General features: G+C 60.8%; 50 protein-coding genes and 3 tRNA genes (1 of these 53 running past the window's edge). 17 read left to right on the top strand and 36 right to left on the bottom strand.

Going from position 1 to position 57,671, the window contains the following annotated elements; genetic code table 11:
* From serS to QQL64_RS03530, 3 genes are all read right to left on the bottom strand, one after another.
* Positions 1-176: the beginning of a serine--tRNA ligase gene (gene serS / locus QQL64_RS03540; protein WP_284395946.1), read on the bottom strand. It extends 1,105 nt beyond the left edge of the window; 176 of the gene's 1,281 nt are visible here — the first part of the coding sequence; it begins with the start codon at positions 174-176; its stop codon lies off the left edge, out of view.
* An 86-nt stretch (positions 177-262) separates the two neighbouring features.
* A complete protein-coding gene (locus QQL64_RS03535) occupies positions 263-838 on the bottom strand; it encodes a hypothetical protein (protein WP_284395945.1) in 576 nt (191 codons plus the stop codon).
* A gap of 94 nt (positions 839-932) precedes the next feature.
* Entirely contained in the window at positions 933-2,291 is a 1,359-nt protein-coding gene (locus tag QQL64_RS03530) for a replication-associated recombination protein A (RefSeq protein WP_284395943.1), read from the bottom strand.
* Positions 2,292-2,601: 310 nt separating this feature from the next.
* Here QQL64_RS03530 and QQL64_RS03525 point away from each other — a divergent pair, with 310 nt between their 5' ends.
* Together QQL64_RS03525 and QQL64_RS03520 are read left to right on the top strand one after the other, a co-directional pair.
* Positions 2,602-4,857, top strand: coding sequence for a TonB-dependent receptor (locus QQL64_RS03525; RefSeq protein WP_284395941.1), 2,256 nt, complete (start codon positions 2,602-2,604; stop codon positions 4,855-4,857).
* The gene (locus QQL64_RS03520; protein ID WP_284395940.1) at positions 4,857-5,558 is read left to right on the top strand and encodes an acid phosphatase; all 702 of its coding nucleotides are present in this window, start codon (positions 4,857-4,859) and stop codon (positions 5,556-5,558) included. Before QQL64_RS03525 ends, QQL64_RS03520 begins: the two co-directional genes overlap by 1 nt.
* A 22-nt stretch (positions 5,559-5,580) precedes the next feature.
* On the opposite strand, the gene QQL64_RS03515 is transcribed toward QQL64_RS03520, so the two are convergent.
* From QQL64_RS03515 to ald, 4 genes are all read right to left on the bottom strand, one after another.
* Complete coding sequence (locus tag QQL64_RS03515) at positions 5,581-6,252, bottom strand: YoaK family protein (RefSeq protein ID WP_284395938.1); 672 nt, start codon at positions 6,250-6,252, stop codon at positions 5,581-5,583.
* A 10-nt stretch (positions 6,253-6,262) separates the two neighbouring features.
* Positions 6,263-6,928: an outer membrane lipoprotein periplasmic chaperone LolA gene (gene lolA / locus QQL64_RS03510; protein ID WP_284395936.1), complete on the bottom strand. Its 666-nt coding sequence runs from the start codon at positions 6,926-6,928 to the stop codon at positions 6,263-6,265.
* Positions 6,929-7,153: 225 nt separating this feature from the next.
* Positions 7,154-9,481, bottom strand: coding sequence for a DNA translocase FtsK (locus QQL64_RS03505; RefSeq protein ID WP_284399634.1), 2,328 nt, complete (start codon positions 9,479-9,481; stop codon positions 7,154-7,156).
* 34 nt (positions 9,482-9,515) lie between these two features.
* On the bottom strand, positions 9,516-10,580 hold the full coding sequence (ald, locus tag QQL64_RS03500; RefSeq protein WP_284395934.1) for an alanine dehydrogenase: 1,065 nt from the start codon (positions 10,578-10,580) through the stop codon (positions 9,516-9,518).
* A gap of 197 nt (positions 10,581-10,777) precedes the next feature.
* Here ald and trxB point away from each other — a divergent pair, with 197 nt between their 5' ends.
* The 3 genes from trxB (at position 10,778) to aat (ending at position 13,692) form a co-directional block, all read left to right on the top strand.
* Positions 10,778-11,740 carry a thioredoxin-disulfide reductase gene (gene trxB, locus QQL64_RS03495; RefSeq protein ID WP_284395932.1) on the top strand — a complete coding sequence of 321 codons (963 nt, stop codon included), beginning with the start codon at positions 10,778-10,780 and terminating at the stop codon, positions 11,738-11,740.
* A gap of 69 nt (positions 11,741-11,809) precedes the next feature.
* Complete coding sequence (locus QQL64_RS03490; RefSeq protein ID WP_284399632.1) at positions 11,810-12,946, top strand: GNAT family N-acetyltransferase; 1,137 nt, start codon at positions 11,810-11,812, stop codon at positions 12,944-12,946.
* Positions 12,943-13,692 (top strand): leucyl/phenylalanyl-tRNA--protein transferase, encoded by a 750-nt coding sequence (gene aat, locus QQL64_RS03485; RefSeq protein WP_284395930.1) that lies wholly within the window; start codon positions 12,943-12,945, stop codon positions 13,690-13,692. Before QQL64_RS03490 ends, aat begins: the two co-directional genes overlap by 4 nt.
* Here aat and QQL64_RS03480 read toward each other — a convergent pair.
* Together QQL64_RS03480 and QQL64_RS03475 are read right to left on the bottom strand one after the other, a co-directional pair.
* Complete coding sequence (locus tag QQL64_RS03480; RefSeq protein WP_284395928.1) at positions 13,676-14,488, bottom strand: HD-GYP domain-containing protein; 813 nt, start codon at positions 14,486-14,488, stop codon at positions 13,676-13,678. The genes aat and QQL64_RS03480 overlap by 17 nt on opposite strands.
* A 223-nt stretch (positions 14,489-14,711) precedes the next feature.
* Positions 14,712-16,670, bottom strand: coding sequence for an acetyl-CoA hydrolase/transferase C-terminal domain-containing protein (locus QQL64_RS03475; protein WP_284395927.1), 1,959 nt, complete (start codon positions 16,668-16,670; stop codon positions 14,712-14,714).
* A 133-nt stretch (positions 16,671-16,803) separates the two neighbouring features.
* Between QQL64_RS03475 and xseA the strand changes: the two genes are divergently transcribed.
* Together xseA and QQL64_RS03465 are read left to right on the top strand one after the other, a co-directional pair.
* Complete coding sequence (xseA, locus tag QQL64_RS03470; RefSeq protein WP_284395925.1) at positions 16,804-18,171, top strand: exodeoxyribonuclease VII large subunit; 1,368 nt, start codon at positions 16,804-16,806, stop codon at positions 18,169-18,171.
* Between the two features lie 251 nt (positions 18,172-18,422).
* A complete protein-coding gene (locus tag QQL64_RS03465) occupies positions 18,423-19,853 on the top strand; it encodes an aldehyde dehydrogenase family protein (RefSeq protein ID WP_284395923.1) in 1,431 nt (476 codons plus the stop codon).
* Between the two features lie 29 nt (positions 19,854-19,882).
* Here the strand turns inward: QQL64_RS03465 and QQL64_RS03460 are convergent, their stop codons facing one another.
* Positions 19,883-20,749 (bottom strand): AraC family transcriptional regulator, encoded by an 867-nt coding sequence (locus QQL64_RS03460; RefSeq protein ID WP_284395921.1) that lies wholly within the window; start codon positions 20,747-20,749, stop codon positions 19,883-19,885.
* 237 nt (positions 20,750-20,986) lie between these two features.
* Between QQL64_RS03460 and QQL64_RS03455 the strand changes: the two genes are divergently transcribed.
* Positions 20,987-22,042 carry an NAD(P)-dependent alcohol dehydrogenase gene (locus QQL64_RS03455; protein ID WP_284395920.1) on the top strand — a complete coding sequence of 352 codons (1,056 nt, stop codon included), beginning with the start codon at positions 20,987-20,989 and terminating at the stop codon, positions 22,040-22,042.
* 71 nt (positions 22,043-22,113) lie between these two features.
* On the opposite strand, the gene QQL64_RS03450 is transcribed toward QQL64_RS03455, so the two are convergent.
* Positions 22,114-22,869 carry a YdcF family protein gene (locus QQL64_RS03450; protein ID WP_284399631.1) on the bottom strand — a complete coding sequence of 252 codons (756 nt, stop codon included), beginning with the start codon at positions 22,867-22,869 and terminating at the stop codon, positions 22,114-22,116.
* An 87-nt stretch (positions 22,870-22,956) separates the two neighbouring features.
* Here QQL64_RS03450 and QQL64_RS03445 point away from each other — a divergent pair, with 87 nt between their 5' ends.
* Positions 22,957-23,577, top strand: coding sequence for an IMPACT family protein (locus tag QQL64_RS03445; RefSeq protein ID WP_284395919.1), 621 nt, complete (start codon positions 22,957-22,959; stop codon positions 23,575-23,577).
* Between the two features lie 52 nt (positions 23,578-23,629).
* Positions 23,630-25,402 (top strand): ABC transporter transmembrane domain-containing protein, encoded by a 1,773-nt coding sequence (locus QQL64_RS03440; protein WP_284395918.1) that lies wholly within the window; start codon positions 23,630-23,632, stop codon positions 25,400-25,402.
* Between the two features lie 68 nt (positions 25,403-25,470).
* Here the strand turns inward: QQL64_RS03440 and QQL64_RS03435 are convergent, their stop codons facing one another.
* The 7 genes from QQL64_RS03435 to QQL64_RS03405 all read right to left on the bottom strand — a co-directional run bounded on the left by QQL64_RS03435 (position 25,471) and on the right by QQL64_RS03405 (position 32,230).
* Positions 25,471-25,677: a cold-shock protein gene (locus QQL64_RS03435; RefSeq protein WP_126672720.1), complete on the bottom strand. Its 207-nt coding sequence runs from the start codon at positions 25,675-25,677 to the stop codon at positions 25,471-25,473.
* Between the two features lie 162 nt (positions 25,678-25,839).
* On the bottom strand, positions 25,840-26,589 hold the full coding sequence (locus QQL64_RS03430; protein WP_284395916.1) for an S-methyl-5'-thioinosine phosphorylase: 750 nt from the start codon (positions 26,587-26,589) through the stop codon (positions 25,840-25,842).
* Positions 26,590-26,640: 51 nt separating this feature from the next.
* Positions 26,641-27,192: a hypoxanthine-guanine phosphoribosyltransferase gene (locus QQL64_RS03425; protein WP_284395915.1), complete on the bottom strand. Its 552-nt coding sequence runs from the start codon at positions 27,190-27,192 to the stop codon at positions 26,641-26,643.
* Positions 27,193-27,201: 9 nt separating this feature from the next.
* Positions 27,202-28,203: a beta-N-acetylhexosaminidase gene (gene nagZ, locus QQL64_RS03420; RefSeq protein ID WP_284395913.1), complete on the bottom strand. Its 1,002-nt coding sequence runs from the start codon at positions 28,201-28,203 to the stop codon at positions 27,202-27,204.
* Positions 28,203-28,742, bottom strand: a complete 540-nt coding sequence (locus QQL64_RS03415; RefSeq protein ID WP_284395909.1) for a CYTH domain-containing protein — start codon at positions 28,740-28,742, stop codon at positions 28,203-28,205. Before QQL64_RS03415 ends, nagZ begins: the two co-directional genes overlap by 1 nt.
* Positions 28,743-28,761: 19 nt before the next feature.
* Positions 28,762-30,075 (bottom strand): 23S rRNA (uracil(1939)-C(5))-methyltransferase RlmD, encoded by a 1,314-nt coding sequence (gene rlmD / locus QQL64_RS03410; RefSeq protein ID WP_284395907.1) that lies wholly within the window; start codon positions 30,073-30,075, stop codon positions 28,762-28,764.
* Positions 30,076-30,208: 133 nt separating this feature from the next.
* Complete coding sequence (locus QQL64_RS03405; protein ID WP_284395906.1) at positions 30,209-32,230, bottom strand: DUF748 domain-containing protein; 2,022 nt, start codon at positions 32,228-32,230, stop codon at positions 30,209-30,211.
* 46 nt (positions 32,231-32,276) lie between these two features.
* Here QQL64_RS03405 and QQL64_RS03400 point away from each other — a divergent pair, with 46 nt between their 5' ends.
* Positions 32,277-33,011: a response regulator gene (locus QQL64_RS03400; protein ID WP_284395904.1), complete on the top strand. Its 735-nt coding sequence runs from the start codon at positions 32,277-32,279 to the stop codon at positions 33,009-33,011.
* Here QQL64_RS03400 and recO read toward each other — a convergent pair.
* The 11 genes from recO to QQL64_RS03345 form a co-directional block, all read right to left on the bottom strand.
* On the bottom strand, positions 33,008-33,718 hold the full coding sequence (recO, locus tag QQL64_RS03395) for a DNA repair protein RecO (protein WP_284395902.1): 711 nt from the start codon (positions 33,716-33,718) through the stop codon (positions 33,008-33,010). The two genes, QQL64_RS03400 and recO, sit on opposite strands and share 4 nt — an antisense overlap.
* A 27-nt stretch (positions 33,719-33,745) precedes the next feature.
* Positions 33,746-34,687: a GTPase Era gene (gene era, locus QQL64_RS03390; protein WP_284395900.1), complete on the bottom strand. Its 942-nt coding sequence runs from the start codon at positions 34,685-34,687 to the stop codon at positions 33,746-33,748.
* Between the two features lie 135 nt (positions 34,688-34,822).
* Positions 34,823-35,482 carry a ribonuclease III gene (rnc, locus tag QQL64_RS03385; RefSeq protein WP_284395899.1) on the bottom strand — a complete coding sequence of 220 codons (660 nt, stop codon included), beginning with the start codon at positions 35,480-35,482 and terminating at the stop codon, positions 34,823-34,825.
* A 2-nt stretch (positions 35,483-35,484) separates the two neighbouring features.
* A complete protein-coding gene (locus QQL64_RS03380; protein WP_284399628.1) occupies positions 35,485-35,967 on the bottom strand; it encodes a DUF4845 domain-containing protein in 483 nt (160 codons plus the stop codon).
* Between the two features lie 32 nt (positions 35,968-35,999).
* Positions 36,000-36,899 (bottom strand): signal peptidase I, encoded by a 900-nt coding sequence (gene lepB / locus QQL64_RS03375; RefSeq protein WP_284395898.1) that lies wholly within the window; start codon positions 36,897-36,899, stop codon positions 36,000-36,002.
* Positions 36,900-36,921: 22 nt separating this feature from the next.
* Positions 36,922-38,712: a translation elongation factor 4 gene (gene lepA / locus QQL64_RS03370; protein ID WP_284399625.1), complete on the bottom strand. Its 1,791-nt coding sequence runs from the start codon at positions 38,710-38,712 to the stop codon at positions 36,922-36,924.
* A gap of 160 nt (positions 38,713-38,872) precedes the next feature.
* Entirely contained in the window at positions 38,873-40,375 is a 1,503-nt protein-coding gene (locus QQL64_RS03365) for a DegQ family serine endoprotease (RefSeq protein ID WP_284395896.1), read from the bottom strand.
* Positions 40,376-40,494: 119 nt separating this feature from the next.
* Positions 40,495-41,178 carry a sigma-E factor negative regulatory protein gene (locus tag QQL64_RS03360; protein WP_284395894.1) on the bottom strand — a complete coding sequence of 228 codons (684 nt, stop codon included), beginning with the start codon at positions 41,176-41,178 and terminating at the stop codon, positions 40,495-40,497.
* The gene (rpoE, locus tag QQL64_RS03355) at positions 41,175-41,771 is read right to left on the bottom strand and encodes an RNA polymerase sigma factor RpoE (protein ID WP_284395892.1); all 597 of its coding nucleotides are present in this window, start codon (positions 41,769-41,771) and stop codon (positions 41,175-41,177) included. The genes QQL64_RS03360 and rpoE overlap by 4 nt, the downstream gene beginning before the upstream one ends.
* A gap of 144 nt (positions 41,772-41,915) precedes the next feature.
* Complete coding sequence (locus QQL64_RS03350) at positions 41,916-44,504, bottom strand: putative bifunctional diguanylate cyclase/phosphodiesterase (RefSeq protein WP_284395891.1); 2,589 nt, start codon at positions 44,502-44,504, stop codon at positions 41,916-41,918.
* Complete coding sequence (locus tag QQL64_RS03345; RefSeq protein ID WP_284395890.1) at positions 44,504-44,983, bottom strand: hypothetical protein; 480 nt, start codon at positions 44,981-44,983, stop codon at positions 44,504-44,506. Before QQL64_RS03345 ends, QQL64_RS03350 begins: the two co-directional genes overlap by 1 nt.
* Positions 44,984-45,205: 222 nt before the next feature.
* Between QQL64_RS03345 and QQL64_RS03340 the strand changes: the two genes are divergently transcribed.
* Positions 45,206-47,281: a 3-hydroxyacyl-CoA dehydrogenase NAD-binding domain-containing protein gene (locus QQL64_RS03340; RefSeq protein ID WP_284395888.1), complete on the top strand. Its 2,076-nt coding sequence runs from the start codon at positions 45,206-45,208 to the stop codon at positions 47,279-47,281.
* A 54-nt stretch (positions 47,282-47,335) separates the two neighbouring features.
* Here QQL64_RS03340 and QQL64_RS03335 read toward each other — a convergent pair whose 3' ends face one another.
* The 5 genes from QQL64_RS03335 to QQL64_RS03315 all read right to left on the bottom strand — a co-directional run bounded on the left by QQL64_RS03335 (position 47,336) and on the right by QQL64_RS03315 (position 52,355).
* Positions 47,336-47,893: a DUF2058 domain-containing protein gene (locus QQL64_RS03335; RefSeq protein ID WP_284395886.1), complete on the bottom strand. Its 558-nt coding sequence runs from the start codon at positions 47,891-47,893 to the stop codon at positions 47,336-47,338.
* Between the two features lie 29 nt (positions 47,894-47,922).
* A complete protein-coding gene (locus tag QQL64_RS03330; RefSeq protein ID WP_284395885.1) occupies positions 47,923-48,135 on the bottom strand; it encodes a SlyX family protein in 213 nt (70 codons plus the stop codon).
* Positions 48,136-48,137: 2 nt separating this feature from the next.
* Entirely contained in the window at positions 48,138-49,481 is a 1,344-nt protein-coding gene (locus QQL64_RS03325) for a UDP-glucose dehydrogenase family protein (RefSeq protein WP_284395884.1), read from the bottom strand.
* Between the two features lie 155 nt (positions 49,482-49,636).
* Entirely contained in the window at positions 49,637-50,422 is a 786-nt protein-coding gene (locus QQL64_RS03320) for an FKBP-type peptidyl-prolyl cis-trans isomerase (protein WP_284395882.1), read from the bottom strand.
* 172 nt (positions 50,423-50,594) lie between these two features.
* A complete protein-coding gene (locus tag QQL64_RS03315) occupies positions 50,595-52,355 on the bottom strand; it encodes a cation:proton antiporter (protein ID WP_284395881.1) in 1,761 nt (586 codons plus the stop codon).
* A gap of 161 nt (positions 52,356-52,516) precedes the next feature.
* On the opposite strand from QQL64_RS03315, the gene QQL64_RS03310 reads away from it, so the two are divergent.
* The 3 genes from QQL64_RS03310 to QQL64_RS03300 all read left to right on the top strand — a co-directional run bounded on the left by QQL64_RS03310 (position 52,517) and on the right by QQL64_RS03300 (position 52,811).
* A tRNA-Ala gene (locus tag QQL64_RS03310) sits at positions 52,517-52,592 on the top strand.
* A gap of 8 nt (positions 52,593-52,600) precedes the next feature.
* Positions 52,601-52,676 (top strand) — tRNA-Glu (locus QQL64_RS03305).
* 58 nt (positions 52,677-52,734) lie between these two features.
* Positions 52,735-52,811 (top strand) — tRNA-Asp (locus tag QQL64_RS03300).
* Between the two features lie 69 nt (positions 52,812-52,880).
* Here the strand turns inward: QQL64_RS03300 and QQL64_RS03295 are convergent.
* Together QQL64_RS03295 and ppsR are read right to left on the bottom strand one after the other, a co-directional pair.
* The gene (locus QQL64_RS03295; RefSeq protein ID WP_284395880.1) at positions 52,881-53,345 is read right to left on the bottom strand and encodes a DUF1249 domain-containing protein; all 465 of its coding nucleotides are present in this window, start codon (positions 53,343-53,345) and stop codon (positions 52,881-52,883) included.
* A 23-nt stretch (positions 53,346-53,368) separates the two neighbouring features.
* Complete coding sequence (gene ppsR, locus QQL64_RS03290) at positions 53,369-54,184, bottom strand: posphoenolpyruvate synthetase regulatory kinase/phosphorylase PpsR (RefSeq protein ID WP_284395879.1); 816 nt, start codon at positions 54,182-54,184, stop codon at positions 53,369-53,371.
* A 224-nt stretch (positions 54,185-54,408) separates the two neighbouring features.
* On the opposite strand from ppsR, the gene ppsA reads away from it, so the two are divergent.
* Positions 54,409-56,781 (top strand): phosphoenolpyruvate synthase, encoded by a 2,373-nt coding sequence (gene ppsA, locus QQL64_RS03285; RefSeq protein ID WP_284395878.1) that lies wholly within the window; start codon positions 54,409-54,411, stop codon positions 56,779-56,781.
* 136 nt (positions 56,782-56,917) lie between these two features.
* Entirely contained in the window at positions 56,918-57,619 is a 702-nt protein-coding gene (gene lepB / locus QQL64_RS03280; RefSeq protein ID WP_284395876.1) for a signal peptidase I, read from the top strand.
* The last annotated feature ends 52 nt before the right edge of the window (positions 57,620-57,671 follow it).

Genomic DNA, 57,671 nt, shown 5'->3' with positions numbered 1-57,671 from the left:
ATGGCTTTGGAGCGGGTGTTGCGCAGGTTCTGCAGTTCCTGCGTCTCGGTAGACAGCTGCTTGCGTTGGCTTTCCAGCGCTTCCATGGCCGCCACGTCGAGCGTGAAGCCACGGGTTTCCTTGAGGCGCGCGGCGGTTTCAGCCAGGCGCGAACGCAGCAATGCGGGGTCCAGCATGATTGGATCCGAGTGAATGGCAAGAACAAAGGATTATCGCTGCGTGGCCATCACCGCCGCAACGCGACACTGCCTGCTTTCTCAGCCTAGGCGGTCTTTCGTTCCCGGCGCCCCAGCCACCAGGCCATGACAGCGCCCGCCAGTAGCCAGCCGATCAGCTGCTCGGCCAAGGCGGCCCAGGTGAGCGCCCCGGGGAAGCGATACCAGTTCCAGTAAGGCACCAGCACGCTCAACCAGGCGAACAGCGCCGCTACCACGGCGATGCCCATGCGCTTCGCAAAACCAAAGGCAGCCAACCCCATCAGGAAGGCCAGGGCCAACGCCGCCAAGGTATCCGATGCCCACTGGCGTGGCAGCTGCCGGCTCATATTGGTCATGTCTTCACCTTGAGGGAGGTAGACCACCCAGGCGTAAGGCGACGCCATGGATTTCTGCGCGTACGCGGCCCTGGCTGCCTGGTCGTTCCATTTATTGGGGTCGAACGAAGGCAGGATGTACACGCCTGGCTGGGAACCCAGTCCTTCGTGCAGGGTGCTGATGACCGCATCTTCATGCACCGGCTGATGTATGCCTGGGTTGCCAAGCCCCAGCACCATGTGCGCCACGCCGCCCCACAGAAACATCACGATGCCACCGAATATCGCTGCGACCAGTATGCGCATGACTCTGCCCTCCCCGGGTGGATAGTGGTGAGCAATCTAGGCGGCATGGAGGGAGGCCGCAAGGACATTTGCGTCATTTCTGCATGAAGGGCAACTACTTCTTGCGCGCTTGCTTGCGTACCTCGCGCAGCGACTGCAGTTTTTCGCGCAGCTTCACTTCAAGCCCTCGCTCTACCGGTTGGTAGAACTCCGTGCCCTCCAGGGCATCCGGCAGACACTGCTGGCCGAGCGCCACACCGCCTTCCACATCGTGGTCGTATTGATAGCCTTTGCCGTAGCCAAGGCCCTTCATCAACTTGGTCGGTGCATTGCGCAAATGCATAGGCACGTCGAGCGTGCCGGTTTCGCCTACCACCGCGCGAGCCTGGTTATAAGCCATGTAAGCGGCGTTGCTCTTGGGCGCAATCGCCAGCCAAATAGCCAACTGCGCAAGCCCCAGCTCGCCCTCCGGGCTGCCAAGGCGCTCATAGGTATCCCAGGCATCCAGCGCCATGCGCCATGCGCGCGGTTCCGCTAGTCCGACATCCTCGACTGCCATGCGCGTCATGCGGCGCGCGAGGTAGAGCGGATCGCAGCCACCGTCGAGCATGCGCACCAGCCAGTACACCGCGGCATCGGGATCGGAAGAACGCACCGATTTATGCAGGGCCGAGATCTGGTCGTAAAATTGCTCGCCGCCTTTGTCGAAGCGGCGGGTGCGATCGGCAAGTACCTGCTCCAGCGTCGCGTTGTCGATAACGTGACCGTCGGCCAATTCGGCGGCGATTTCCAGCAACGTCAATGCGCGGCGCACGTCGCCGTCGGCGGCCTTGGCGATCAGCTGCAACGCATGGTCGGCGACTTCCAGCTTCAGTGCGCCCAAGCCACGCTCATCATCGGCCAGCGCGCGATGTAGTGCGGCGACGATATCGTCCACCGACACTGCATCGAGCACGTGCACGCGGCAGCGCGAGAGCAGCGCCGAATTCAGTTCGAAAGAAGGATTTTCGGTGGTGGCGCCGATAAAGATGATCACCCCGCGCTCGATGTGCGGCAGGAAGGCATCTTGTTGCGCTTTATTGAAGCGATGTACTTCGTCGACGAACAGCACCGTTCGCCTGCCCTGCGCAAAATTGGCTTCGGCTTCGGCAAGTGCCTTGCGCACCTCGGGCAAACCGGAGAGCACCGCCGAGATGGCGCGGAAATCCGCATCGGCGTAGCGCGCCACCAGCAGGGCAAGTGTGGTCTTGCCGCAACCGGGTGGTCCCCACAGCACCATCGAATGCACACGACCCGCTTCCAGGGCGCGCCGCAGCGCCTTGCCCGGAGCAAGCAGGCGATGCTGGCCGACGATCTCGTCGAGGCTGCGCGGACGCATGCGCTCGGCGAGGGGCTTGAGTTCTTCCGAGTCGGTCGCGAACAGTTCTGGGGTGCGGTGTGTGTCGCGTCGTTCCATCGCTGAATGATAGGACATCTGATGTGCTGCTCATCCCGTGCGCACCGAAGCCTTACCGCAAGCACTACGTATGGCGCCGATCAAACGCTAGCTATTATCAATCACCATCATTATTTGGATAATTGCGCATTTCTTAGTTTTAGCTTATTACTGAGCGCGAATGGATCGATTCTTTTATTGCATTGATAATTCAATTCTTAGGTCCCGCTTAGCGCATTTTCTTTCGTGTCAAAAAGAATATCCATTTAATTTAATTGTTATGTAAGTGTCATACAGCGTCTCTACGGTGTCGGACTTTCTACCACCCCGCCAACACCGGAAAAAAACAATGACGCGATCGACTCTTGCGCTACACCGTTGCCCGCCGGCCTATCTCGCCCTTTGCCTTGCGGTAGCCCTTGCCGCTCCGGCTTCGGCGCAGGACACCGCCAGTAATGGAAATGCCCAGGCGAATGGCCCAAGCACGGCCAATGACACGAATAGCAAAGCTTCGTCGGCCAATGCAAAAACCCTTGCGGGCATGCAGGTAACGGCTAATTCCACGGCAGTGAGCGCGATTGCGCCGACACAGGGCTCAACCGTCGCCACGCAGCCGCAATCGATTATCGGCAGCACCTACATTCAAGAAAACATTCCGCCCACCGGCGACTACAGCGACGCAGCGTCGATCGCGCCGAGCGTGTACACCGTCGCGCCGAACGGCGCCGGCTTGATGGAAGCGGCGGTCGTTTCCATTCGCGGCTTCCAGGATGGCCAGTACAACGTGACCTTCGATGGCATTCCGTGGATGGACTCCAACGACTTCACGCACCATTCCACCTCGTACTTCACCAATCAGGAAACCAGCTCCGTTGTGGTCGATCGCGGCCCGGGTACGGCCGCCACGCTTGGTAATGCCACATTCGGCGGCACCATTTCGGTGGATTCACTCAATCCGCAGAGTCAGTTCAACGTCAACCCGTACATCAGCTTTGGCAGCTGGGATACCGCCGTGGAAGGCGCTCGTATCGATACGGGCAGCTTCACCAGCAGCGGCACCAACGCTGTGATCAACCTGCAGAACGGCGAGTCGGACGGTTACCTCACCTACGCCGGTCAGCGCCGCCAAAGCGTGTTTGCCAAGGTCGTGCAGCCTCTTGGCGAAAACACCACGCTGACTTTCGCGGGCTTGTGGAACAACCTCAACCAGTACGTGCCGTTCGGCGCCACCAAGGCGCAGATCGCGCAGTATGGCGTGAACTATGCGCTGAACAACGATCCCACCAGCCAAGCCTACTACCGCTACAACAACGACAAGATCGACACGAACATGGCCTATATCGGCCTGCATTCGGAGTTCTCGGGCTGGACGATCGACAACAAGACTTACACCTACGGCTACAACCACTTCGGCTACAACGGCGAAGATCCGAATGGCGAAACCCCCAACGGCACCGCGTATAGCCCCACCGACGTACCTGGCCAGCACATGCGCAACACGAATCGTTCGTGGGGCGACATCTTCCGTCTGAGCAAGGAAATCGGTCCGGGTGAAGCACGCACCGGCGTGTGGTACGACCATCAGGACGACATCCGCTGGCTCTATGAATTCGACGACACGACCAACCAGTTGAATCCAGTGATCAATCCTGGTGCATCGACGTTGCAGCTGGCTTCGGCCGATCGTCGCATGAATGACTCGCTGGTCACGATCCAGCCGTTTATCGAATACCAGTGGAACATCACCGACAACGCCTACTTCGTCGGTGGCGTGAAGTACAACTACTTCAAGCGCGATCTTGATGCACCGGTGAACCAGAAGACGGAAACCCCGCTGACCTATTCCAAGGACTGGAATGCCACCCTGCCCTCCGCCGCGTTCCACTATGCGTTCACTTCGAACTGGACGGCATACGCACAATGGGCCAAAGGCTACCTGGCGCCTAACCTCAACCTGCTCTACGTGCCGAATCCCTCCGTCTCCGACAGTGCCATACAGCCGGAGAAAACCACCAACATCCAGCTCGGAACCACGTGGAGCAGCGACCGCCTGACGCTGTCGGCGGACGTCTACAAGATCAACTTCAACAACTTCGTCCAGAGCCGCAAGATCGGCGGCGTTACGGAGTTCTATAACGGCGGCGGCGTGCACTACAAAGGCGTCGAGCTCGAAGGCACCTACATGCTGGGCGCCGGTTTCAGCGTTTATGCCAACGGCTCGCTCAACCGCGCGATGCAAACGACCGATGGCGCGTGGAACGCGAATACGCCGCACAAGACCGCCGCGCTGGGCTTCATTTACAGCAACGGTCCCGTCTACGCGTCGCTGGTCGACAAGTTCGTCGGCAAGACCTACTACACGGCCAACGCGGAAGATGACACGCCGATCGGCGGCTATGCAGTGACCAACTTCGCCGCCAGCTATAAGTTCGATCCGCACATCAGCGATGTGAAGGACTTCAAGATCGGCTTCCAGATCAACAACCTGTTCAACAACACGACCATCAACGCCCTCGCCGGCACCACCGCTGCCGATGGCACACCGTTGTTCTTTACCATTCCGGCTCGCAACTTCAACTTCACCGTTTCAGCGGACCTGTTCTGATGAAGCGAAGTGCACTGCTGTTGTTGATGCTTCTGATCGGCCAGACCGCACTGGCTGACGACGATGGCGCAAAACCCGCCATCGTCGAACTGTCGAACCTGTTGCCGCCTCCGCCGGCAGCAGGTTCGATTGCGGCTCAGCATGATCTTCAGATCGTGCTGAGCACCCAGCGGACGCGCACGGCGGCGGATATGCTTGCTGCAAAAGCGGACACGGAGCGATCCGTGTTCCGTTTTGCCGATGTCCTGGGTAGCGCCTTGCAACCGACCGACTTACCGAAGACGGCTGCGTTTTTCGCGCGCACGGCCGAATTCGACAAAGAAGCCGTTAAAGAAGCCAAGAGCTACTGGCTGCGCCCACGGCCTGCCGTGGTATCCACGCAGGTGCACCCGTTGGCGAAGGAAAAAGCCAACGATTGGAGTTATCCCAGCGGACACGCCACGTTCGGTTACACCACGGCCGTGTTACTCGCCAACATGGTGCCGGAGAAACGGTCTGCGATTTTCGCACGCGCCGATCTTTACGCACAGCATCGCATCGTGATGGGCGCACACTTCCCTAGCGACGTGGAGGCCGGTCATCTTGCCGGCACCGTGATCGCCGCCGACATCATGCAGGACCCGAGCTGGAAACAGGATTACGAAGCGGCGCGCCTGGAATTGCGCCATGCGCTGGGTTTGACGGCCAATCCGTTGCATTGAAGTAGATTGGGGTTCGCCTTGCTTACCCCAACCTACGCAGAAAGAAGTGTCGGTAAATGGCGTAACCAAGGCCAACCATGCCCGTGAGTGTCGCGGGTATCAGCAGCACACGCTCCTGCATATGTGCGAACCCATACGCCCCCAACGTGGCTCCCAGAATAAAGTGGCCAGCCACCAGCAGGCAGACGTGAATACGCAGCGTATCCACGTCCAGACCGCGCAAGCGCTGACCGAGATACATGCCCAGGTCGGTGAAGATGCCTGAAAGATGCGTGGTACGTAGCGACGCGCCGCTATACGTGCTCACCATGGCGTTTTGCAGACCGCACGCCGCAGAGGCAAGGTAAAGACCGAGATCCTTCGCGTCGTGAATCAAGGGCATGGCGGCGAACAACAGCAGCGATTCGAGCATCAGCACCACGCCATAACGGCGGCCCAGCTGCAGCGTACGCTGTTGCACGATCATGCCGCTGACTACAGCGCCGGCCACAAACGAAGCAATCGTCAAGCCCCAATGCAACGCGCTTACGATATCGCCGCTCGCCAGCGAGATGCCGAGTTCCGTGCTGGTGCCGGTGAGATGGGTGATCGGCTGGTGCCGAAAACACATGTAACCGACGGCATTGATGCAGCCAGCGGCCGACGCCAGCAACGCACCACCGACCCATGCCCAGCGCGGCAACTGGCGGATCATTGCGTATGAATCAGTTCTTCAGCGGTTCGGTGGTGATCACCGGCAGATCGCCGATCACATCCGCGCCTTTGGGCGGGACAAAATTGAAATCCTGCGGCGGGATTTCCGGATTGCGCTGCCAATTCGAGAAACGGATATCGGTGGTAGAGCCGAGTTGGTCCTTGAACTGCATGCGTGCGAGACCGTTCGCGTCAAAACCCAGATCGGCGTAGTCGAATTGCGGTTCCTGGGCGGTGGAGGTCAGCCGCAGCCAGACCAGACCATCACGTTCGCCCTGCTCGGTGACCTTGAAATCCTTATCCAGTTGCTTGAGATCGGTCAGCACGGTGAGCGGGCTATGCGCTTCTTCCGTGTCCTGTTTGCGCACGGTGACCTGCTCCAACTCTGGGTCGTACATCCACACGCGGCTGCCGTCGGCGACGATGGTCTGTTTGTAAGGCGCCAACGTATCCCAGCGAAACTGGCGCGGCGCCTGCAGCACCAGGGTGCCACTGCTGGTCTGGCCGGGCTGACCGTCGGCGTTGGTGAGGGTCTGCGTGAAGTTTCCGGATATGGCATGGAGACCCTGCGCAAAGGTGTCGAGCCGCGCACGCGCCGGGCCGGTGGCGGCCTGCGCGACACCGCTCAAGGACAGCGCTAGCAAGGCGACAACAGTGGCGAATCGGAGGCGTTTCATGGGTCCTGTTCCTAGTGAGCGGAATGTGCCAAGTGTGCGATGAGAATGCTTAATGGGGGCGACGCTTTAGCCCCTCTCCCTTCGGGAGAGGGGTTGGGGTGAGGGTGCGAGACTCGCCTAAACCTTCAACAGATCGCTCCGCTCGTACCCTCATCCACCTGTCGGCACCTTCTCCCGAAGGGAGAAGGGCTTGATGTTTGGCTTTAACGCAAGATCGGACTTAATTCAATGCTTCGGCGGTGGCGGCGCCAGCACTTCGCGATTGCCGTTGTGCTGCGGTGCGCTGACCACTCCTTCTTGCTCCATCTGTTCGATCAGGCGCGCAGCGCGGTTGTAGCCGATGCGCAAATGCCGCTGCACACCGGAAATCGATGCACGACGTGTCTCGGTAACAATGCGCACGGCGCGGTCGTATAGCTGCGCTTCCGCATCGCCGCCCTCTTCGCCTTCCTGGGGCAAACCGGCGTCATTGATGAACTTGCCGTCGCTGGTGGCCTGCACTTCCTCCAGCACGCCGTCGATGTATTGCGGCGCGCCCTGAGCCCTCAGCCAGTGGACCACGTTGTGCACCTCGTGGTCGTCCACAAAGGCGCCATGCACACGCTCCGGCGTGGCCGTGCCAGGCGGCAGATAAAGCATGTCGCCGTGGCCGAGCAAGGTTTCCGCGCCGGATTGATCGAGAATCGTGCGTGAGTCGATCTTGCTTGATACCTGGAAGGCGATGCGGGTAGGGATATTGGCCTTGATCAATCCCGTGATCACGTCCACCGACGGACGCTGCGTCGCCAGCACCAGATGCACGCCAGCCGCACGAGCCTTCTGCGCCAGACGCGCGATGAGCTCTTCCACCTTCTTGCCGACGATCATCATCATGTCGGCGAATTCGTCGATGATCACGACGATGTACGGCAGCGGCTCCAGCGGAGCGGCTGCCAGGTTCGGCATCTCGGGATTGGGACGGAACAGCGGATCCAGCAACGGCTGGCCGGCGTTCTCCGCATCCTTCACTTTCTTGTTGAAGCCGGCGAGGTTACGCACACCCACCGCAGCCATCACCTTGTAGCGGCGCTCCATCTCCGCCACGCACCAGCGCAGCGCGTTGGCGGCTTCCTTCATATCGGTGACGACCGGCGCCAGCAGATGCGGAATACCCTCGTAAACCGAGAGCTCCAGCATCTTCGGGTCGATCATGATCATGCGCACATCTTTCGGGCTGGCCTTGTAAAGCAGGCTGAGCACCATGGCGTTCACCGCAACGGATTTGCCCGAACCGGTGGTGCCGGCTACCAGCAGGTGCGGCATCTTGCCGAGATCCACCACCACCGGCTTGCCGCCGATGTCCTTACCCAGCGCCAACGCCAGCGGCGATTTCTGCTGGTCGTATTTGTCGGAGCGCAGGATTTCCGAGAGATAGACGATCTGCTTCTTGGTGTTGGGAATTTCCAGGCCGATCACGTTCTTGCCCGGAATCACGTCCACCACGCGCACGCTGACCACCGAGAGGCCGCGCGCGATGTCCTTGTCCAGGCTCGACACCTGGCTGCCGCGCACGCCGGCGGCGGGTTCCAGCTCGAAGCGAGTGATCACCGGGCCGGGATAGACGCCGACCACTTTCGCCTCGATACGGAAATCCTTGAGCTTGAGCTCCACCTGGCGCGAGAGCACTTCCAGCGTTTCTTCCGAATAGCCCGGGCCCTGCTCCGGCGCTTCATCCAGCAGCGAAAGCGGCGGCAATTCGCCCGGCTCGGAGGGACCGACGAACAGCGGAATCTGCGTTTCCACGCGCGCACGTTCGCTCTTCACGACCGGTGCGGCAGGTGCTTCGATGCGGATGGGTTCGCGCTTGGCCTGTTTGATGGCTTCGGTTTTCTTGACCACCTCGCGTTCGGCGCGCGCCTGGTGCGCAGCGATCGCTTCCGGTGCTTCGCGCAGCTTGCTGCCGAACCAGTTGGCAAGTTTCAGCACGCCCTGCCCTGTCAGATCCATGACCTTGAACCAGGACAAACCAGTGGCCAGCGTCACCGCCACCAGGAACACCGCCAGCAGCAAAAGTGGCGCGCCCTTGTCGCCGAACGCACGCAGCAAACCATGACCGACGGCGTGACCGATCACGCCACCGGCACCTTCCGGCCCCATGCTGCTATCCGGAAAATTCAGCCAGCACAGACCCGGCGCGGTGATGAAGAAAAACACCGAACCGATCAGGCGCAGCGAAGGCTCCCACGGTTGCACGCTGCGCATGCCGTGATTGCGCAGCACCTGCACGCCAAGGAACAGCAACAGCAAGGGAAAGAAATACGCCACGCCACCGAACAAGTAGCGCAGCAGGTCGGCGATGTAGGCGCCGACCGTACCGCCCAGATTGTGCACGTGCCCGCTGGTATCGGCATGCGACCAGCCGGGATCGGCGGGGTCGTAGCTGAGCAGACAAACCAGCAGATACAAGGCCAGCGGCAGCAGCAGCAGCGCGCCGGCCTCGCGCAGGCGGCGCTTGAGCTCTTCGCTCAGGCCCGCCTTTTCCTTTTCTTTTCGAACGTTCGCGCTACGCGCCACCGGTTTGGATTTCCTCAAGGGCTACGGCGTGACTTTAAACCACACCCTGCAGTGCCGGGTGGACCAATGTCCCACCATCGACATTGATGCCCTTCTGCAGCGGTGCGAAATCGCGCCACTCCTTGCCGGCAGCCAGGCGCTGCACGTACGGCAGGATGGCCGCCGAGATCGCGACAGAGGAGGTCTGCGGTACGGCACCCGGCATGTTGGTCACGCAGAAATGGGTGACACCGTGCACGTCATAGGTCGGTTCCTTCCAGGTGGTGGCACGGGAGGTCTCGAAGCAGCCACCCTGGTCAATGGAAATATCCACCAGCACGCTGCCCTTCTCCATCGTCTTGACCATCGCCTCGGTCACCACGCGCGGGGCCTTGGCGCTGGGGATCAGCACGGCGCCGACCACGATGTCGGCGTTGGCGACTTCTTCGGCCACCGAGGATTCATACGCGTACAGCGCGGTAACGTTCGGGCCCATCGCCATCATTTCGGCGAGGCGATCCTGACGCTTGTCGAACACCACCACGTTAGCGCCCGCAGCAGCAGCCAACGCAGCGGCATTGCCGCCGGCAGCGCCCGCGCCCAGCACGACCACCTTGCCGCGCGGCGTGGAAGCCATGCCGCCCAGCAGCTTGCCCTTGCCGCCCTGCGGACGGTGCAGCAGCGTGGTACCTACCTGGGTGGCGATGCGACCGGCGATGACCGACATCGGCAACAGCAGCGGCAGGCCGCCGTCCTCTTCTACCGACTCGAACGCCACGCCGGTCAAGCCGATATCCAGCAGGCTCTTGGTCAGCGCCGGCTCGGCGGCCAGATGCAGGTAGCAGAACAGCAGGTGATGCTTCTTGAGCAGGGCCAGGTCGCCGGCCACCGGCTCCTTCACCTTCACGATCAGTTCGCCGGCTTCGTACAGCGCCGCGGCATCCGGAACCAGCTTCACGCCGACCTTGGCGTAGGCCTCGTCGGAGAAGCCGCTCTTCTCGCCGGCGCCAGCCTGGATGAACACCTCGTGGCCACGGCGCACCAGATCGGCGGCGGCGGCGGGAACGAGGGCGACACGACCTTCGAGGGTCTTGGTTTCAGAAGGGATACCGATACGCATGGGGAGTGCAATCCTGTGGGATCAAAAAAGCAAAAACCGCGGCGCCATGCGCCACGGCGGAATCTTTGGTCCGCCGGTGCCTTGAATCGGCCTTGCGACTTCCCCATCCTTGCGGGTTCCGGCGTCCGGGTGAAACCAGCGCCTTCGTAACAGCGAATATCCGTACAAGTCGCCAGCAAACCCTAAGGATTATAGCAATGACCACCCCCAAACATAGCCGCCTGCTGATCCTCGGCTCCGGTCCCGCGGGCTACACCGCTGCGGTGTATGCGGCGCGCGCCAACCTGAAGCCGACCATGATCACCGGCTTGCAGCAGGGTGGCCAATTGATGACCACCACGGACGTGGACAACTGGCCGGGCGACGTCGAGGGTCTGCAAGGCCCCGTGCTGATGCAACGCATGGCCGAGCACGCTGAACGGTTCGAGACGCAGATGGTGTACGACCACATCCACACCGCGGACCTCAAACAGCGCCCGTTCCGCCTGAAAGGCGACTCGGGCGAGTACACCTGCGACGCGCTGATCATCGCCACCGGGGCCACCGCCAAGTATCTGGGGATCGCCAGCGAGGAACATTACAAAGGCAAAGGCGTATCGGCCTGCGCCACCTGCGACGGCTTCTTTTTCCGCGACCAGGATGTAGTCGTCGTCGGTGGCGGCAACACGGCCGTCGAGGAAGCGCTGTATCTGGCCAACATCGGCCGCAAGGTGTACCTGGTGCATCGCCGCGACAAGCTGCGCGCCGAGAAGATCATGCAGGACAAGCTGTTCGAGAAAGCCGCCGCCGGCAAGATCGAACTGGTGTGGAACCATACCATCGACGAAATCCTCGGCGATCAGTCCGGTGTGACCGGCGTGCGCGTGAAGGACATCAACAGCGGCGCCACGCGCGATATCGAAGCGACCGGTTTCTTCGTGGCGATCGGTCATACGCCGAACACCGGCATCTTCGAAGACCAGCTGGATATGCACGACGGCTACATCAAGATCCGCACCGGGCTGGAAGGGATGGCAACGATGACGTCGATTCCCGGCGTGTTTGCGGCGGGCGATGTGGCCGACCATGTTTATCGTCAAGCCGTGACTTCTGCCGGCTTCGGCTGTATGGCGGCGCTGGATGCGGAACGCTGGCTGGACCAGGGCAAACCCGCAGGTTGAGCATGCGAATGTTGGAAGCGGCAGTGCGTGAACATCCCACTGCCCTTCCACATCCGCGATAATCGTCGCGTGATCGAAGCACGCTTCCACGACAACATCGACGAGATCGCGCGCGCCGACTGGGATGCGCTGCGCCCCGATGACAATCCGTTCGTCTCGCACGCCTTCCTCGCCGGACTAGAACGCAGCGGATGCATCCGCCCCGACTGGGGCTGGCAAGCCCATCACCTTGGCCTTTATCGCGATGGCGCGCTGATCGCTGCTGTACCGCTGTATCTAAAAGGCAACTCGCACGGCGAATTCGTGTTCGACTGGAGCTGGGCCAGTGCCTGGGAACGCGCCGGCGGCGAGTACTACCCGAAACTGCTCAATGCGGTGCCCTATTCGCCCGTACCTGGCCCGCGGTTACTTGCAGGCCGCGATCTCGTTCAAGCGTCCGCACTGAAGCCATTGCTGGTGCAAGCCATGCAGCAACACGTGCAACAGCTGCAACTGTCGTCGATTCATGCCAACTTTTTGGACGAAACGGATCTTGCTGCTTTCAATGGCGATTGGATGGCACGTAGCGACGTGCAATTCCATTGGCACAATCGCGACTACGCCGATTTCGAAGCGTTTCTTGCCGCGCTGAATCATAAGAAGCGAAAGAACATCCGCCATGAGCGCCGCCGCGTCGCCGAACACGGTTTGCGCATCAGCATGGTCGGAGGCGCGGAACTCGACGCCGAAACATGGCGGCGCGTGCATACGCTTTATACCGCCACGTTCGACGCCAAGGGCAACCACGCTGCACTGACCGAAGCGTTCTTCCACTACTTGCGCAGTGAACTCGGCAACACGGTGCAACTCGCACTCGCTCACCAAGATCAGGAAATAGTCGCGATGGCGCTGTTCCTGCGCAGCGCGACGACCTTGTATGGCCGCTATTGGGGCGCATGCGTGGATCTGCCCGACCTGCATTTCGAGCTTTGCTACTACCAGGGTATCGAGTACGCGATCGCACAGGGTTTGCAGCATTTTCAACCCGGTGCGCAAGGCGAGCACAAGCTTGCACGCGGCTTTCTGCCGGTGCGCACTCATTCGCGTCACTACGTGTTGCACGAGGGCTTCCGCTCGGCCGTGCGCCGCGCGCTTGCACAGGAACGCGAGGGCGTGGACGCTTATGCCGACGAACTGTTAGATCATTCTCCTTACGCCATACGATGATCCGCCTACCCTTGCTCGACGAACACGCTCCGGATCGCTTCCCCGATCCGCGCACCGCTCTTGTCGAGCCCAATGGCCTGCTGGCGTTCGGCGGCGATCTTTCACCTGCTCGCCTGAAAGTAGCCTATGCACACGGCATCTTTCCTTGGTTCAACGAGGGCGAACCCATCCTGTGGTGGTCGCCCGATCCGCGCTGCGTTTTTCGCACCGACTATCTGCGGCCCAATCGCAGCCTGCGGCGCGCCTTGGCAGGCACGGTGTGGCAGGTCTCAGTCAATCGCGCGTTTCGTGAAGTGATGGAAGCCTGCGCAGCGCCTAGGCCAGGACAAGCAGGTACATGGATCGGCCCTGCCATGATCGACGCTTACTGTGCGCTACACGACATCGGTTGCGCACATAGCGTGGAAGTATGGGACGACCAACGCTTGATCGGCGGAATTTACGGTGTCGCTATCGGGCAGTTGTTCTGCGGCGAATCGATGTTCAGCGCATGCAGCGGTGGATCGAAACTTGCGGTATGCGCCCTTGCCGCATTGTTGCGCCAATGGCATTTCCCGTTGATCGACGCGCAGGTCAGCAATCCTCATCTGCTTAGCCTGGGCGCCGTGGAAATCCCGCGCAGCGCCTTTCTGCAATACGTCGCCACCTTGGCATCGGCGCCTTTCGATCAGCGGCGCTGGCACGGCGTGCCAAGCATCCCGGCCATACGCGTATTGAACGATGAAGGCGTTATCTGGTTGGATTGAGTGCGAGCGTTTTCAGCGCCGGATAGTTGTCCAGAAACAACTGCACCAGCGTGGGGTCCAGCTGGCTCCCCGACACCTCCCGCAAGTACTTCAAGACATCCGCTTCCGGCCAGGCATGCTTGTAGACGCGTTGAAAACTTAGCGCATCCCACACATCCACCACGCTGAAGATGCGTGCGGCCAGCGGAATCTCATCGCCCTTAAGGCCCTGCGGATAGCCGTCCCCATCCCATCGCTCGTGATGGCTGTAGGGAATCACACTGGCACTGCTCAAAAAGTCCACCCGCTGCAGCATGTCGTAGCCAATGCGCGGGTGCGCGCGCATGAGGCGGGTTTCGCTTTCATCCAGCTTGCCTGGCTTGATCAGAATCGCATCCGGCAAGGCCAGTTTGCCGATGTCGTGCAGCAATGCGCCGAACTTGATATCGCGCAGGGCATCGCCCTCCAGCCCGGCCAGACGGGCAAGACCCATCGTCATGCGCACCACACGCTCGGAATGATCGCTGGTTTCCTTATGGCGCACATCCATGGCCTCAACCAGCACGCGCAAAGCTTGCTCGTGGCTGTCGACCAGGCGCCGGTTGGCTTCAGCCAGACGATGCACCGTGCGACCGATCATCCAGTACAGCAACAGTCCCGTGCCAAGGACAAAAAACCAGCCTTTGAAAATCTGGTACATGACAATCCGGTGCGGATCGTGCACCAAATCTCCAAGCAGATGACCGGAGAACCAGATATATGCTGCGGAGACCAGCACGTAGGTGCCGGCAGTTCGCAACTGTGGGCTTAAGGTCACGAGCAGCACTCCCCCCGGGGCGCATCCTGTACAGGTGCATTCTGACACCGGCGTACACATAGCCAATGTGCGGTTACGCGCAAATCATCCAGCACGTGCTGTGAATTTTCGGACAACGTCATCGTCGAGGATGCCGGCGAAGGAAACGTCTAAGGGCACTCCAGCGCCCGCAGACGCTTATGACATCGTGCATCGAATGATCGTAAGTGGTAGTTCAATCGGATCAGGTCGGGGGCGCTTCCAACTTACGCCGCAACGCCGCCTGCAAAAGACGACGCTGCAAACGATCGCCGAATCGCTTAGGCGCAACCAGCCCCATCCGTTCCAGTGCGACAGCTTCCTCTGCTGTCGTCTCGCCGGGACGCAACACGGCCTTGAGCAAGTGCCAGCGCCCTTTCCAGCTCGCGCTGCACGATTTGAGCCATTCCAGCGCTGGAAGCAACCGTTGCTCGACTTCAGTGAAATCGCTGCCAAAGGGGAATGTCGGCAGCAAGCCCTTGTGCATCTGCTGGGCCAGCGCTTGACGCAGTACGGCCGGGCGATGCTGACGCCAGGCATCCGGAATCTTGAAATCCGCAGCCAATTTACCGCGCGATTTCGCCTCGGCAGCAAGAGCATCGATAAAACGCGCATCGCTGATGGCGAGCATCGCTTCGATACACTCGCTATCGGTCTTGCCGCGCAGATCCGCTACACCGTATTCGGTGATGACGATATCGCGCAGATGACGCGGGATGGTGGTGTGCCCGTAATTCCAGCGGATATTGGTTTCGACACCGCTTTTGCCCTCGCGTGTGGCACGCATCAGCAATGCAGACCGTCCGTCCGGGAGTTCGTGTGCCATCGCGACGAAGTTGTATTGGCCGCCCACACCGCTGACTACGTGACCATTTTCAAGCGCGTCTGAAACCGCCGCACCGAGCAAACTCGCCATCATGCACGTGTTGAAGAAACGTGCGCCGCGCCGTTGCAACATCGCCAGTTGCTGATGGTCGCCGTAAAGTTGATTGACGTTGGAGACGCGACACATATCGATCGCATCCGGATCGCTGCCTGCCGTCACCTCAAGCCAATCATAAAGTTCGCGCGAACCAAGGAAGAACGCACCGCGCAGGTAATGGCCACCAGGAACGTCCACCGCCAGGCGTCCCGCCGCCGCCGCGCGTTCCAGCGCAAGGTTGTCCCAGCAACGCCGCTTGAGGATGCCCGCCTTGGCCAGATGCATGAAACCATCCATCACCATTTCACTGGCGCCGTAAAGCCCGGTTTTGAAACTACCGAGACCGCCGATGCGTGCGGCCAGTCCGTGGGTAACGCCGCCCGAATCCAACGACAGCAGTAACTTCCTCCACTTCACATTGTCCCGATGCCTTAGCAACAGGCCTTTGACCAGTGCATCGGACAACGCCCCGATGCCGATCTGCAGGCAACCGCCATCCTTTACCAGCGCGCTGGCATGCAAGCCCAGTGCGTATTCGGCAACGTTCAGCGGCAGGCGCGGCAGCGCGAACAAAGGCGGCGAGGACATTGGCGCCAACTCGATATCGAAATAATCCTGCGGTACTTCCGCATGGCCGCCGATATAGGGCAACGCCGGATGCACGACCGCTACGCACAAAGGCCGCGACTTTCCTGCCGCTTTGATGCGATCGAGAAAATCCAGCGTAAGGTCCGGGTTGCACGACAAGCTGTAGCGCACACCGGCGGGTGTTTCGCGACGCGATACCAACTGCACCAGCAGATTGATGTCCTGCACGACCAGATCGCGCGCCACGTGCGTGTAGTTCTGGCTGATATAGCTACGCTGGGCGCTGGGTGAATTCAGCAAGACACCGGACTGCATATAGAACTCATGCACGGCGACGTTGGGAAGCAGTTTGCCTTTGATCTGATCCAGCGCGTACTGCGGATCGACGAAATCGACGCCGAAGTGCCGCTTCAGGAACGGATCAAGAAAACGCGCTTCCAACCCGGGTTTCGGCTGCGGACGCGTCAGCGACAACGCTGTATACAAGGTCATCGATCGCCAGGTGTCGGCCTGCATCAGACCGTACAAGGCGTTGAGCAAGCCGTGCGGCTTACCCAGCCCTAGTGGCGCAGCGACGCGCAAGTCCGCACCCAGCCGTTCGACAATCAGCTGCGCACAGGCGTCGGTATCCGTAAAACGCTGCTCTGGCAACATGGGCCGATCATGCCAGATTCGATTGGCAAATAGTCACCACCTCAATGGCTTGCACGACTTGAATGAGAAGTGACCTGCGCATAAGGCGCCAATAGGATGTTCTCCAAGCCGTTCGTGCTAGTCTCCCGCCTCCATGCACGCGCCCGACGACCTCAGTGACGGTGCCGGCGGCCAGCCGCCACGGCACATCCTAACGCCCAGCACGCTCAACCGGCTGGTGCGCGGTTTGCTGGAGGATGCGCTGCCGCTGGTGTGGATCGAGGGCGAATTGTCCAACGTGGCGCGCCCCGCTTCGGGCCATCTGTATTTCACTTTGAAGGACAGTGCGGCGCAGGTGCGCTGCGCCATGTTCAAGCCCAAATCCAGCTGGCTGCGCTTCAAACCGGCCGACGGCATGCACGTGCTGATGCGCGCGCGCGTCGGTCTGTACGAACCGCGTGGCGAATTTCAGCTGGTCGCCGAGCATATGGAACCGGCCGGCGAAGGTGCCTTGCAACGCGAGTTCGAACGGCTAAAGGCACAGCTGGATGCCGAAGGCTTGTTTGCCGCCGAACGCAAACGCCCCCTACCCCGTTTTGCCCGGCGCATCGGTGTCATCACGTCCGCCACAGGTGCAGCGATTCGCGACGTACTGAGCGTGCTCGCTCGTCGTTGGCCGCTGGTGAATGTAGAAGTGCTGCCGGTACCCGTACAAGGCCGCGAAGCGCCGCCCGCCATCGTGTCGATGCTGCGCAAGGCATCCGCCTGCGGTCGTTATGACGTGCTCTTGCTGACACGCGGCGGCGGCTCGCTGGAAGATCTTTGGGCCTTCAACGACGAGCAAGTCGCACGCGCCATTCACGCAAGCGCCGTACCTGTAGTTAGCGCGGTCGGGCACGAGATCGATTTCAGCATCGCGGACTTCGTCGCCGACCTGCGCGCACCGACGCCCTCTGCAGCCGCTGAACTGTTGGTGCCCGATGCAGTCGCGCTAGGACGGCATCTGGAACAGTTACAACAGCGCATCGTCGCCATCCAGGAACGGCGACTACAGGCACGCATTCAACGCATCGACCACCTGCTAGCGCGACTTCAATCGCAACGTCCGCAAGCCAGGCTGGCGCGTGACCGCGAACGTCTGTTGCAATTACGGCGCCGTCTGCTGGGCGCCCGCCAGTCGCGAACCACACAACAGACCGTGCGACTCGAACGTGCGCACGCGCGACTACTGGCCCTACATCCGCGGCAACGCCTTGCGCTATGGCGCCAGCAACTCGAACAACAAGCCACGCATCTGCGACGTTCGATCGAACACAAACTGGAACGCGAGCGCCTGACGTTGCAGCAGACCGCACGTACCATGCACGCCGTTAGCCCTTTGGCTACGCTGGAACGCGGCTACGCAATCCTGTTCGATGCCGATGGCAAAGTGCTGCGCTCGGCGCAAAACGTCGCCGTAGATACACTACTTCGCGCCCGTCTTGCCGATGGCGACTTGCCGCTTCGCGTCAGCGACGACTGAAGCGCCGCTTCCTTACAGGATTTGAACGAGCGCCGTAGCATGCTGCGCACCTTCACTATGGAGGTAGCGCATGAAGGCTGCGACCCTGTTTGTGAAAGCGTTGAAATCAGGAGAAGGTTCCCGAAGGACGGATGAGGGTGCGATCGGAGCGCGATAAAGGAATCTCGGACAAGCATTCAATATTGCGCGCTGCCCGCACCCTGACCTCAACCACGCTCCCAACGGGAAAAGGACTACTTTAAGGAGTGACCATGCTCGACAAGACCTATCCCTATTACCTGGCCAACCAGCCGCAAACTTCCAAGACCATGATGGAGGTGTACGACAAGTACAGCGGCAAGGTCGCCACGCGCGTAGCCGTACCCGATGCGAGCGCTACCGAGAAGGCGATCAAGGCGGCGGTGAAAGCTGCAGGCCCGATGAAGGATTTCCGCCCATGGGCGCGGCAGGCGGTGCTGCAACATTGCGCCGCACGCTTTCAGGAACGCCGCGATGAACTGGCGATGGCGCTGTGCATCGAGGCTGGCAAACCGATCAAAGATTCCGCCGGCGAAGTGACTCGATTGATCGAAACTTTCCGCATCGCTGCCGAAGAAGCCGTGCGCGTGAACGGCGAAACGTTGAACCTGGAATTGGCATCGCGCTTGGATGGCTATCACGGCTACACCAAACGCGTGCCGCTGGGGCCGGTGTCCTTCATCACACCGTTCAACTTTCCATTGAATCTTGTCGCGCACAAAGTCGCACCCGCGATAGCGGCGGGCTGTCCGTTCGTGCTGAAGCCTTCCGAAAAGACACCCATTGGCGCCTTGATCATCGGCGAAATACTGGCCGAAACCGATCTGCCCAAGGGCGCTTTTTCGGTGCTTACGCTCGATGGCAAACACGCCTCGCCGCTGGTCACTGACGATCGCCTGAAGCTGCTCTCCTTCACCGGTGGACAAATCGGCTGGGATCTAAAAGCCATGGCCGGCCACAAGAAGGTGACGTTGGAGCTGGGCGGCAACGCGGCCTGCATCGTCGACTCCGACCAAAAGTCGCGCCTGGACAAAGTGATCGAGCGGCTAATCTTCGGGGCTTTCTACCAATCCGGACAAAGCTGCATCAGCGTGCAGCGCATTTATGCGCACGCATCGCTTTACGACGAACTGAAAAAGCGTTTGGTCGACGCTGTGAAACAACTCAAGGCCGGCGATCCGAAAAAGAAGGATGTCTTTCTCGGCCCGATGATCGACGAAGCGGCTGCAGAGCGCCTGGAAAGCTGGATCGACGAAGCCCGCAAAGCCGGCGGTAAAGTCCTGTGCGGCGGCAAGCGCAAAGGCAACATGCTGGACGCTACGCTGATGGAGGACGTGCCCAAGGATGCCAAGGCCAACCGGATGGAAGCCTTCGGCCCCTTCGCCTTGCTCGCACCCTTCAAACGCATGGACGATGCCATCGCCATGGTCAACGACTCCGACTTTGGTCTGCAGGCCGGCATCTTTACCGACAGCCTCGACCACGCGATGCGTGCATGGAACGGCTTGGAGCAAGGTGGCGTGGTGGTCAACGACGTGCCGAGTTTCCGCGTGGACAACATGCCTTACGGCGGCGTGAAACTTTCGGGCATCGGTCGCGAAGGCGTGCGTTACGCGATTGAAGATATGAGCGAGATTCGGTTGATGGTGATGCGCGAGAGCTGACTCCCTCTCCCCAAAAAGGGGCGAGGAGGTCAGGTGCCCACCGCCCGCAGCCGATTTACATCGCGCAGCGGTGGTGCTCCATGCTGGCGACTGTATTCGCGACTGAACTGCGAAGGGCTTTCATAACCGACACGATGCGCGGCAGTCGCCACATCGCAACCTTCGGTCAATAGCAGACGTCGGGCCTCATGCAGGCGTAACAGTTTTTGGTACTGCAGCGGGCTCATCGCGGTGATTTCGCGGAAGTGATGGTGCAGCGACGAGGCGCTCATGTTCACCATGTTGGCGAGATCGCCGATGCGCAACGGTTTGTTGTAATGCTGCTTGAGCCACTGGATCGCCCGCGCGATCTGCTGGCCCTGCCCTCCGGCCGCGGCGATCTGCGCGAGTCGGGCTCCTTGCTCGCCAGTAAGCAGACGGTAGATCAGCTCGCGCTCGATCAGTGGCGCCAGAGACGGTAGATCGCGCGGTGAATCAAGCAGCCGCGCCAGGCGCACTAACGGGTCCAGTAGTTCGATGGTGATGGGACTCAAAGCCAGACCACGCGCCGTGGCCGTCGCCGGCTTGGGCAACTTCACTTCCGACAGCAATTCGCCGATGCGCACGGGATCGAGGCGCAAGGTCAGACACAGGCACGGTTCTGTTGGAGAAGCCCGCATTACCTGCGCCGTCACCGGCACGTCGATCGAGTTGATCAGGTAATGCCCGTACTCCTGCTCGAAGCGATCCTCCGCCAGCAGGACGTGCTTGCTGCCCTGTAACAGCAGCCCCATGCAGGGCTCGTACATGGCGCAGCTGCGGTCGCTGGGTGCGTCGGCGCGGAAGAACGACAAAGTAGGCCAAGCGGTAGGCGTGACGCCTTCCACCCCGGCGAATCGTTCAACGATAGCTGTCAATTCCTCGCGATCCTGCGCCAGGCGAGAAAACGACCCCACAGGTTTTAGCGCGCTATTCATGGGAAGAGTCAGCATATACGACGAACAGAAGATTGCCTGTTCCTACAATCCATGGCGAGTGCCTGAGAGAGAGTTTGCAGGATCAGGCAAGCATTTCGCAGGATCCGACTACCCCTGTGTTGGCGCCCTGCGCATACTTGCCCTCTGTTCACTCCCTCTGCTCCCCAGGAGAAATACATGGCTCTGAGCATCCGTGGCTATGCCGCGCAATCCGCCACTACACCATTGGCGCCCCACGCGTTCGAGCGGCGTGATCCGCGTCCGGACGATGTGGTCATCGACATCCTGTATTGCGGCGTCTGCCATTCCGACATCCACCAGGCCCGCAACGAATGGGGCAACAGCACCTACCCGATGGTGCCGGGCCACGAGATCATCGGCCGCGTCGCTTCCGTGGGTAGCAAGGTCACGGCGTTCAAGCCGGGCGACATGGTCGGCGTGGGCTGCATGGTCGACTCCTGCCAGCACTGCGACGCCTGCGCGCAGGGCCTGGAGCAATACTGCAAGGAAGTCCCCACCTTCACCTACAACGGCACCGATCGCCGCGACGGGCTGCCGACCTACGGCGGCTATTCCGAGCGCATCGTGGTGTCGGACAAGTTCGTGCTGAGCGTGCCCGACGGCATCGACCCCAAAGCCGCCGCACCGCTGCTTTGCGCTGGCATCACCACGTGGTCGCCGCTGCGCCACTGGAAGATCGGCAAGGGCAACAAGGTGGCCGTGATTGGCCTGGGCGGTCTGGGCCATATGGGACTGAAGTTCGCCAAAGCGCTGGGCGCGGACGTCACCCTGTTCACGCGTTCGCCGGGCAAGGAAGCGGAAGCACGTCGGCTGGGCGCAGATCATGTCGTGCTATCGACCGATCCGGAGCAGATGAAGGCCGTGGCCGGCCAGTTCGATTTCATCCTCGACACGGTGCCGCATCAGCACGATCTCAATCCGTATCTCGCCACACTGAAGTTGAATGGCGTGCATGTGTTGGTGGGTCTGGTCGAGCCGATCGATCCGCCTGTACATTCCGGCGGTTTGATTTTCGGTCGTCACTCCATCGCCGGCTCGCTGATCGGCGGCATTGCGGAAACGCAGGAGATGCTCGACTTCTGCGCCAAGCATGGCATCGGTGCCGATGTAGAGATGATCAAGATCCAGGATATCAACGATGCTTACGGGCGCATGCTCAAGAGCGATGTTCGCTACCGCTTCGTGATCGATCTGGCTTCGCTGACCGCGTAACTCTGCAGCGCAACCAAACGCCCCGGCTAGCCCGTCTCGCAGTGCGCGGCGGGCTTAGCCATCGCCACGCTTTACGCGGCCCCATACCGGCTGGGCGGCGTATTCCATCCCATCGCGTTGTACAGGTGATACGTCAGCACCCCGACGTATTCATGCAAGGCGACATCTGTCAGCCTCACATTCCAGGCATTGGGCAACCAAGACAGCCGGACATCCGCGTAATCGCCTCGTACTGGTATCGCATCGATGCCGAAATGCGCGAAATACAACTGCGCCCGGTGCAAATGCAGCGCCGATGACACCAGCACCACGCGTTGCGGTGCATACGTGTCGAGCATGGGCTTCACAAACTGCGCGTTCTGCCAGGTATTCATGCTGCGCGATTCGAGCAGGAGATCGGAACGGTCGACACCTATCGCCTGCAACACCGTTGCATAAGCAACCGCCTCGGGAACGCCGTTGCGAAAGGCATCGCCGCCGCTGACGACCAGCTTGCAATCGCGCTCGGCCTGCCGACACGAACGGTAGAGCGCATACGCTTCCAGAATGCGGCCGTCGGCAAAGATGGTCGGCTCCACTTGGTTTGTGGCTGTAACACGCGTGGTGCCAGCGCCAAGCAACACAATGGCATTGCGCGAAGTCCATGAGACATTCGGCTGCGCTGCATACGGTGCCTGCAAACGTGCGAGCAACCATGCCGGTAATGGTCCGCAACCCGCCGCAAAGAAAAGCAGCAAGGCCAGCCCATAAAACATCCGCTGACACCGATGCCAGCGGAAACGGCCCCATGCATAACCGAGCAGCACAAGAATCAGCAGCAGCATCAACATGTCGATCCATCTCCCTGAAAGCGGCAGCGTAGCGCAAGCAACGGATGTGTGACCTGCCGCCCTGCTTCGCCTAACCTGCACGATATGAGCCCCGTGTTGCATACCCTTGTCACCGCTACGCGCCATAGCGAAGACATCCGCAAGAGCCGCTTCCTCGCCCAGGCGGCGCCGGTCGACACGCCGCAGCAGGCGCTCGCCTATGTCCAGGAAATGAGCGATCCGTCCGCCACCCATAACTGCTGGGCGTACCGGATCGGCCAGGATTACCGCTTCAACGACGACGGCGAACCCGGCGGCACCGCCGGCCGCCCGATCCTGCAGGCGATCGAAGGCCAGGGCGTCGATCGCGTGGTCGTGGTGGTGACGCGCTGGTACGGCGGCATCAAGCTCGGCGCAGGCGGTCTGGCGCGCGCCTATGGCGGCACGGCCGCCGAATGCCTGCGGCTTGCCGAACGCGTTCCCATCGTGGCGATGGTGCGGCTGGGCGTGCATTGCGACTTCGCCGATCTCGCCCGCATGAAGGCACGCCTGATGGAGATCGGCGCCGAGACCGAACAGGAAAACTTCGACGCTACCGGCGTCACCCTGCATCTGCGTTTACCGAAGGACCGGATGGACGAGGTCAAGGCACGCATCATCGATATCAGCCGTGGCCGTAGCGAAGCGTATTCGCTGGATTGGCAGGCTCCGGGCCGCGATCATTGAATCGCATGGCCGGGGCCCCATCTGAATTCGATCCGGCCCACGACGAGATCCCATGAGCACGCCTCCAGCGAACGATCCCAAGCCGCGCCGCCGTATTGGCTCTCTGCGCCTGTTATGGCCCTTCGTAAAGCCGCACCGGAAACTGGCCTTAGGTTGGCTGGTGTTCCTGGGTATTTCCTCAGGTGCCACGCTGGTGCTGCCGACCGCGGTGCGGCACATGATCGATCATGGTTTTCGCAATTCCAGTACAGCCGCGATCAATAGCAGTTTCCTTGGATTGTTCGTGGTCGCTCTGGTGATGGCGTTTGCGACAGCGGCGCGTTTTTTCTGCATCACGTTGCTGGGCGAGCGCACGCTTGCTGCACTGCGCGCAAAACTCTATGAGCATGTGATTCGACTGGATGTCAGTTTTTTTGAACGCAATCGCGTGGGTGAGCTGATCTCCCGCCTCGGAACCGACACCGAAGTGGTGCAAGCATTGGTCGGCTCGGGCATCTCCGTGGCGCTACGCAGTGCCGTCATGCTGATCGGCGCCACCGCTGCAATGATCTGGACCAGTCCGCGTCTGGCCGGCCTCACCGCACTGGTGATTCCGGCGGTGGTGCTGCCGATACTGATTTTCGGGCGTCGCGTGCAGAAGCTTTCGCGCGCCAGTCAGGATCGCCTTGCCGATGCGGCAGCGATCGCCAACGAAACGCTCAACGCTGCGCCCGCGGTCAAGGCTTACGCGCGCGAAGGCATCGAAAGCGATCGTTATGGGGGAGCGATCCAGCGTGCGCTGGCCACCGCACGCCAGCGCATCAGCATGCGCACAATGTTGACCGCAGTAGTGATTACGCTGTTCTTTGGCGCGATTACGCTCGTACTTTGGGTCGGTGCGCGCGACGTACTGGCAGGCACCCTGGATGCCGGCGTGCTGGCGCAGTTCGTGGTGTACGCCATGTTGTCCGGCGGCTCGATGATGGGTCTGTCCGACGTATGGGGCGATGTGCTGCGCGCTGCCGGCGCCATGGAGCGCATCGGTGAACTATTTGGCGAAGAGGCGACCATCGCCAATCCGCCGAACCCGCTGGCCTTGCCGCGACCGATACGCGGCTCGCTCCGTTTCGAGGGTATCGACTTCCACTACCCCACCCGGCCCGATGCTCCCGCGTTGCACGATTTCAATCTGGATATCCGCCCCGGTGAAACGGTGGCGCTGGTGGGGCCTTCCGGCGCCGGTAAAAGCACGGTGTTCGCGCTGCTGTTGCGTTTCTACGATCCGCAACGCGGCCGCATCAGCTTCGATGGTGTCGACTTGCGTGCCATGACACTCACGGAACTGCGAGGTGCGATTGCCCTGGTGCCGCAGGAAACGGTGATCTTCGGCGGCACGGCAGCCGACAATATTCGTTTCGGTCGGCAGGATGCCAGCGATGAGGCCGTGCATGCCGCCGCGCATGCCGCCGAGGCGCACGACTTCATCCAGCTGCTGCAAAACGGCTACGACGCAGAGCTGGGCGAGCGCGGTGTGCGCCTGTCCGGCGGCCAGCGCCAGCGCATTGCCATTGCTCGGGCCATCCTGCGCGATGCGCCGTTGCTGCTATTGGACGAGGCGACCTCGTCGCTGGATGCACAGTCGGAAGCGGCCATCCAGCAGGCGCTGGAGCGGCTGGAAAAAGGTCGCACTACCCTGGTGATCGCCCATCGCCTGGCGACCGTGCAACGTGCGGATCGTATCGTGGTGATGGATGGCGGCCGGATCGTGGCGCAAGGCACTCACGCAAGCCTCTTGGCGGAGGAAGGTCTGTACGCCGAATTGGCGCGCCTGCAGTTCGTCGCCTGAGCACATCCCCAAAAAGAGAAAGCCTTGCGCAACGCAAGGCTTTCTCGATACTGCATACGACGGGTTGATCAGACCGCGAGTTCGACCCCGGAAGCCTGGGCACCTTTCGGGCCCTGGGTCACTTCAAACTTCACGCGCTGGCCTTCCTGCAGGCTACGGAAGCCCTTGGAGTTGATCGCCGAGAAGTGGACAAACACGTCCTCCCCACCGTCCTCGGGTGCGATGAAGCCGAAACCCTTGGCGTCGTTGAACCACTTGACCGTACCGAAACGCATTGCGTGAACCTCTGAATCTAAAGGACTGGATGCACCAAGTCTCTGCGAGAACCACCTCTACCCCTAGGTCCGCCGCCCCTGGCACAGGGAAAGTATCTGCATGTTTCTAGTCAAAGCGCAATATGCGGCGGCGTTTGGTCATGCCGAAGCCGGAACGGTTGCTCAGCTTTTGAGCAACTCGGCGAGTATCGGAGGCACCGCTGCCGTGGCCGCGGCCAGGTGCGCGAAGATTTCCTCGATGCTGATTTCAGCCTCGTCGCCGCAGCCGGCGGCGAAGTTAGCAACCAGCGCAAGGCAGGCGTAATCGAGCTGCAATTCGCGCGCCAAGGCCGCCTCGGGCATGCCGGTCATGCCAACCAGGTCGCAGCCGTCGCGTTTCATACGGGCGATCTCCGCACGGGTTTCCAGGCGCGGTCCCTGGGTCGCGCCGTAACAACCGCCGTCGATCACGGCGGTGCCGGCTTTTTGCGCTGCGGCAATCAGAGCATTGCGCAAGGAGGCCGTGTAGGGCTCGCTGAAATCGATGTGCTTGACCTCGGCGCCTTCGACGTCGCAAAAGCTCGTATAACGCCCATGGGTGTAGTCGATGATCTGGTCCGGCACCACGATGACGCGCGGCCCCATGTCATGACGGATACCGCCCACCGCGTTGACGCCGATCACCCGGCGCGCGCCTAAATGGTGCAGTGCCCACACGTTAGCGCGGTAGTTCACGCGATGCGGCGGCAGCGTATGGCTTTCGCCGTGACGCGCCAGGAACGCAATGCGTCGGCTGGCGAAATCGCCGATCACCACGTCGCCGGATGCCGGGCCGTAAGGTGTTTCAACGCGTTGCCGGGTGGTGTTTTCCAGGCCCGGGAATTGGTACAGGCCGCTGCCGCCGATGACGGCGAGATCGATCGATGGAGTCATGGGTGTGCCTAGTGGAGACTTTGATGAAGGGGACGCTGAGATTCGTCCGCCCTATTCTTTCAGTGCATAGATGGCCGGAAGATTACGGCCCTGCTCGTGATAGTCCATGCCGTAGCCGAAGACGTAACGGTCGGGTACTTCGACGCCGTTGAAGTCGCTGTCGATGCCTTCGACGCGGCGATCGTGTCGCTTGATGCAAAGCGTGGCCACCAGTACGCGCGTCGCACCACGACGCAGACAATCGTCACGCACGGCCTTGAGCGTGTGCCCTTCGTCGAGAATGTCATCGACCAGCAGGACGGTACGCCCTTCCAGCGAAGCCATCGGCTCACGCAACCAGTGCAGATCATGGCCGGACGTGGCGCCGCGATAACGGGTGGCGTGAACGTAATCGAATTCCAGATCGGTGCGGATCGACAGTGCCAGCTGGCCGCCGAACATCAACGCACCGTTCATCACGGTGAGAAACACGGCGCGTTCGCCATCGAGGGCTACGTCGATGGCGCGGCCCATATCGGCGATCAGGGTGTCCAGCGCTTCGCGCTCGAACAGTATGTCGGAACGAAGTAGTGCATCTGCCAGCGATGGGAGAGCTTGGCTCATGGCAATTCCTTAGCGATCCAGTGCGGTGATGCGGGCGACGAAGCGGTCGCGCTGCGGGTTGTCGAGCAGGCCGGCCCAGGTCGCGCCAATGGCGCCACGCAGGGTGGCGACACGTTGCATGCTGGACTCCGAAGATTGCTGCATGGCGGCAATCGCCTCGTCCACGACCTCGGGGAAACAGGCCAGCACCAGGTCGCAGCCGGCGGCAAGGTGCGCATGTACACGTTCACCCACGCTGCCGGCCACGCCGGCAGCGGCCATGCTGATGTCATCGCTGATCACCGCACCCTGAAAACCCAGCTCCTGGCGCAGGATGTCGTGGATCCAGCGGCGGGAGTACCCCGCAGGCTGATCGTCTACCGCGGGATAAACCACGTGCGCCATCATCACGGCTTCGGCATGCGCCGAGAACGCTTCGACGAACGGACGCAGGTCATTGCGGCGGATCTCCTCCAGCGGACGCGGATCGATGGCCTGCGCCTTATGCGTATCGATGGCGACCGAACCATGACCGGGAAAATGCTTGAGTACCGCCGCCATGCCGCCCAGATGCATGCCGCGTACGTAGGCCTGGGTCAGCTCGCCGGTGATGTCCGCACTGGCGTGGAAAGCGCGCGGGCCGATCGCCGCGTTGCCGCGCGCCAGATCGGCCACCGGCGCAAAGCTGAAATCGACGCCGCTGGCGCGCAGTTCGCTGGCCATCACCCAGGCGTGTTCTTCAGCCAGCCGCACGGCTTCGATGGGATCACGGTCATACACCTCGCCGATCTTGACCAGCGCCGGCAAACGGGTGAAACCCTCGCGAAAACGTTGCACAGGGCCGCCTTCCTGATCGACCGCAATCAGGATTTCTTCGCCTGCCGCTGTGCGGATCGACTCCACCAGCGCGAGCAACTGTTCGCGGTTGGCGTAATTGCGGGAAAACAAAATAACCCCTGCCACACCTCGCGCAGTCAACCAAGCGCGCTCGTGCGCCAGCAACTCGGTACCGGCTATGCCGATCAGCAGCATCAGGCTTGTCCTCCGGAAGCGAATTCGGCATCGGCCGCATCACGCTCCGCTTCGCTCCATTGGGCGAACGGGTGCGTAATGAGATTGACGTTGTAGTAGCGCGCCAGATTGCTGACTTCGCGCCCCAGCCAGGTCGGACGCGGAAACGTTGCGTCAGCAGCGGGTAATTCGATTTCCGCCACGATCAAGCCGTGGTTGTGTCCCTGGAACTCATCGATCTCGAACAACCAGCCGTCGACGTCGACATGATGCCGTGTCTTTTCCAGCACGCCGTCGCACAGCGTGCCGAGCATGGTTTGCGCATCGGCAAGCGGCAATGGCAGTTCGTATTCGGCACGTGAAATACCCAACTCGACCGACTTGATGTTGAGCCACGCCTGCTCGCCACTGATGCGTACTCGCACCGAGGCTCGCGCCGCGCCGTCGCGCAATGCGCGTACGCCGACCAGATAACCTTGCGCGATGTGCTTGCTGTCCCTCACGGCTGCTCGCCACGCGTCGTTGGCGAGCAGGAATTTGCGTTCGATTTCGATGCCCATCGTCGGATATTACCGTCGCTCAGCCGCGTTCGAACAACGCAATGGATTCGACATGCGCCGTGTGCGGAAACATATCCATCACACCGGCCGATACCAGACGAAAACCGTGCTGGTTGACCAGGATGCCGGCGTCGCGCGCCAGCGATGCCGGATGGCACGAGACGTAGACGATGCGACGCGTCTCCTTGTGCGGCAGGTATTCCAGCACCTTGTCGGCACCGGCGCGCGGCGGATCGAGCAAGAGCTTGTCCCAAGGCTTGCGTGCCCAGTCGGCGCCGCGTTGATCCTCGAACAGGTTGGCGACGTGAAAACTGGCGTTGGCGATGCCGTTGCGTGCCGCATTGTCGGCGGCACGGGCGACCAATCCATGCTCGCCTTCCACGCCGGTGACTTCGGCTGCGCGCCGCGCCAACGGCAAGGTGAAGTTGCCCAGCCCGCAGAACAGATCGAGCACCCGATCCTTTGGTTGTAGATCGAGTAGTTCCAGCGTGCGCGCCATCATTCGCCGGTTCATGCCCGCGTTGACTTGCACGAAATCGAGCGGCTGGAATTCGAGCTCGACGTCATCGACGCCATCGCCTGCCGGGACGCGGAACGCGAGCCGCGGGTGTTCGGGCCACAACGGGTGCACGCTGCTTACGCCGCCGGGTTGCAGGTAGATCGCAAAACCGTGTTGTTGCGCAAACGCTACCAGCGCGGAGCGATCGCGATCGCTCAGGGGCTTGAGGTGACGAAAAACGAGCGCGATGGTGTCGTCGCCGGCAGCGAATTCGATTTGCGCGATATCGGCTGCAGCATCCATGCCGCCGACCAGTTCACCGAGCAGACCGATCTTCGATCCGAGTGCAGGATGCACCACGTCGCAATGCGTAATGTCGGCGACGAAGCGCGGATTGCTTTCTTCGCGAAAGCCGACCAGCACACGACCCTTTTTTGCCACTGCACGCACGGATAGGCGTCCCTTGCGGCGATAACCCCATGCCTCGTCCGTGAGCGGCGGCAGCCAGCTTTCCGGCTCCACCTTGCCGATGCGCGCGAAGTTGTCCACCAGCACGCGCTGTTTGGCCTCGATCTGCGCGGAAGCATCCAGATGCTGCAACGAGCATCCGCCGCACTGGCCGAAATGCGGGCAACGCGGCTCGACCCGATGCGGCGATCGCTCGATCACCTCGATGGTTTCGGCTTCGTCGAAGTTGCGGTGGCGTTTGCGGATCCGCAGGCGCACCTGTTCGCCGAGCAAGGCACCGCTGACGAATACGGTCTTGCCGTCGATGCGTGCAACGCCCCGGCCATCGTGACTCAAATCGGTGATAGGGGCTTCGAACTCGTTCATCGGCACTCTTTGAAAGCATGGCGCCCGGATCGGGCGACCCAGGCAAGAAAGTGGGGTGAAAAGAATGGGCACGATCCGTAAAAGACCAGCCGCAGACCCGCATGATACCAGCGGGCCTGTAGAGGCTGTCCTCTTAGCGTTCGGCGACGGTGCCCTGGGACGCCGCCTTGAGGCGGTGAATGAGTACCGGCCAGTCGATGCGGGTTTGTTCTCCGACCACATGCAAAGAAGGCAAACCGCTGCTTTCGACGATGGTGTAGCCGCTTGTATCGCCGTCCAGGCCGCTCAACGTGCACACACCTCCTTGCAAGCTGGTGTTGATGCCCATGCGCTTGTAATTGAACGTCTTGAACAGCTTCAACACGGCACCTTGCAGACCGCTTGCCGCACTGCCGCCGGTCACGATGGATAGATTGTTGGCGGCATGCAGACTGATTCGCCCACCGTTTTGGGCAAGCAAGGAGGCCTTGAACGCGATCGGGCTGGTCGCTACGAGCTGCAAACCGTCGATGGAACCGTCCAGCCGTCCGCTGATGTTGCCGAAGTTGAAGGTGTCGGAAAGCGGGGCGAGGTCCAGCTGGTGCAAAGCGATATCCGTTGCCACGATGGGGGTGTCGCTCAGAGGCCGTTGCACGGACATGTGTGTCAGCACGGCTGTTCCATCGAAGGCCTTGATCGTCAGCTGACCTTCCAGCGCGTAACGATCGCCGGTCCATTGCATGGAGGAAATGCTGCCGCCCAGCGTGCCGGCAAACGGCATCCAGCCGAGGGTTTGATTGAGCGTGGCCATATCCACGCCGGCAATGGTCGCAGCAAGATTCAAGCGAGGCGCCTTGGTGGCTGCAGGCCGCCACTCCAGCGCCGTGATCTGGGCTTGTCCCTTCAGTATCGGAATGTCCAGCGGCGATTGCAGTCCGAGACTACCGTTGCGGCTACGCCAGTGCGACTGCGCGGCACCCACGGCAAACCGGCGCAGAACCAGCTGATTCCAGGCGAGTGTGGTGGGCGATTTATCGGCTTGCGCGGACCAATCCACCGCGCCATGCAAACCATTGGCTTGCAGCTGACCGCTGCTGTCGGCCACATCGAGCCCATCGGTACGCAAGGCAAAGCTGCGCCAGGTGTCGTCGACGTAGTCGAGGTGTCCCTCGAGCTGTCCGGCGAGGTGCAGGTTCGGTGCTGCGGCACTATCCAGCCACGGCTGGCCGTAGCGATCGTAGGCGGCGGGAAACCGTGCCTGGAAATGGTCGAGTTTGACTTTCTGCAGGTTGCCCTTGGCATCGATAGATAGCGCACCTTCCAACTGCAAGGCATCGGCGTCATCCATGCGCAGGCGGCTGATATCCAGTGCGCCGTGCTCGACGTTGGCGCTGAGGTCCAGCTCCACGTCGTGCGCAGGGAGTCGTGCAAGCACGGGGCCGAGCTGCAATTCCCCGCCGCGCAGGCCACCGTTCAACGTCAGCTGCGCCGGATGACTGGTGGCATCGAACGCGAAACGCCCATGCCCGGCCAAGCCCTGGCCGGCCGGATTGCCTGCGGGCGTGGCGTATTTGAGATCCGCGACAGTGAAATCTCCGGACGACTGAAAACCTTCGTCGCGCCCATCCAGCGCGAGATCCGCATCCAGTTTCCCGCTCGCGATATGCCCCGCCCAGACGGTACCCAGCACACCCTGCAACCAGCCCGCGGGCAGGTTGCGCAGATTGACCTGGACATGGGTGGGCTGATCCAGGGGAAACGCTGTACCGATGTGCGTCGGGCCTTGGTTCGCATCGATCTCGAGCGTATTGGCCGAGGCATCCACCACGAGATCGAGCATGGCGTTGCCGAGCGCGCCACCGGGAGCGCCGTCGATTTGCACCGCGCCATCGAACAGCCAACGCATCTGCACATCGCGCTTCAGAGTGCCATCCAGGGTCAGTCCCACCCGTCGCCAGCCGAGTACCGGGATATCGGCCTTGCCAGCATGGAGACTGACTCGCACGGTGTCGGGATCCGCACCAGGTACGAGTTGCACGCGCATCTCCTGCAAACTTACGCCCGGCAGATCGACCCGTTTGGCGACGATCACCGTATCGGCCCACGACGGCGCCACCCAAAGCAGGCTAGAGAGGGTGCATAGGCAACAGAGCAGGCGGCTGAATAGTCGAAACATGTAAGCGCATTCTGCCAAACTAAGCTGAACGCAGCGGACTACTTTCATGCCGTACCCGTCGGATGCCCTCCCCGCCCGCTCGGCCGAACCCTACGTGTTGGTAGCGGATGACGATGCGACCAGCCGCTGCTTCCTGGGGGATGGTCTGCGGCAGCTAGGTGCTCGCGTCGCCCTCAGCGCGGATGGGGGTGAGGCGCTGGATCAGGCGAGCAACCATGCGTTCGATCTGTTGCTGCTCGATTGCCGCATGCCCGATACCGATGCGGTCAGTGTGCTGACCCGCCTGCGTAACGACCCGCAGGCGCGTTCGCTATGCAGCCCTGCGGTCGCCAGCAGCGCGGAGCTCGATGTCAGCGAGCAGCAAGCGCTGCTCGCCGCCGGTTTCCATGCCGTGCTGCTCAAGCCGTGCACGTTGCTCGATTTGCGGAACATCCTGACGCTTGCCACCACCCATCGCCATGATGCCCCCGTGCTGGACGATGGACTGGCGTTGAGCACCAGCGGTACGCCTACCGTGGTTCAGGCACTGCGCAGCCTGTTTCGCCAAGAGCTGTTGAACATCTATCAGGAGCTGGATGGTCTAAGTTCGGATGCCGGCGCGCTGTTGGCTCGCTTACACAAGCTGCGCTCTTCCTGCGGATTCTGCGGCGCATCCGCGCTGTCCGAACATATTGTGGCCTTGCAACAGCATCTGAAACTGGCCCATCACGGTGCCATGTTGCCTTTGGCGGATTTTCGCGAGTCGCTGCGAAAGACCATCGAGGCGCTAGAAACGCACTAACGACGCGCGAGCGCTCCGCGCAATACGCGCCAGGCGCGCAGCTCGACACCACCCAGGTGGAAACGGATCAACTCGCGCATCATGCCGCGCAAGGCGTGCAACCCTTGCGCATCGGGCATGCGGTCTTCAAGAAGCAACAGGAGATCCGCGCCTCGCAGCGCGCCAGGATCGCTGGCGCTGCACCTCACCGGACCATGTTCGGGCCGGTACGCGTACAGCACATCCGCTTGCAGCGACTCGCCGCTATCCGCATCGCTATCGAGTTGCAGGGCGTAACCGAGCGCGTCGAGCAGATCCCGTTCGAAACGGCGCAGTTGCCAGGCCAGTGATTCTCCAGTTGCGAGACGCGAAAGGACCTGCGCGTAAGCAACATAGAGCGACAGATGCGGATCCTGCCGCTCCGTCATTCGCACGACCAGTTCGTTGACATAGAGACCAGCGAGACCCGCATCCCCCAACAGGCGCAACGACGCCGTAGCGGACTCGGCGTTACGCAAAGTGGCTAGCTCGCCGCGCATGTGCAGATCCAGCACAAGCGGCTGGAACGGTTCGAGTTGTGCTCGCTGCAAGCGACCGCGCTGGCTGCGTACGCCGCGGGCGACGACGCCGATGCGGCCGTAATCGCGCGTCAGGCATTCGAGCAGTAGCGACGTTTCCCGGTAAGGTCGTGTGTGAAGCACAAAGGCGGGTTGTTGCTCAACGAGCATGGTCGCCGATACCCCATCCTGGCCTCATTAATCCGTGTAGCCGAACTGCTTCAACATCGCCTCGTCATCCACCCAGCCCTCGCGGACCTTCACCCAGAGCCGGAGGAAAACCTTGCGATCGAACATGCGCTCCATATGACGGCGAGCCGCTGTGCCAATCGCTTTCAACTGCTCACCACCCTGGCCGATGACAATAGCTTTCTGACCGTCGCGCTCGACCCAGATCACGGCATGGATTTCCGCAATACCATCCGGACGATCCTGAAATTGCTCGATTTCGACGGTGGTGGCGTACGGCAGTTCTTGATCGAGCCGCAGCATCAATTGTTCGCGCACCATTTCGGCAGCCAGGAAGCGTTCGCTGCGATCCGTGATTTCATCTTCGCCGAATACCGGTGCGCGCACTGGCAGGCGCGTGAGGATGTCGCGGGTAAGCGCTTCAAGACCTTTGCGCTTGAGTGCACTCACGTAGTGCACGGCGTCGAAGCTGTGTTTTTCGCTCAACTCGGCGATGAAGGGCAGCAACGTTGTTTTGTCTTTGCTCAGATCGACTTTGTTGATGACCAGCAGGCGTGGAATTTTCTGTTCGGCCAGCGCTTCGTAAAGCGCCTCATCCTCATCGGTCCAGCGACCGGCCTCGATCACTTGCACGGCCACCTCGACTTCGCTGATGGCCGAACGAACGGCGCGATTGAGGCTGCGGTTCATGGCGCGCTTGGCGCCGCGGTGCAGCCCCGGCGTATCGACGTACAGGATCTGACCCGCTTCGCTGGTCGCGATGCCGAGTATCCGATGTCGCGTCGTCTGCGGCCGGGGACTGACAATCGACAGGCGAAAACCGATTAAAGCATTGAGCAGGGTCGACTTGCCGACATTGGGCCGGCCGGCCAGCGCTACGAATCCGCAACGGAAATCCGGATGCGGCAATTCGTGGTCAGCGAGGTCATAGCCTTCGCGTTCGTCGTTCATGGCACAGGGTTACTCTTTGTAGATAGGCGTAAGCATGGCGCTGCGCGTCGGCAAACGCCACTGGATCGGGAATGTGTGTCCCGAAGTGAGAAACGGGTTAAGGCCTGCCGGAGCGATACCGGCCATTCCTGGGTGTTAGCGACCGTCCTGGGTGTCTAGCAAGCGGCCAAGCACGAGTTCGGCGGCATCCTGCTCGGCGAGCCGTCGGCTGCTGCCGCGGCCTGCGGCTGTCATCGCGAACGGTTCGGCCACCACGCAATTCACGTCGAAGATGCGCGCATGGTCCTCGCCCTGCGTCCCCACCAATTCATACTGAGGTAAGGGCAAGCCTTGTGCCTGCAACCATTCCTGTAGTCGGGTCTTGGCATCTTTGGACGAGCGCGGCAGGGCTGCTACGCGGTCGGCAAAAAGGGTGCGTACCGTATCCTTGCAAGCCTCGAAACCGCCGTCGAGATAAACCGCCGCAACCAACGCCTCGAAGGCATCGGCCAAGATGGAGTCCCGCCGGAAGCCACCGCTTTTGAGCTCACCGGAACCAAGTTTCAGGCGCTCGCCGAGTTCCAGCTCGCGTGCCATGACCGCCAGCGCCTGACCGTTGACCAGCTGTGCGCGTAGGCGCGACATCTCGCCCTCGGTAGCCTTTGGATGCGTCTCATACAGCATCTCGGCAACGATAGCGCCGAGCAGGGCATCGCCGAGAAACTCCATGCGTTCATTGTTGGGCTTGCCCGCGCTGCGGTGAGTCAAAGCCAGCGCGGCAAGCGATGCATCGCGGAAGTGGTATTTCAATTCCACTGTTATTGCGGAGGAGCCACATTGCCTTGCACAGGCACGCTCTTGTCGAAATGGATCAGGAAATCGATGTTGTAGATGAATGGGACTTGTTTATCGTAGGAGACATGCAGCTGGTTGCCGCCGGCCCCCTGCCCCATCGTGATATCGCTAGGGTGGATCGTGGCGTCGTCGACATACTGGAAACCCAGCTTGAACATGAGTTCACGGCGAATCTCATCCAAGGATTTGCCTTCAACACCCTCGCTGGAAACCTGGTTCATCGCCTTCACGACGCCCGCGTACTCCGTATAGGAAGGCACCAGCTTCATGGCCATATAGGCGAAGAAGCCGACGACCGCCAAGACGATCAGGAATCCCATAAGCGTGATACCTGCCTGCTTCGATTTCATAGTCCCCTCGCTACGCCGCCGATGCGGCTCAACTTGACTCGAACCAACCTGACGAAGCGTACTTTGCCCGGTCGACGCTGACACCGCCAGCGACATGTTCACGATTTCGCGCCGTGCTGGCACGGGTATCAGTGGATTACCGTGCCGATACGGTGGAAATCGACGGCACCGGTATGCAGCCCCTTCCAGCTGAACCAGATCATGAAAGCCTTACCGACCAGGTTCTGTTCCGGCATGCACCCCCACCAGCGGCTGTCCTCGCTGTTTTCGCGGTCGTCACCCATCACGATGTAGCAGTTTGGCGGTACTACCGATGGCACGCGCGCGTTGGGGATCGGCGGCGTCGGGCCGCGCGAAGGCATGCGGGCAATCAGGTGATTGACCGAACCGAGATGCTCTTTCCAGAGCGTAGCGTTGTTGTACAACAGCTCATTGTCCTCGGCACGATTCGGATTGCCCGTGAACGGACCGATTTCCGTGTCAACGACCGGTTTGCCATTGATGACGATCTGGCTGTCACGCACTTCGATCGAGTCGCCGGGCAGCCCAATGATGCGCTTGATCCAATTCTGGCTGGCAACGGGCGCGTGCGGGTCGGCACAAGTGATGTCGCCGCTGCGAACGACGTTGCCGTTCTGATCTTGGCAGATGTAGCCCGGGAAGCGAAAAACGATCACGTCACCGCGCTTGGGTTCGCCCAGGCTGACAATCTTGTTGTTGAAGGCCGGCAGGCGCAGGCCGTAGGCAAACTTGTTGACCAGGATGAAATCACCGACATCCAGCGTCGGCATCATCGAACCGGACGGGATGCGAAACGGCTCGGCCACGAAGGAGCGCAGCAGCAGCACGACAAAGATCACCGGGAATAGCGAACGTGCCCAGTCCACCGGCACCGGATCGCGGTACTCATCGCCGGCTGCGGCCAAGCGCGCCGCACGCTTCTTGTAGAGAAACAGGCGATCTAGCCCCCACACCACGCCGAACACGACGGCGAGGGCGAGCAAAATTGCCGAAAAATCAAAATCCATGCGATGACTCCATAGCCTGCTGCTATTTGTCTACTTTAAGCACGGCAAGGAAAGCTTCCTGTGGAATCTCCACCCGACCGACCTGCTTCATGCGCTTCTTGCCTTCTTTCTGCTTCTCCAGAAGCTTCTTTTTGCGGCTGACATCGCCGCCATAGCATTTGGCCAGCACGTTCTTGCGCAACGCTTTCACCGTCGAGCGCGCGATGATCTGGGCGCCAATGGCAGCCTGGATCGCCACGTCGAATTGCTGGCGCGGGATCAGATCCTTCATCCTCTCGACCAAGTCGCGTCCGCGGCGATCGGCATGGCTGCGATGTACGATCAGGCTGAGTGCGTCGACGCGGTCGCCGTTGATCAGCACATCCACACGCACGAACGGACCCGCATCGAAACGCTCTAGGTGATAGTCCATCGAGGCATAGCCGCGCGAGACCGACTTCAGCTTGTCAAAGAAATCCAGCACCACTTCAGCCAGAGGAAGCTCATAGCTGATCTGCACCTGGGTGGCGAGATACTGGATCGATCGCTGCACACCGCGCTTCTCTTCGCACAACGTAATGATGTTGCCGATGTAATCGGGGGGCGTAAGGATATTGGCGACGATGATCGGCTCGCGAATCTCTTCGATCTGCGGCGATGGCGGAAGCTGCGCCGGATTGTCCAGCTGCATGACCGAGCCATCTGTCTTGAGGATCTGATAGACCACGGTAGGTGCGGTGGTAATCAGATCGAGATCATATTCGCGCTCCAGGCGCTCCTGCACGATTTCCATATGCAGCATGCCAAGGAAGCCGCAGCGGAAACCGAAGCCCATGGCTTCGGAGCTTTCCGGTTCGAAGAACAGGGCGGCATCGTTGAGACGCAGTTTGTCCAATGCCTCACGCAGTGCGGGATAGTCGTCGGCGGAGACCGGGAACAGGCCTGCGAACACGCGCGGCTGCATGGTCTGGAAGCCGGGCAATGGATGCGCTGCGGGTTTGCCCGCCAGGGTCAGTGTGTCGCCCACGGGAGCGCCGTGTACGTCCTTGATCGAGGCGGTAATCCAGCCCACCTCGCCCGCGCCGAGTTTGTCGAGCTTCTTGCGCTTGGGGGTGAATACGCCCACTTCGCTGACTTCGTGAGCACGCCCGGTAGACATCACCAGCAACTTGTCACCGGGCTTGATCTCACCCTGCATGATGCGCACCAGCGACACCACGCCCAGGTAGTTGTCGAACCAGGAATCGATGATCAGTGCCTGCAGGCGATCGGTATCGCGCGGCTTCGGCGGCGGAATGCGCGCGACGATGGCTTCGAGCACTTCGATCACGTTCTGACCGGTCTTGGCGCTTACCGAGACGGCATCCTCGGCGTGGATGCCGATGACTGCCTCGATCTCGCCCTTCACTTTCTCCGGATCGGCGGTGGGCAGATCGATCTTGTTGAGCACCGGCACCACTTCCAGCCCCTGCTCCACCGCCGTGTAGCAGTTGGCCACCGATTGAGCTTCCACGCCCTGCGCCGCGTCTACGACCAGCAGCGCACCTTCGCAGGCGGCCAGCGAGCGGCTTACTTCATAAGAGAAGTCGACGTGACCGGGGGTGTCGATGAAATTGAGCTGATAGGTTTTGCCGTTGCGCGCCTTGTAGGGCAGCGATACGGACTGCGCCTTGATCGTGATGCCGCGTTCGCGTTCGATCGGGTTGCTGTCCAGCACCTGGGCTTCCATCTCGCGCTCGGCCAAACCGCCGCAGATCTGGATGATGCGGTCGGCAAGTGTGGACTTGCCGTGATCGATGTGGGCGATGATGGAGAAGTTGCGGATCAGTTCCATGGGCACGCTGTCAGCTTCACCGCCCCGCGCGATGCATAGGCAGCCTATCACCGGGATGGCGATATTAGCCGCTTATTATCGCATGGAATGCCCGTCCGAACTGTACGCACGAGTCCGCAAATTGGGGAGCCTGCCATGACAGGCAGGCTCCCGAGTCGACTCAACCGTTCTTGTCGGTAGGAATCGTCAGGGCGAGGAAGTTGCTGGAGTCGCCGCGGCGCACCAGCAACAGCACGGTGTCGCCCGGTTTCACGCCTGCAGTGGCGGCGCGAAACTCCTCGGCGCTGCCGATCTTCTTCTGATTCACCATGAGGATCACGTCACCGGGCTGCAAACCGGCCGTGGCAGCCACAGGGCCGGTGACGTTCTGAACGACCACCCCTTCGCCAGGCTGCAGGCCGAGCTGATGCCGGGTGTCCTGGTCCAGACCTTGCACGCTCAGGCCCAAAGCATCGGCACCCCCGCTCGGCATCGGCTTGCCCGCGGCGGAACGCCCATTCTGGTCGCGAGGCATGGTGCCGATGGTGACGTTGACCGTCTTTTCGTGCCCATCGCGCAGGATCTGCACCGGCACCGTCGTGCCCGGCTTGGTCATCGCAACCAGGGGCGGCAAGTCCGCACCTTGTTCGATCGCATGACCATTGAAGGCAAGGATGATGTCGCCCGATTGCAGACCGCCTTTCTGTGCAGCGCTGTTCGGCGATACGCTGACCACGATCGCACCTTTTGCGCTATCGAGCTTGAGAGCCTTGACTACATCGTTATCGACGGGCTTGATCATCACGCCAAGCTCGCCGCGGGTGACGTAACCCTTGGTCTTGAGCTGATCGACAACGTTCATGGCCACGTCGATCGGAATCGAAAAGGCCACCCCCTGATAACCGCCGGTGTCCGAATAGATCTGGGAGTTGATGCCGACGACCTGCCCTTGCAGGTTGAACAATGGACCGCCGGAATTACCGCGATTGATCGGTACGTCGGTCTGGATGAAGGAGGTATCAGGTTGATCCTGGCTACCGAGATTGCGGCCCACGGCACTTACGATGCCCTGAGTGACGGTGTAGTCGAAACCGAACGGCGAGCCGATAGCCAACACCCACTGACCGGGCTTGAGTAGACGCGAATCGCCAATGGTTACTGCCGGCAGCGTTGCGCCCGCATCGACTTTCAGCAGCGCAATGTCGTAAGTTGGATCGGTACCGACAACCTTGGCAGTCAATGTGCGGCGATCCTGCAGCCTGACGGTAACCGTGTCGGCATGATCGACCACATGGTTATTGGTAAGGATGTAACCATCGCTGGAGATGATGAACCCCGAACCCAGCGAGGTACGCGCCTGCTCTTCGGGTGACGGCATCATCGGCATACCGAAGAAGCGCCGGAAGATTTCCATCTGGTCGGCATCCGGCCCCTGATCCGGTCCCTGCATGGATGAAGCACCGGAATCCTTGGGACGTCGACCGGCGTATTTGGCTTCCACATGCACAACGGCGGCGGCGTTCTTTTGCACAATGCCGGTGAAATCCGGCAGGGACGCAGTGCCCGGGGCCGCTTGCGCCAACGCCCCATCGGGTTTGGCGAAGCCCGCAACCAAAACACAGCCCAATAAGCAGCCAAATAGACCGCTGAAAACATGACTGCGGACGAGACGGGGGTGACTCATGGTTCCTCCTCTGTTCTGGGCGCGCTACCCCAGCTCCATGGCTCGTAGGACGGAACGGGAGGAGGCGCGATAAAGAAATCGGGAAGTGTTACTACCGGTACCGAAAAAACAGCGGGGACTTAACGCCCCGCCGCTGCCTGATAGGCCGGCTTTTGCGCCGCGGAGCTTGTCTGCGGCGTATCGATCAGCAGCAGGTAGCTGCCATCGCGATTGTCCAGCGCCTTGTAACCGTTCACGGAATAGTCCTGGCCATTCAACGGATAGCGCTGGAACAACGGATTGTCGGACGGATCGCCCAGCGTGACAGACGCGCGCTGGCTCAACCCGGAGGCCGAATAAACACTCAACGAGGGTGGCAGGGTAGCTAGCATGTTATTGGCGCGCGCTGCGCCCATCGGCGACCGAGTAGCAACAGACGTGGTGTCTTGGGGCGTCACGCCGGCGGTAAGCGGAGCGGATCGCCTGGAATCGGGCGCGGTCGGTTGTGAAACCATCAACGCAGCAACGGCAACGCTGGCAGCGATTGCACCGCCGACGGACAGGCGCAACCAATCCCGACGCTTCGGGGTGATCGATGAGGCCGCTTGTTCGTCTTCGATAAGCTGCATCACGCGCGATGCAAAGCCGGAGCCGGCCATCGGCGGCAGCTGGCGGCGTAGACCCTCGCCTGCAACGTGGTAGCGACTCCAGACCTGCAGCAGTGACGCATCGTGATCGAGTCGACGCAGCAAAAAGCGCAATTCCTCCCGGGACAGCTCGCCGTCCATCGCAGCAGAGAGGGTTTCCATATTGGTTTCACTCATGACATCCGATCCTCGCGGTCTGACAGCAGCGGCCGCAACTTTTCGTCGATTGCCTCGCGTGCCCGGAAGATACGAGAACGCACCGTTCCGATCGGGCAGCCCATGGATTCGGCAATCTCTTCGTAGCTGAGGCCTTCCACTTCACGCAGGGTAATGGCTGTCCGCAGCTCCTCGGGCAAAGCTTGGACAGTGGCGAACACCGTTTGTTCAATTTCTTGGCGCATTAATTCACGTTCAGGCGTGGCGCTCTCCTGCATGCGGTCGGCACCGGGCACGAAAACGGCATCCTCAATCGCAATATCGTCCGCCGGTGGGCGGCGCCCCATCGCCACAAGATGGTTCTTGGCCGTATTCACGGCAATTTTGTACATCCAAGTATAGAAAGCGCTTTCGCCCCGGAATGAGCCGATCGCCCGCCAGGCCCTAACGAAGGCCTCCTGGGATACATCTTCGCACTCGGCATAATTGTGTACGTAGCGAGAAATGAGCCCGATGACCTTGTGCTGATACTTCCGCACCAGCAAATCGAAAGCACGCTTGTCCCCATTTTGTACACGCTCAACCAGCGCCCTATCGAGTTCGTTGTCGCCCATCCGGGCCGTCTCCTTCGTCACTGGGCCATACCGGGATACCGTCCATCGGATGGGTGATCTGCTCAGACCCGTACGATGCCGGCAAGTTCAGCACAGACAGCGAGGCCACCGGACGATTCTAAGATAGGGACGCTCAGAGCGGGCTCAAGCCGGCAGCCCGTCCGGTACGCCAGACAGCAGCCGCTCACGCTCGCCCAGCAGACGTTCGAAACTCGCATGCGGCAAGGGTCGGCAGAACAAGTAGCCCTGCAGCTCATCGCAATGGTTGGCGCGCAAGAACTGCAGATGTTGCTCGATCTCCACGCCTTCGGCCACCACGCCGCGTTTCAGTCGGTGCGCCATCTCGATGGTGGCACGCACGATAGCTTCGTCGTCGGGATCGACGCCAATGTTGCGCACGAAGCTCTGATCGATCTTGATGCGATCGGCAGGTAGCTTGCGCAGGTAGTCCAGCGAGGCGGCGCCGGTGCCGAAATCGTCGATGGCGATGTGGCAGCCTTGCTGGTGCAATTTCTGCATGTTTTCCATGAGATTGGGCGCGGCCTTGATGCTGATGCTTTCTGTTACTTCCAGCTCCAGCATGCCCGGATCAAGGCCGGTTTCCTGCAGCACGCTTGCCACCAGTTCGGAGAGATCCGGCTGCATCAACTGCACAGCCGAAAGATTGACGCCCAGTCGCAAGCGCAATCCAAAACGATCTTCCCATTCTTTGGCTTGTTTGCAGGCCGTGCGCAATACCCACTCTCCGATCGAAACGATGAGACCCGATTCTTCGGCCAACGGAATGAAAAAGCCGGGGCCGATATTGCCGAGCTCGGGATGCTCCCAACGCAACAATGCTTCCATGCCGACGATGTCTTCCGTGCCCGCATGAATTTGTGGCTGATAGAAGACACGCAGTTCGCCGTTGCCTTCCGCATGACGAAGACGCGCTTTCAAGGCGGCGTTCTGCTGCTCCTGCGCGGGACTGACATCGTAAACACGGTAGTTGTTGCGCCCCATGCTCTTGGCCGCGTACATCGCTTCGTCCGCGTGCTTGAGTAGGGTTTCGGCATCCGGTGCATCTTCCGGAAAGAAACTGATACCGATGGATGCCGTCACCTGCAACTCGGGACCGTCGTCCAGATGCAACGGCACATCCATCAGTTGCACGATTTTCTCGGCAACACGCAATACGTCATCGGTTTTCACGATGTGCCTGAGCACGATCGTGAATTCGTCACCTGCATAGCGAGCGACCGTATCGGAGGCACGCACGCTGCTGCGAAGACGTTGTGTAACGGCGACCAGCACCTGGTCGCCGACGGCATGCCCCAGGGTATCGTTGATGAACTTGAAACGATCCAGATCAACGAACAACACGGCAAAGCATTCGCCCGTTCTGTTCGCTTCGCGAATGATCGTGTCGAGGCGATCGTTGAACAGCAGTCGGTTGGGCAAGCCGGTAAGCGCGTCCAACAATCCCTCTGCACGTCCCTGCTCGCGCGTCCGGCGCAGCTCGAGCATGTGTGCAAAATGCGCCGCCGCACAATGCAGCACCGGTTCCACGATCTCCGGTTCACCGAAGGGATTGCGGCTGCCGGCCAACAGAGCACCCAGAACGCTGCGCCGCTCGTCAACCAAAGGTAACCCGACGAATCCACGCAAACCCAACTGGCCGATCAGCGGATCGACATCGGCAAGCCGTCTGGCATCGTGCGGATGCATGAGGGTTCGACCGCCCAACACAAGCCGCAAGGAGCTCTGCAGCTGCGGCCCGGGCCAGTTCTGTTCATCGCCGCGCCAACGCTGCACGATCTGCACAGGAACACTGCTTTCTTCCGGGCGCGCCGACCAAACGGCGAGGTAATCCAGCCCCATTTCATCGAGCAACAGCTGGGCGGCATCCGTCACTCCCGCATCGTCGTGGCCACCGCTGAACAAGCGCGCCAGCAACGTCAAGGCGACGGCTGGGCGCACACCGGCACGATCACTGCGGAATTGGAGTGCGATCACTTCGCGACCGCCATGACGCACGCGACGCACGCTTGCCTCGCCGGTGTCGTGGCCACGGATCGATTTACGCTGGCAGGCAAGCCATCGCCGATCGCCATCGCCGAACGCCTTTTCCATGCTTATGCTTTCGAAGGACAGCACTTCGCGCAGCGGCAAGCCGGTCAATACGCTATTGGCCAGGCCGCTGTGCCGCATATAAGCGGGACTCGCCTCCACGACCTGTCCGGCCTGAGGGTCGACGATCAGCCAATCGCCATCGCCATCTTCGAAGACAAACCGATAGTCGCCACCGGACGGCTTCGCAGCAGCCGGTGGGCTGGGCACACTCGATGGTTTTTCTGCGACAACTGGCTTCTCGCCGCCACGCAGTTGTTGCCAGCGGGCGATCAGCTCGGTGCCGACTTGCGAGGCATACAACCAGCCTCCCACAACATCAGGCAGCTGGGTGGGTTTGATCGTTGCATCATCGACCAACACAGCAATGATGGGCGCATCCACGCACGGCGGCAGCAGACGCAATTGTTCGCATAGCGTAAGACTCGAGCGCCCATCGCCATCGAAGGCCACGACGATCAGAGACAGCGGTTCGCGCCCTTCCAGCAGAATGGCCGCGTGCGTCGTATCGCGCGCGGAATGAATCGGGGGATGTCCTTCACCGTCGAGTACGTCGAACAGTTCGCGCCGCAGCTCTCGCTGAGACGCCACCAGCAAAATACCAGCCTGAAACATCGCGTCCATCACAACAGCCAGCGTCCGTCGCGCAGTCGGGGGCGTTGCGCGGCTTGCGCCACACCGCTGATGCGCACTGCCACATCGTCGAAGCTGGCGATCAGGGTTGGCGCCGCATCCATCAGGACGACCCTGCGAACGTGCCCGGCGGGCGCACGCGCCAACTGCCGTAACAACGTGCTGTCCATCGCGGACATCGGCAAGGGAAACCGCTCGATCAGATAGACGCCGAAATGGATGCTCTGCTGGATATAGCGCAACGCATTGCCCAGACGTTGCGAACCCGGAATACGGGTATGCGCTTCGCGCAGGTTGCCCATGCCCGCTTCAGGCTGCCAGACATAGATGGACTGGCCACTATGGCGGGCGATGCCGCGAAACTGCTCGATCAGGGACTCGCTATCGGTATGTTCGAGCACGACCAGTCCACCGGGCGCGGTGAGGATGCGCTCGTAGATGTCGCTGCCGGCAAGCGGCGCAGGAGCCATCAGTGAAGTCATAGCGCCCAAAGGGAGAGTTGTCGCGCTCCGTACGTTACGCGCTCGCGCGCCAAGCGCAATAGCCGAAATGCCAGGGCGTGACCCATGCGGCACACCCGGATGCTGCTAGGTCGTATAAGCGTCGGTTCAGGACCTCCCGGGGTTCTGGTGTCTCGCAATCATAGCGGCGGGACGGTATGGTGAAGGTCTCTCGGCCATACCCCTATCCCCATGTTCGAAGGATTGCGTTTCAGTCACTGGAAAACGAGCCTGGACGACAGCGGCATCGTCACCCTTACCCTCGATCGCGCCAACAGCAGCGTCAACGCCATTTCCCGCGAAGTGCTGGACGAACTGGGCCAGATCGTCGAACGCCTGGCGATCGAAAAGCCCGCGGGTGTCATCATCCATTCGGCCAAGCCGAACGGGTTCGCGGTCGGTGCGGACATCAAGGAATTTGTCGAGTACGCCAGGCTGGGCACGGTGCAGGAAAACATCGAGAACGGCCAGCGGGTCTACGAATCGTTGGCACGCCTGCCCTGCCCAACGGTGGCAGCCATCCACGGCGCCTGCATGGGCGGCGGCACCGAGCTCATCCTGGCCTGCCAACAGCGCATTGCCGCTGACGATGAGAAAACACGGATCGGCCTGCCCGAGGTGATGCTGGGCATTCACCCAGGCTGGGGCGGTTCCGCCAGGCTGCCGCGACTCATCGGTGCGCCTGAAGCGCTGCCTGTGATGCTCACCGGCAAGGCTTTATCGGCCCGTCGGGCCAAGAACCTCGGGGTGGTCGACCGGCTTGCCCGTCCGGATGAGTTACTGCCGGAAGCCCGCGCCCTGTTACGTCATCCGCACGCGCGCCCGTTCGCGCAGCGCGCCAGGGCATGGGCGACCAACACCTGGCTTGCGCGGCAAATTCTTGCGCCCATGGTGATCAAACAGACGGCCGCAAAGGTGCGCAAGGAACACTACCCGGCGCCCTTCGCTTTAATCGATGTATGGAAACGCGGCGGTAGCAATATCCAGCAACGCTTGAAGCTGGAAGCACGTTCCGTATCCAAGCTCGCGCAAACACCCACCGCACACAACCTGATACGCATCTTCTTCCTGCAAGAACGCTTGAAGGGTCAAGGCAGCGGCGTAGATGCAGAGATCCGGCATGTGCATGTCGTCGGCGCCGGTGTTATGGGTGGCGACATTGCGGCCTGGGCTGCGTTCAAAGGGTTTGACGTCACACTGCAAGATCGCGAGATGAAGTTCATCCAGCCCGCGCTGGACCGCGCCCGCGCGCTGTATGAGAAAAAACTCAAGACGCCCGAAAAGGTGGAAGAAACGTATCGCCGTTTGCGCGCGGATGTGGAAGGTAGCGGTATAGCCCAGGCCGACCTTGCGATTGAAGCGATCTTCGAGAACGCCCAAGCCAAGGAAGCGCTATACGCAATCATCGAGCCACAATGTCGTAGCAACGACATCCTGGCCAGCAACACGTCCTCGATTCCGCTTGATGAACTGCGCAAGGGGCTGAAAGCACCACAGCGCTTTTTAGGCCTACATTTCTTCAATCCCGTAGCGCAGATGCCTTTGGTGGAAGTGGTACGCCACGATCAACTCGATCCAGCCATCGAAAAGCGCGCGCTAGCTTTCTGCAAAGCCATCGGCAAGCTACCGGTGGCGGTCAAGGGCACGCCAGGTTTCCTGGTTAACCGCATCCTGATGCCTTACTTGCTCGAGGCGTTGCGTCTTTACAACGAAGGCGTGCCGGGTCCGGTGCTGGACAAGCAGGCCAAGAGCTTCGGCATGCCGATGGGCCCTATCGAACTGGCCGACACGGTTGGACTGGATGTATGTGCCTCGGTGGGCAAGGAACTGGCGCCCTTCCTGGGTCTGGAGCTGCCGCCTGGTCTGGAGGACAAACTCGAAGCAGGCAAGCGCGGCAAGAAGGATGGCCAGGGTCTTTACACCTGGCAGGACGGCAAACCGCAGAAGCCCGAAGTCGATCCCGATTACACGCCACCGCCGGATCTGCAGGACCGCATGATCCTGTCGATGGTGAACGAAGCGGTCGCATGCCTGGGGGACAAAGTGGTGGACGATGCGGATCTGCTGGACGCCGGCGTGATCTTCGGCACCGGCTTCGCACCCTTCCGCGGCGGTCCGATTCAGTACGTGCGCAGCGAAGGCGCAGAGAACATTCGGCAGAAGCTCGAAACGCTGTCCAAGCGTTATGGCGAACGTTTCGCGCCAAAGAATGGCTGGGATCATCCGGCGTTGAAGCAGAGCGGATTCGAGTTTCCGCCTAACTCCTAACGTGGATTGCGGGCCTTATGCGAAGGTGCTGTCACGCACCTTCGCAACGTGCACTTACCACATCAAATCATCAGGCACGCCGTCCTCACCTACGCCACCGGCGGAAGGATCGACCAGCAACGCCACCAGATGGGAATCAATCGCGCGCACCTGCTCAGCGATCGATTGCGTGACCAACACATAGCGACCGCCGTTCTGGACGATGCCAAGCTTGCCCGCATTGAGCTCGGCTAGCTGCGTAGCATCGACGTACAGACGACGGATCTTGCCACCGTATTCGAAGTGGCGAACCTGATCGACGTCGGCCTTATTCAGCGCATTGCCTTCAAGCAACTGCTGCACCTTGGCTTTGCGCTCGCGTCTTACACGCGCCTGTTCGGCGGCTTCCTGCTCGGCACGCTTGCGCTCGTTGGCTTCGGTCTGCGCGCGTATGGCATAAGCCTTTGCCAGGTCGATCTCCTCCTGGCTGCGGGCAGGACGCGGCTTGTGCGGCGGCTTGCCCTTCCCCGAAGAAGCACTGGGCTTCGCCGCGGGCTGCTGCTGGCGCTTCTCGTCCCTGATCTGTTTGACAATGCCGCTCTTGAGCAGCTGATCTCGTAGTGAATCGACCATGATCAAAATCCGATATTACGTGTTGCGTTTCAGTAATGCGGCGGTGGCGGTTCGGAATGTGGATCGTGACCCTGGCCTGTCCGTACCGATGCCAGTTCACTGCGCAAATCGTGGATCATGCGCTCCAGCGCGGCTATGCGCATAGATTGTTCGGCGTCGGCCGCGACCAGAGCCTGCACAGCATCGTCGATAAAGGCGAGCCGCACTTCCAATTCCACCAGACGTTGCTCGTGACTAGTCATCGTCATTCTGGACGGAACACACTGCGCCCACGGCCGATGCCGTAGTACGCCAAACCGGCTTCTTCAACCGCTTCGGGCTCATACAGATTGCGTCCGTCAAAAACGGCAGGTTCCTTCAGCATGGCGCGAATGCGCACGAAATCAGGGCTACGGAACGCCTTCCATTCCGTGACGATCGCCAGCACATCGGCACCCTCCAACGCCTGATAGGCGTTCTCGCACAACACCAGATCGCTGCGCTGCCCGTATACGCGATGCGTTTCCTCACGCGCCTCCGGATCGAATGCGCGCACCGTCGCGCCTGCTTCCCACAATGCTTCCATCAGGCTACGGCTGGACGCCTCGCGCATATCGTCGGTGTTGGGTTTGAACGCTAGACCCCATAGGGCAATCGTTCGTCCGCGCACGTTTCCGTCGAAGTAGTGCTGAATGAATTGGAACAGCTTGGCCTTTTGGTCGACATTGACCGCTTCGACCGCACTCAGCAAGCGTGCTTCGTAACCTACAGATCGAGCGGTACGTTCGAGTGCCTGCACATCTTTGGGAAAGCACGAGCCACCATAACCGGCGCCCGGATAAATGAAGTGGTAGCCGATACGCGGATCCGAACCGATGCCTTGCCGCACGAGTTCCACATCGGCGCCGACCAGCTCGGCAATGTTGGCGATTTCATTCATGAAACTGATCTTGGTCGCCAGCATCGCATTTGCGGCGTACTTGGTCAGCTCGGCAGAACGCACGTCCATAACTACAGTGCGATCATGATTGCGATTGAATGGCGCATACAGTTTGCGCAGCAGTTCGATGGCGCGCTCGCTGGAACTGCCTATCACGATGCGATCCGGACGCAAGCAATCTTCGACCGCATCGCCTTCTTTCAGGAATTCGGGATTGGATACCACGTCAAAATCGATGTCGGCACCGCGCGCCGAAAGTTCGGCGGCAACCGCTTTACGTACACGATCAGCCGTACCGACGGGCACGGTGGATTTATTGACGACTACCGCGTAGCGATCCAGATGCCGCCCGATCGTCTTGGCCACACCCAAGACATATTGCAGATCCGCACTACCGTCTTCGTCGGGCGGCGTTCCTACGGCAATGAAAATGATCTGCGCATGTGCGATGGACGATGATGCATCGGTCGTAAAGTCGAGCTGCCCATTGGCGTGATTTCGCCGCACGACAGGTTCCAGTCCCGGCTCGAAGATGGGTATCTCGCCGCGCGCGAGGCGAGCCACCTTGTCCTCATCAATGTCGACGCAAACCACATGGTTGCCCATCTCGGCCAAGCAAGCCCCGGTGACAAGACCCACATAACCGGTTCCGAAAATGGTGACTTTCATCTATGGGATCACAGCCTCGTTTGTGGCCGCCGATTCTAGCAGGGCATATAAGAAACCCCAGTGTCAGGGATCCATGCGCGGAATGCACTGAAAGAAACAGGGCGCGAATTGCTTCGCGCCCTGCTCGGTGTACTACCCGCGATGCGTGCTAGTAATTACTGCCCGCCGCCGGCTTCGCCGCCACCCGGAGCGCCCTGCTGAGGCGCCGCGCCTGCTGCGGTCGGACCGGTGCTGATCAGCGTCACGTCGAAGATCAACGTTTCATTCGGCGGGAACTGGCTCTGCGGCTCAGCGCCATAGGCGAGGTTCGCCGGAATGAAGAGCTTGTAATGACCGCCAACCTGCATCAGCTGCAGACCTTCGCGGAAACCCGGAATCACGCGGGCCAGCGGGATCGAGGCCGGTCCAGGCGGGTTGTGCTTCGACGACGCGTCGAAAACATCGCCATTCAGGAAGGAACCGGAGTAGTCGATCTTGACCGTGTCATTCGGACCCGGACGTGCGCCCGTGCCTTGCGAAAGCACCTGGTACTGCAGGCCCGAAGCCGTGGTCTTCACGCCAGCAGCCTTCTTGTTCTTGGCCAGGAAAGCGTCGCCCTCGGCTTTGTTCTTCGCCGAGAAAGTGTCGTATTCCTGCTTGCCTTTGGCTTGCGCCTGCGTCACGAAGTTCTTCCACACCGTCTCTGCTTCGGCGTCGGAAATGGTCGGCTTTTGGCCGGACAACGCAGCGGTAACGGCCTGACCGACAGCCGCCGGATCCACCATCCCGCGCATCGGGGCAGGAATCTGTCCAACTAACTGGTAACCAAGAATCTGGCTGGCCTTGGCCTTGTCGTACGTACCGGTACCGGTGGTGGACGTCTGGGCCTGCGCGCCAGCAGTCATGCCCAGCGCTACAGCCAGCGCGGCCGCCGTCAGCGTGGGTCGCAGAAAATGCTTCATTTGGAACTCCCTCGTAATGGATATGCCGGCGAGCCGGCCGGACCTCCCCCAAATGGAGGCTGGCCCCGCATTGTGCGGTGTCCTGTCCGGTCTTGGCAACGACGTTTGGTAATTGACCATCAGCCAGGATAAAGGTTCAGCCGCATGAGTGTGCGCGGCTTCTCATTCAGCTTCATTCGTGACCGGCAGATGACGGCTTTTCCAGGGTTTCACGCAATGCAGCCTGCAATCGCGCATGCAGCTTGACCATCCCGCGCCAAAGCACGATAGCGAGGGCTACGGACACGGCGATGAGAGATAGCGCTACGCCACGCGGCGGCAAAATCGCAGAGCTCAGCACACTGACCAGAATCGCCAGGGCCATTAGAGTCGCCAATGGGATCATCTTCGCAAGAACCTGCCGGATGGCTTGCGTATATCCCCCGGCGAGGCTCTCCCTGATACCTAGCTCGGCCAGCAACATGCCAAGAGCCTCCGCTTTGCGGTACACCGCGATCAGCAGCGGCAATGACAAGAACAGAGCACTTGCCCAGATGACCGAGTGACGCAGATCAAGCCCAAGTCCCAAGCGCTCGAACCAGTCTGCGTTATGTGCATTCACGTAAGCGCCGATGACGAACAACGTCACCACTAGCGCCACGTTCACGGCGATGTGCCACAGCAGTCGGCGAAACATCGCCGCCAACGTGGCGTTCTCCTCGACGGGACGAAGGTTCTCCAGCCACCCGCTGTAGCTGCTCACCAGCAATCGCAGAGGCCGAGGCAGAGTGCGCCGTCCAGCACGCGCGAGCAGATCGGTAGAGCGAAGCAAATAGGGTGAAGCGAGCATGCAAATCAGTGCGGCAGCGACGGCGATCGGATAGATAAAGTCGTTGATCGCACCAAGTGTCAGCCCCAGTGTGGCGATCACAAAGGAAAACTCGCCGATCTGCGCCATGCAAAGTCCGGTGCGCAAAGAAGTGCGTGGATCGTGTCCTATGAAAAACACACCCACGGTGCAGACCACGCTTTTGCCGATCATCACCGTCAACGCAATGAGCACTGCCGGCAAGGCGTAGTGTGCGAGTTGCGTCGGGTCGATCTTCAGGCCAATGGCGACGAAAAACAGCGCAGCGAACATATCGCGCAACGGCTCGACAAGATGCACGACACGCGGCGCATTGCGTGCCTCCGCAACGACGGCACCTGCCAAAAAAGCCCCCAAAGCACCGCTGAAACCGAGCCACTGGGCAAGCAAGCTCGCACCAAAACAGATGCCGAGCACACTAACGAGCAGCGTTTCGTCACGATCAAAATGCGCGATGTAGTCGACCAGTCGCGGCAATAGCAGCAGCCCGACGATCATGCCTGCAATGACAAACAAACCCAGGTGCCCGATGAGGCTGAGAGCCGCCCCGGTTTGCACGGTTCCGCTGATAGCGACGGCAGTGAGCAAGGTCAAAATCACAATGGTCAGCATGTCCTCGGCCACCAGCATGCCGACTACCAGCCGCGCGAAGGGCCATTGCCTCAGACCGCCTTCCATCAAAGTGCGCGTAGCCACCATGGTCGAAGACAGGGCCATGATCGCGCCAAGAAACAAGGCATTTCTGCTGCCCCAGCCGAACAGCAGGCCCAGCCCATAGCCGACCCACAACATGAACCCGACCTCGATCACCGTAACAAGCAGCAACGCGCCGCCCACCTGGCGCAACTTGCGTACGCTGAACTCGAGCCCCAGCGTGAACATCAGCAGGACGACACCGAGATTGGAGATATCTCCGATCGTGCGCGGATCGGCCACCAGCACACCCGGTGTATGCGGGCCGATCACCACACCTGCCAGGATGTAGCCAGGCAATACGGGCAATCGCAGGAGCTGGAACAGCACCGTTGTCGTGCCAGCCACCAGCATGACGAGCGCAAGGTCGCGGATAAAACCGATATCGTGCATGCCCTTCCTCGCGTCCGTGTCTCGACGACAGCTTAAACCGAAGCGGCATACCGGCTGGGCACGATAAAGGGAGGGACTCGATTCATCTGTCAGCGTGTTTTTTTCCAAAAATCGCTTGACGGAATTCAGGTACCACCCTATTCTTTCTGGCTTCCAGCGGCGGGGCCATAGCTCAGCTGGGAGAGCGCCTGCATGGCATGCAGGAGGTCGGCGGTTCGATCCCGCCTGGCTCCACCAACACATACGTCCCCATCGTCTAGAGGCCTAGGACATCACCCTTTCACGGTGGCGACCGGGGTTCGAATCCCCGTGGGGACGCCAATTCAAGCGAATTGGAAAAGGACTTAGTGTGTGAGGTCGCTGGAACGTTGTACAACGCGGAGCGGTAGTTCAGTCGGTTAGAATGCTGGCCTGTCACGCCGGAGGTCGCGGGTTCGAGTCCCGTCCGCTCCGCCATTTTTTTATAACGATCGTCTTCGCAAGAAGCCCGCTGCCTCGCGGGCTTTTTTGTTGCCCGTCGAACGACTATTTCACCGCGCGTTCCAGCGTGCCGGACGAGTGCCCCTGCTCGGCCAGGTATTCCAGCCATCGCGCCAAGAAGCTGTTCATTTGCAGCCGGTGCTGGAACACGGTGTGTGCTGGCGTAAACGGCCCAAGCACTTGCCACAGGTGTCGTCCCGGGTGGCAATGCAATGCCTCGGCGACATGCGCATCGTTGTAGACACGCAGTTGCGCAGACGGTGCACGGCGACCCGTCTGCGCATCGACAAACCCATAAGTAAGTTCCAGCTCGAGCGTGTACGGATGGCACTCTTGCACCACGAGGTGCACCGGCAGGCCGTCGTCCACATCCGACACGTAATCGCCCAAGGCAAGCTGCTGCGGCGCAAATAGGCGCGTCAGCCGATGGTAGTTTTCGGCATAAAGGCCCATCAGGAACTCGAAGCGTCCCGGTAACAGGGCAGTACGGCGGTCGAGCACGGCACTCATGGGTGTACGGAAACCTCTATCGCTCAGAACATGGTTTTTTCGATACCGAACTGATCGAAGATTTTGCTCGCAATCTCTTCGATCGAAACGTGCGTTGTGTTGAGAGACGGAATACCGGCCTGACGCATCAGCCGATCCGCCTGCTCCAGCTCCCACCGGCATTGCTTTAGCGTGGCATAACGGCTGCCTGGGCGCCGCTGTTCGCGAATCTGCGCCAGGCGTTCAGGTTCAATGGTCAGGCCGAACAGGCGTTGCTTGTAGTTGCGCAAGCGCGAGGGTAGTTCGAGCTTTTCCAGATCTTCGTCGGTCAACGGGTAATTGGCGGCGCTCACGCCGTAATGCAAGGCCATGTACAAGCAGGTTGGCGTTTTGCCCGAGCGCGACACGCCTATAAGGATCAGATCGGCCTGTGCGTAGTCCACGTCGATGCCATCGTCGTGGCTCAACGCGTAATTAGTGGCGTTGATACGCGCCTCGTACTTGGCGAAATCCACCAGACCGTGGGAACGGTTGACGGCGCCGGAATGACGGGTTCCCAGTTCGTCTTCGAGCGGGCCGATAAACGGCGCGAACACATCCAGTATCAGCGCGCCGCTGGTTGCGACGATCTCGCACAAATTGGAGTCGGCCATCGTATTGACCACGATCGGACGTTGCCCGCTTTGCGCGTAACGGGTCTTGATTCGCAGCGCGGCCGTCTCGGCTTTGTGCGGGTCGTCGATAAATGGCAGGCGATGCTTTTCGAACTGCACCCCCTCGAACTGAGCGAGGATGCTGTTTCCGATCGTCTCGGCGGTAATACCAGTCGAATCGGAGATGAAAAAAACCGAGCGCTGCATGCTGGATCCGTGGGTTGGGAAGGTTCCTGCCTTGCACCATATCTCAAGCACGCAAACCTGTCTTTGCTTGACCAACACCTGACTGGTATGCAGTTGGCGCGGCACGAAGGCGCAATGGTCTTCTTGTGCCGCGCACCATCGGCAGCGGACAATACCAGTCTTGTGCGGCCCGTTTCCCCCGTGCCGCCCCCAGCCATGTATGACGAGCTCTTGAGGAGACTCCCTTGAACGATCTGGTGCTTTGGCTCGACCAACTGCGCATGACTGACCTTGGCAAGGTCGGCGGTAAAAATGCGTCGCTCGGCGAGATGATCGGCAACCTGGCCCAGCTAGGGGTTTCCGTGCCCGGCGGTTTTGCCACGACGGCGGACGCCTTCCAGCAATACCTCGAAAAAAGCGGTCTAGCCAAGCGCATCGCCGAACGACTGGTCACGCTAGATGTCGATGACGTCGACGCGCTGGTCGCCGGCGGCAAGGAAATCCGTGGCTGGATCGTCGACACCGCCCTGCCCGCCGAACTCGAACAAGCCATCCGCGAGGCCTACGTCAAGCTGTGCAAGGACGCCGGCAGCGACAATATCGCCGTCGCCGTGCGCTCCTCCGCCACCGCCGAAGATCTGCCGGACGCCTCCTTCGCCGGCCAGCAGGAAACCTTCCTCAACGTAGTCGGCATCGACGACGTGTTGCACAAGGTCAAGGAAGTCTTCGCCTCGCTTTACAACGACCGCGCCATTGCCTACCGCGTACATCAGGGATTCAAGCACGAAGACGTGTTCCTCTCCGCCGGCGTGCAGCTGATGGTGCGCTCGGACGTGGGCGCCTCTGGCGTGCTGTTCACGCTCGACACCGAATCGGGCTTCCGCGATGTGGTGTTCGTCACCGGCAGCTATGGTCTGGGCGAGATGGTGGTACAGGGCGCCGTCAATCCTGACGAGTTTTACGTCTTCAAACCCACGCTACGGGAAGGCAAGCCCGCCGTGCTGCGCCGCAGCCTTGGCGCCAAGCAGCAGCGCATGGTGTATTCGAACAAGCCGGGCGAGCGTGTGCGCATCGAAGAAACGCCTGCCGCCGATCGCAACCGTTTCTGCATCAACGATGCGGACGTGCAGGAACTGTCCAAGCAGGCGCTGGTGATCGAAAAGCACTACGGCCGTCCCATGGACATCGAGTGGGCGAAAGACGGCAACACCGGCAAGCTCTACATCGTGCAGGCGCGTCCGGAAACGGTGAAGTCGCGCGCACACGCGACGCAGCTTGAGCGCTTCCATCTCAACGAGAAAGGCAAGGTGCTGGCCGAAGGCCGTGCCATCGGCCAGAAGATCGGTGCAGGTAAGGCGCGTGTGATCCGCTCACTCGCCGACATGAACAAGGTGCAGCCGGGCGACGTGCTCGTTGCTGACATGACCGATCCCGATTGGGAGCCGGTGATGAAGCGCGCTTCGGCCATCGTCACCAATCGCGGTGGTCGTACCTGTCACGCGGCGATCATCGCGCGCGAGCTGGGCGTGCCCGCCGTGGTCGGCACAGGCAATGCGCTGGATTTGATTCCGGATGGGCTCGGCGTAACCGTGTCCTGCGCCGAAGGCGACACCGGCACCATCTACGAAGGTCAGCTGAAGTTCGATCGCGTCACCGCTGACCTCGGAGCCATGCCCGAAGCGCCCCTCAAGATCATGATGAACGTCGCCAACCCGGAACGCGCATTCGACTTCGGCATGTTGCCCAATGCCGGCATCGGCCTGGCGCGCCTGGAGATGATCATCGCCAGCCACATCGGCGTGCATCCGAAGGCCTTGCTCGAATACAGCAAGCAGGATGCCGACACCAAGGCAAAGATCGACGCGCGCATCGCCGGCTATGCCGATCCGGTGAGTTTCTATGTGGATCGTCTCGCCGAAGGCATCGCCACCATCGCCGCATCGGTCTATCCGAAGCCGGTGATCGTGCGCCTGTCCGACTTCAAGTCCAACGAATACGCCAACTTGCTCGGCGGTTCGCGCTACGAGCCGCACGAAGAAAACCCGATGATCGGCTACCGCGGCGCCAGTCGTTACGTCGATGCCGGTTTCGCCGAATCGTTCGGCCTGGAATGCAAGGCCGTCAAGCGCGTGCGCGAAGTGATGGGTCTCACCAACGTATGGGTGATGATTCCGTTCGTGCGCACGCTCGATGAAGGTCGCAAAGTGGTCGACGTGCTGGGCAAGAACGGCCTGAAGCGTGGCGAGCACGATCTGAAGGTCATCATGATGTGCGAGCTGCCATCCAACGCCCTTCTCGCTGACGAATTCCTCGATATTTTCGACGGCTTCTCGATCGGCTCGAACGACCTTACCCAGCTCACCTTGGGCCTGGACCGCGACTCCAGCGTGGTCGCCCACTTGTTCGACGAACGCGATCCGGCAGTGAAGAAGCTGCTGTCCATGGCCATCCAGACCGCGCGCAAACGCGACAAATATGTCGGCATCTGCGGCCAGGGCCCGTCCGATCATCCGGATCTGGCCGAGTGGCTAATGGATCAAGGCATCGAATCGGTGTCGCTCAATCCAGATACCGTGGTCGACACGTGGCTACGTTTGGCCAAGCGCAAAGCCGACTGATCGAAACAGCACGTAACGCGATGGGGCGGTGGCAACACCGCCTCATTTTTTTGCCCCGCGAAACTAGACGGCGCTTGCGTTGTCCACCTTTGCTAAGGAACGAATGATCCCTCCACCGACAGCCCAGGGGTATGCCATGCGCGGCTTCACGCAATTCCTTTCCAGGAACAAAGGATTCATCACCTTCATGCTCTGCATGATCATGTTCCGCAGCGCCCTGGCCGATTGGAGCGTGGTACCGACCGGTTCGATGCAACCCACCATCCAGATCGGCGACCGCATCGTGGTGGACAAAGCGGCCTACGACATCCGTGTACCGCTTACCCATATATCGCTGCTGCACTTGGCCGATCCCCAGCGCGGTGACATCGTTGTGCTCGATTCGCACGCCGCGCGCGAGCGCCTGGTGAAGCGAGTGATCGGAATTCCCGGAGACGAGGTGGCCATGCGAGGGAACGTTCTTTACGTCAACGGCGTTGCGGCCAACTACTCACCCGCAGCGGTAAAGGGCATCCACGACGACCAGCAGGATCCGGCCCGCTACGCGATCGAGCGGGTGGGCGTTATGCAGCACCTTATCCGGTTGTCCCTCTACCGTCCCAGCGAAGCGCGCGATTTCGGTCCGGTGTCGGTCCCTCCCGGTCAATATTTGTTGTTAGGCGACAATCGCGACAACAGCATGGACTCGCGTTACTTCGGCTTTTTTCCGCGTAACGAAATCGTTGGGCGCTCGCGCTACGTGGCGCTTTCCCTGGATCCTAACAATGACTACTTGCCTCGAAAACAGCGTTTTGCGGCCAGGCTAGACGGCTACGGCGAAGCGGCGGCCACCAGGTAAGCGAGCTGCCCGCCAGTTGTCATGACTACGTCCAGCACGTATCATGTCCGGC

Origin of the sequence: Dyella lipolytica (genome assembly GCF_030160075.1) — a bacterium.
Taxonomy (GTDB): domain Bacteria; phylum Pseudomonadota; class Gammaproteobacteria; order Xanthomonadales; family Rhodanobacteraceae; genus Dyella_B; species Dyella_B lipolytica.
This window is presented reverse-complemented; position numbering and strand designations above follow the sequence as displayed.

Coding starts and splice junctions, on each gene's coding strand:
- QQL64_RS03405 (WP_284395906.1), bottom strand. CDS start 32,230: ATGTTTCGACTATTCAGCCGCCTGCTCTGTTGCCTATGCACCCTCTCT.
- QQL64_RS03400 (WP_284395904.1), top strand. CDS start 32,277: ATGCCGTACCCGTCGGATGCCCTCCCCGCCCGCTCGGCCGAACCCTAC.
- QQL64_RS03380 (WP_284399628.1), bottom strand. CDS start 35,967: ATGTCGCTGGCGGTGTCAGCGTCGACCGGGCAAAGTACGCTTCGTCAG.
- rlmD (WP_284395907.1), bottom strand. CDS start 30,075: ATGAACGAGTTCGAAGCCCCTATCACCGATTTGAGTCACGATGGCCGG.
- QQL64_RS03345 (WP_284395890.1), bottom strand. CDS start 44,983: ATGGCTCCTGCGCCGCTTGCCGGCAGCGACATCTACGAGCGCATCCTC.
- QQL64_RS03525 (WP_284395941.1), top strand. CDS start 2,602: ATGACGCGATCGACTCTTGCGCTACACCGTTGCCCGCCGGCCTATCTC.
- QQL64_RS03465 (WP_284395923.1), top strand. CDS start 18,423: ATGCTCGACAAGACCTATCCCTATTACCTGGCCAACCAGCCGCAAACT.
- ald (WP_284395934.1), bottom strand. CDS start 10,580: ATGCGTATCGGTATCCCTTCTGAAACCAAGACCCTCGAAGGTCGTGTC.
- lolA (WP_284395936.1), bottom strand. CDS start 6,928: ATGAAACGCCTCCGATTCGCCACTGTTGTCGCCTTGCTAGCGCTGTCC.
- QQL64_RS03475 (WP_284395927.1), bottom strand. CDS start 16,670: ATGTTGCCAGAGCAGCGTTTTACGGATACCGACGCCTGTGCGCAGCTG.
- QQL64_RS03520 (WP_284395940.1), top strand. CDS start 4,857: ATGAAGCGAAGTGCACTGCTGTTGTTGATGCTTCTGATCGGCCAGACC.
- nagZ (WP_284395913.1), bottom strand. CDS start 28,203: ATGCTGCTGATCGGCATAGCCGGTACCGAGTTGCTGGCGCACGAGCGC.
- QQL64_RS03295 (WP_284395880.1), bottom strand. CDS start 53,345: ATGAGTGCCGTGCTCGACCGCCGTACTGCCCTGTTACCGGGACGCTTC.
- aat (WP_284395930.1), top strand. CDS start 12,943: ATGATCCGCCTACCCTTGCTCGACGAACACGCTCCGGATCGCTTCCCC.
- QQL64_RS03320 (WP_284395882.1), bottom strand. CDS start 50,422: ATGAAGCATTTTCTGCGACCCACGCTGACGGCGGCCGCGCTGGCTGTA.
- QQL64_RS03330 (WP_284395885.1), bottom strand. CDS start 48,135: ATGACTAGTCACGAGCAACGTCTGGTGGAATTGGAAGTGCGGCTCGCC.
- QQL64_RS03415 (WP_284395909.1), bottom strand. CDS start 28,742: ATGGGCATCGAAATCGAACGCAAATTCCTGCTCGCCAACGACGCGTGG.
- xseA (WP_284395925.1), top strand. CDS start 16,804: ATGCACGCGCCCGACGACCTCAGTGACGGTGCCGGCGGCCAGCCGCCA.
- QQL64_RS03315 (WP_284395881.1), bottom strand. CDS start 52,355: ATGCACGATATCGGTTTTATCCGCGACCTTGCGCTCGTCATGCTGGTG.
- ppsR (WP_284395879.1), bottom strand. CDS start 54,184: ATGCAGCGCTCGGTTTTTTTCATCTCCGATTCGACTGGTATTACCGCC.
- QQL64_RS03530 (WP_284395943.1), bottom strand. CDS start 2,291: ATGTCCTATCATTCAGCGATGGAACGACGCGACACACACCGCACCCCA.
- QQL64_RS03425 (WP_284395915.1), bottom strand. CDS start 27,192: ATGAGCCAAGCTCTCCCATCGCTGGCAGATGCACTACTTCGTTCCGAC.
- QQL64_RS03335 (WP_284395886.1), bottom strand. CDS start 47,893: ATGGTCGATTCACTACGAGATCAGCTGCTCAAGAGCGGCATTGTCAAA.
- lepB (WP_284395898.1), bottom strand. CDS start 36,899: ATGGATTTTGATTTTTCGGCAATTTTGCTCGCCCTCGCCGTCGTGTTC.
- QQL64_RS03445 (WP_284395919.1), top strand. CDS start 22,957: ATGAGCCCCGTGTTGCATACCCTTGTCACCGCTACGCGCCATAGCGAA.
- QQL64_RS03360 (WP_284395894.1), bottom strand. CDS start 41,178: ATGAGTGAAACCAATATGGAAACCCTCTCTGCTGCGATGGACGGCGAG.
- QQL64_RS03430 (WP_284395916.1), bottom strand. CDS start 26,589: ATGACTCCATCGATCGATCTCGCCGTCATCGGCGGCAGCGGCCTGTAC.
- QQL64_RS03340 (WP_284395888.1), top strand. CDS start 45,206: ATGTTCGAAGGATTGCGTTTCAGTCACTGGAAAACGAGCCTGGACGAC.
- recO (WP_284395902.1), bottom strand. CDS start 33,718: ATGCTCGTTGAGCAACAACCCGCCTTTGTGCTTCACACACGACCTTAC.
- QQL64_RS03440 (WP_284395918.1), top strand. CDS start 23,630: ATGAGCACGCCTCCAGCGAACGATCCCAAGCCGCGCCGCCGTATTGGC.
- QQL64_RS03535 (WP_284395945.1), bottom strand. CDS start 838: ATGCGCATACTGGTCGCAGCGATATTCGGTGGCATCGTGATGTTTCTG.
- QQL64_RS03350 (WP_284395891.1), bottom strand. CDS start 44,504: ATGGACGCGATGTTTCAGGCTGGTATTTTGCTGGTGGCGTCTCAGCGA.
- QQL64_RS03325 (WP_284395884.1), bottom strand. CDS start 49,481: ATGAAAGTCACCATTTTCGGAACCGGTTATGTGGGTCTTGTCACCGGG.
- QQL64_RS03365 (WP_284395896.1), bottom strand. CDS start 40,375: ATGAGTCACCCCCGTCTCGTCCGCAGTCATGTTTTCAGCGGTCTATTT.
- trxB (WP_284395932.1), top strand. CDS start 10,778: ATGACCACCCCCAAACATAGCCGCCTGCTGATCCTCGGCTCCGGTCCC.
- lepB (WP_284395876.1), top strand. CDS start 56,918: ATGCGCGGCTTCACGCAATTCCTTTCCAGGAACAAAGGATTCATCACC.
- QQL64_RS03515 (WP_284395938.1), bottom strand. CDS start 6,252: ATGATCCGCCAGTTGCCGCGCTGGGCATGGGTCGGTGGTGCGTTGCTG.
- rpoE (WP_284395892.1), bottom strand. CDS start 41,771: ATGGGCGACAACGAACTCGATAGGGCGCTGGTTGAGCGTGTACAAAAT.
- QQL64_RS03435 (WP_126672720.1), bottom strand. CDS start 25,677: ATGCGTTTCGGTACGGTCAAGTGGTTCAACGACGCCAAGGGTTTCGGC.
- era (WP_284395900.1), bottom strand. CDS start 34,687: ATGAACGACGAACGCGAAGGCTATGACCTCGCTGACCACGAATTGCCG.
- QQL64_RS03455 (WP_284395920.1), top strand. CDS start 20,987: ATGGCTCTGAGCATCCGTGGCTATGCCGCGCAATCCGCCACTACACCA.
- lepA (WP_284399625.1), bottom strand. CDS start 38,712: ATGGAACTGATCCGCAACTTCTCCATCATCGCCCACATCGATCACGGC.